Source organism: Clostridium tyrobutyricum (genome assembly GCF_019144085.1).
GTDB lineage: Bacteria > Bacillota > Clostridia > Clostridiales > Clostridiaceae > Clostridium_B > Clostridium_B tyrobutyricum_A.
Genome location: NZ_JAHHUY010000015.1, coordinates 1 through 57,671, shown reverse-complemented (window position 1 = coordinate 57,671; position 57,671 = coordinate 1). Strand labels below are relative to the sequence as shown.

Below are 57,671 nucleotides of genomic sequence, written 5' to 3'. Positions count from 1 at the left end.
TTATAAGAACTGTATTTATGAAAGATAGGGACAGGATAATACACAGTAAATCTTTTAGAAGACTTAAACATAAAACTCAAGTCTATATAAGGACTTTTGGTGATCACTATAGAACAAGATTAACTCATACATTGGAAGTAAATCAGATTGGAAAAACCATAGGAAAAGCAATTGGATTAAATGAAGATTTAATAGAAGCAATAGCTATGGCGCATGATATTGGACATGTACCATTTGCACACAGTGGAGAAGATGTGTTAAATAAAATACTGCCGGGAGGGTTTAAGCACAATGTAAATAGTGTAAGAGTTTTGACTAAAATAGAAAAAGGCGGTAGAGGACTTAATTTAACGAGGGAAGTACTTGATGGAGTGTTGAATCACAGCGGATTTACAACTTCTAAAACGGATGCATTTACCTTAGAAGGTCAGGTAGTTAAATATAGTGATAAAATTGCTTATGTAAATCATGATATAGAGGATTCCATTAGAGCTGGAATCCTGAAAAATGATCAATTACCAGCTTATTCTGTAAAAATTCTTGGAAAAACCAGCAGTGATAGAATAGATACTTTAGTGAAAGATTGTATTTATACAACTATAGAAAATATTAAAAATGGAATAATAAAAGTTTCCTTAAGTGAAAGAATATTTAAAGCTTTAAATATTTTAAGAAATTTTATGTTTAGGGAAATATATCTAGGGAAAGTGTTGAAGGAAGAAAGAGAAAAGGCTAAATTTGTTTTAAAAAAAGTGTTTGACTATTTTTATAATAATCCCAATAAGATGCCTGAATTATATAGAAATGTAGTTGAGGAAGAAAATCTATCAAGAGGTGTAGCCGACTATATATCAGGTATGAGCGATGATTACTGTCTCATGTTGTTTAATGATATATATATTCCTAAAATTATCAAATATTAGGAATAATTTGTTATATTATATGGGTAGAATATATATGAATACAATAAATATTAAATATTTATTGAAGGATATTTAATATTTTTAAAGAATATATATAGTAGATTAATAAAGTTAAATATAAAAAAAATAGATATTTAGAAGGAATATAGTGAGTTATGTCGAATATATTTAAACTTGGTATAATAATTTTAGATAGGTGGGAGTTGCTTTGTGATATCGGAAGATGTCATTCAGAGAATAAAGGATGAAAATGATATAGTTGATGTAATATCTGAAAGTGTAAAATTAAAAAGGTCTGGAAGGAATTATATGGGCTTATGTCCATTTCATCATGAGAAGACTCCGTCCTTTAGTGTGTCTCAGGATAAACAGATATATAAATGCTTTGGTTGTGGAGAGGCAGGCAATGTAATAACATTTGTCATGAAAACAAATAATCTGAGTTTTCCTGAGGCTATTGCAGTACTGGCTGATAGGGCAAACATAGATATAGACTTTAATGGAGAAAAAAATAAAAACAGAAGAAATAGTTTTGAAAAATTGTATAAAGTAAATATAGAAGCTGCTAGATATTTTTTTTACTGTTTAAGTAGTAATAAGATTGCCAAAGAGTATCTTCTGAATAGGGGGATAAGCTTGAATACTATTAGAAAATTTGGACTTGGATATTCTTTAGACAGCTGGAATTCTTTAATAAGACATTTAAAGGACAAAAAAATTACCGAATTAGATATGATTTCAAATGGACTTATAATAAAGAGTAAAAATGGAAATTATTATGATAGATTCAGAAATAGAATAATTTTTCCCGTATTTGATTATAGAGGAAGAGTAATAGGTTTTGGCGGAAGAGTACTTGATGATTCAAAACCTAAATATCTGAATTCACCAGAAACTGCTTTATTTAAAAAGGGAACCAATTTATATGGATTGAACTTTGCAATAAAAGATAATACTTCGAGAATATTTATTATGGTAGAAGGTTATATGGATTGCATATCACTTCATCAATATGGTATTACAAATGTAGTTGCATCTTTGGGAACTGCACTTACCGTTGGTCAGGCAAAACTTATTAAAAGATATGCGGATAAAGTTATTATAGCATATGATGCAGATACTGCAGGCCAAATGGCTACTTTAAGGGGATTGAATATATTGAGAAGTGTTGGCTTGGATGTCAGAGTGTTATTGATTCCCCAAGGAAAAGATCCAGATGAATTTGTGAGAAATAATGGGAAGAAAAAATTTCTGGATTTAGTCCAAAAATCTCTTCCACTTACAGACTATAGAATTCAGAGCATTAAAAAAGGTCTAAAATTAGATAATCCTGAAAATGGAATAAAATACGTAGAACAAGTTTTAAAAGTTATATCTGAATTAGATCCTATTGAAAGAGAAATGTATATAAAAAAATTATCTGAAGAAACAGGAGTTAGAATTCAGGCACTTTACGACATGTTGAATGGCAATATTCAAAAAAATGCAAAAAAAGATGAAAAGATGAATATAGATGAGTCTTTTGGACAAAAATTATATTTAGAACCAGCATATTTAAAGGCAGAACGATGTTTGTTGAAATTAATATTTGAAAACAATGATGCATTGAAGTATGCACAGGATATTATACAGGAAGATGAATTGTTGCTTGACAGTCACAAAAAGATATATACATATATTATTGAAAGCATAGATTACGACAGACATAATAGAGAAATTAACGTAGAATCTAAATGTACTGATTTAAATACATCTAAAGAGTGGGTTAATATTTTGGAGTCTAAGTTTTTAACTGAAGATTATAACTATAAGTATATGATAGATAGTTTCGTAAATAGTATAAAAAAACATGAATTTGAGCAGAGAAAAACACATATTATAAGAGAAATAAAAAAGTGTGAAGCTGAAGGAAGACTTGAGGAATCACTTGAACTAGCAAAACAGCTTATTAAAATTCAAAAAAAGGATTGGTGAATTACAGTAATGGTTAAGGGAGGCAAAAAAATGAAGGATAAAGATTCGAAAATGCATGTAGTCAAAAAACTTATTGAAAAAGGTAAAAAAAGTAACAGCCTAACTTACAAAGAGATAATGAACGAATTAGAAGAAATTGAATTAACTCCTGAACAGATAGAAAAAATATATGAGGTACTTGAATCCATGGGCATTGAGGTAATAGGAGATGTTCATGAAGAAGCGGCAGAGAACAAAAATTTAGATCTATCTGTACCAGAGGGAATTGCTATAGATGATCCTGTTAGGATGTATTTAAAAGAAATAGGAAAAGTGCCATTGCTTCTTCCAGAAGAAGAAGTGGATCTTGCACAGAAAATTGAAAATGGAGATCAAATTGCAAAGAAAAAATTGGCAGAAGCTAATTTAAGATTGGTTGTCAGCATAGCAAAAAGATATGTAGGAAGAGGAATGTTATTTCTAGATCTGATTCAGGAAGGAAATTTAGGACTTATCAAAGCTGTTGAGAAATTTAATTATAGGAAAGGATTTAAATTTAGTACCTATGCTACATGGTGGATAAGGCAGGCTATAACGAGAGCTATTGCAGATCAGGCAAGAACTATAAGAATACCAGTACATATGGTAGAAACTATAAATAAACTTATAAGAGTTTCAAGACAACTTCTACAGGAACTTGGAAGAGAGCCTCAACCTGAGGAAGTGGCAAAGATAATGGAAATGCCTGTAGATAAGGTGAGAGAAATAATGAAGATAGCTCAGGAACCTGTATCTTTGGAAACACCTATTGGTGAAGAAGAAGATAGCCATCTTGGAGATTTCATACCAGATGATGAAGCACCTGCACCAGCTGAAGCTGCTGCATTTACTATGCTCAAAGAACAACTTATAAATGTACTCGACACATTAACGCCTAGAGAAGAAAAAGTACTTAGACTGAGATTTGGTCTTGATGATGGAAGGGCTAGAACTCTAGAAGAAGTTGGAAAAGAATTTAATGTTACAAGGGAAAGAATAAGACAGATTGAAGCAAAGGCACTTAGAAAATTAAGACATCCAAGCAGAAGTAAAAAATTAAAGGATTATTTAGACTAAAAGCACCCTACACAGGTGCTTTTTATACAATTAATTATTTCAAAATACAACTTGTGTTATAATTATATCTGGGAAGGTGATGATGTGAAAAATTATAAATCTTTAAAGGGTATAGGAATGTATTCAATTTTAGGAATCACAATTTTATATGACGTGATTTTTATATTAATATATAAATTCATAGATTCCTATGAATTATCTAATTTGATAAAACTAGCTTTGATTGTATATAATATATATCAAATATATTATATGGTTATATGTAGAACTTTAAATTATTCCATGGATGGGGATAATATATATATAAATACTGCTTTAGGCTTAAAAAAGGAAAAAATAGCATTTGAATCAATTAAGGCCTATCAAAAATCCCATGGACCAATAAAAGGTGTCAAGTTATCAGGACATGGAAAAAATAGTTTTAATATTGGAAAATCATTTGTAGATAAGATAGGTACTACATATATGTTTGTTACTTCTACCAAAAGCGTAATTTATCTGAATACTCCTAATATGAATTATGCAGTTTCTCCTGAAAAATTTGATGAATTTGAAAATGAACTTAAAAATAAGGGCATAGAAAATTCATCATGGACTGTTGCTTCAAATAAAAATATAAATTTTCATAAAGATAAAAGGTTTTTTATATTATTTATTATTACAGCAATTTTAGCATTGATAATTACACTTAATCCTATAATAATGTATTTGACAAATAAAATTCCAGATAGAATGCCGCTTAATTTTAATACTGATTTTACACCATATAAATTTGGAACCGGAAAACAGTTTGCATTTAAGCAAATGACATATGGCTTGCTCAATATGGCTGTGTTGTTTTGCATGTATTATGCAGGTGCCCTATTTGGAAAATATGATAAAAAATCTTCTTATAAATTTATTTACATAGCATTGATAATAACGTTATTGTTTTTAATAAACCAATTCAGGATATTTGCTTTATTTTAAAATCATTAGAAATGGAGAAGATAAATGCAGCTTAGTTCAAGATTAAAAGCTATTTGCAATATGGTAAATAATTGTGATTGTGCAGCTGATATAGGAACAGATCATGGCTATATTCCAATATATCTTGTTAAAAACAATATATGCAACAGGGCAATAGCTTCAGACATAAATAAGGGACCTATAAGAAAAGCGGAAATTAATATTAGAAATGAAGAGCTCCAGAATAAAATAGAATGTAGACTTGGCAGTGGACTTAACACTATAAAACCTGGTGAAGTACAGGAAATTATAATTGCAGGAATGGGTGGAAATCTCATAAGAGATATAATAGACGAAAATATAAGCATTTTTAAAAGTGTGAATACTTTAATACTTCAGCCAGTACAAAATCCGGAAGTTCTAAGAGAATATATATATATAATGGGATTTACCATAGTTGATGAAGAACTATGTATTGACGAAAATATATTTTATGAGATAATAAAAGTAAAATATGATAAAAATAAGAGGAATATAGATACTATATTTTATGAAGTTGGGGAAAGATTAATAGAAAAGAAGCATCCACTTGTTAATAGGTTTATAAACAAAAAAATAGATAAATACAGGACTATATTAAATTACATTAAAGAAAATGGAAATTTAGCAAAAAAAAGGAAAATAAATATAGAGAATAAGATACTTAGATTACAGGAGTTGATTGAATGCCTCTAATAGTTAAGGATATAGATACAATAATGGAACAATATGCACCTTCAAAGCTTAAGGAAAGCTATGATACTGTTGGACTTATGGTAGGTGATATGAAAAGTGAAGTTACATCTATTCTAATGGCATTGGACTGTACTTTGGATGTAATTGAAGAGGCAAAGTTAAACAGTTGCAATATGATTTTCACACATCACCCATTGCTATTTAAAAAGCCAAAGTCAATAACTACCGATACTTTACTTGGTAGAAAAATAATAGAACTTGTTAAGAATGATATAAATGTTTATTCAAGTCATACAAATTTGGATTCTACATTAGGTGGAATGAATGATATAATTATGCAGATTCTTGACTTTAAATATATTCGTATTATGGAACATTCAAGTAATGAAGATAGTTTTGGCAGTAATTCAGGTATAGGAAGAATCGCTGAAATTCCCAACCCTATTAGGCTGGATGAGCTTTGTAATAAAGTAAAGGAAAAACTTGGATTGAAATATTTAAGGTATTCAGGACAAGATAAAAAAGTAATAAAGAATATAGCAGTTATAAATGGAAGTGGTCAAGATTACTTCAATCTTGCTAAAAAGTTAGGCGCAGATTGCATTATAACAGGGGATACTACTTATCACTATGTAAGTGATTTCAATGAACAGGGCATAGCTGTCATAGATGCAGGTCATTTTGGAACTGAATGGCCTTCTATTTGTGTAGTATCAAATTATTTGAAGAATAGAATAGAATCTATGGGATTTAAAAATAATGTTATTTTATCAAAAGTTAATATAGATCCTTATAAATATAAGTAGAAGTGAGTATTAATATATTCATTTCTACTTTTTTTATCGAATAATACATTTTAATAAATAAGTAGTTTATAGGAGGAGTTTATATGTTAGATTTATTAATTGAGATTCAAGAAAATAAAGGAATTATAAAAAATAGAGAAAAAGCAATAAAAGATGGTACAAATATCAGTTACATGAAGAAAATTAGATCAGAGTTTGAAAATAAGAAAAAAATTTATATGAAATTGGATTTGAATATAAAAAATAATAAGAGAGATATAGAAATTATAAGTTTAAAATTGGATGGATTAAAAAAGGAAATAGAGCAAAAAGAAGGTAAGTTATACAGTAACTTTAAATATGATTTAAAATTAATAAAAAGTTTGGAAAAGTCTATTGATGCCAAAAAAGAAGAAGTTAAGGATATGGAAGATAAAAGTTTAAAGTTATTATATAAAGAAGATGATCTTAAAAAGAAAAAATCTGATATAAGAAAAGAATTAGTTGAACTTAGAGATAATTTTTATGAGTATAGAGAAAACAACAAAGGAATTTTATTAAAGAATAATAAGGATATAGAGAGTTCCAAAAACAGAATAATTGCTTTGGAAAAACAGGTACCTAAAAGTCTTCTTGAAAAATTCAATGAAATATCACGAATAAAAGGAACTGGTGCGGCAAAACTATCAGATAATGGAGTTTGCCTTGGATGCCTTATGAAAGTATCTGCTATTACTATAGACAATGTAAAGAAAGATAAAGAAATAGTTTATTGTGATAATTGTGGCAGGATAATTCACTATAGAAAAAAATCGTTGTAAATTATAAAAAAGTATGTTATGATTTTACTTGCGAGTAAACCAGACAATCACTGCTGCATTATATGCAGGAGAGGAAAGTCCGAGCTCCACAGGGCAGGGTGCTGGGTAACTCCCAGTCAGGGTGACTTGAAGGAAAGTGCAACAGAGATATACTTCCGAATTTTTTTCGGTAAAGGTGGAAAGGCGAGGTAAGAGCTCACCAGCGCAAGGGTGACTTTGCGGCTATGTAAACCCCATCTGGAGCAAGATCGAATAGGAAAGCATAAAGAGGTGGCCCGCTTCGCTTTCGGGTAGTATCGCTTGAATCTATTGGTAACAATAGGTCTAGATAGATGATTGTCTAATACAGAACTCGGCTTACAGGTTTGGTCGTACATTGAAAACACTGGCTTTATAGCTTAGTGTTTTTAATTTTGTCATACTAATCTTAATCATGTTGAAAAAAGAAGCATATCTATACAACAAACTTATTCTATATATTGAAATAAATTACATAATTGTATATAATGTAAACGTAGCAATAATTCTCCGCTCAAAAACTTCTTTAATAAAGGTTCTAGTTAATTCTAGAACTTTTATTTTTATTATTGAAATTATTTGATAAAATATATAGTACAAAATATATAGTACAAAATATAATACAGAACTAGTTTTATAAACTGTTGAGTCGTTTTTCCACTAATTTTAAAGCAGTGATATCATCTATATATCCAATAGGAAATACATAATCTGGTATGATATCTGTAGAAAGTATAAAATATAGTAAGCCACTGCCAATTATTGGCCGTATTTCTTCAGAAATATCCTTCCTTAAAAATTGATTGTACATATTTTTTAGCTTTTCTACGAAAAATCCACTTCCATTGATACTGGCTATTTTTTTATTGAAATTTTTATATATTATGTTTTTGCCTTCGTCTGTAAGGGCATATTGTTCATATTTATTTAATTCTTCTTTTATTTTTTTTATATCACATTTATAATTCAATGAGTTTATGGTTTTTAATATTTGAGAGGAGTTTTCTTCATTATTACCTATATCGTATCCAGCAGACCTTAGTAAAATTTCCATAGGTATATTAAGATACTTTGAAAATTTTTCAATATGATTTATATTCGCAGATTGCTTACCATTTATGATTCTAGAAATTGTTGCAGTATCTATACCTGTGAGCTTGCTTAATTTTCTCATTGACATTGAATTATCCTTTAAAAGAATCTTTAAAGTATCTCCCAATTGAGACTTTTTGAAATTTCCATCCACAATGAACATCTCCATAAAATGTTATCAATATATTATATGCTTTATATATAAGAATATTGAGATAATTTCAATATTAATTTGATATATAAGAAACAATTTTGATGTTTTTGTATAGTATATATTAGCGATAAAACAAAAAACTTTTACTGAATGGAGATGGCAAAAGTGAGTGAGTTACAGGAAAATTTGGAAAAGAAAAATATTAAATTTGATGATATTGTTGATAATGATACAAAGGGTATGAAAAACAAATTATTGTTTTTATGGGCACTTATTGGCCCTGGTTTTTTGGCGGCTATAGGTGATAATGATGCAGGAGGACTAATTTCATATTCTGTAACAGGTATGAAATTTGGAATAAGCCTTTTTATACCTCTTTCAATTTGTCTGGTAATAATTACTTATACTGTTCAAGAAATGTCAATGCGACTTAGTGTTGTAACACAAACAGGTTTTACAAGTCTTATTAAAAAGTATTATGGAAATTTATGGATAAAGTATCATATTACAACCATATGCATGGAAAATATACTTATGCTGACTACAGAATTCATAGGTATGTCTGCAGGATTGGTTGTACTTGGACTTCCTATGTGGGTCAGTGTTTTAATAAGTCTTGTACTTGTGCTGTCAGTTATTACTATGGCAGGATATTGGACCAAGGAAAGGCTTACATTGTTTATTGGATTTTTTAATATCGTTTTTATTATAATTGCATTCATGACTCATCCCAGCATTAAAAATATAGCATATACATTTATAGCGTGGAATTATCCAAAGGAAAGCCAAAATCTGTTTTGGTATATAGTAGCTATAATAGGTAATGCAGTAGCTCCATGGATGATATTCTTTCAGGGAAATGCGTGTATAGATAAAGGAATTGTTAAAGACCATATTAGATTGGGACGTATAGATACAACTATAGGATGTATAGTACAGGTAGTAATTGCAGCTTGCGTTATTATTTCTGGCGCAGCACTTTTTGGACAAGTAAATAATATAGAGACACTTGGCCCTGCACAACTTATACTTACCTTTAGCAGTCATATGGGTAGGACGGCAGGCATTTTGTTTGGAATAGGTCTATTTAATGCGGGATTTATGGCAGCTATTACTATATCATTATCCACTACGTGGTGTGTATCTGAAGCTTTTGGATGGAAGCAAAGTCTGAATTCAAAATTGTCCGAGGCTTCAAAGTTTTATGGAGTATATATAGGAAGTGTCGTTATAGCAGCCTGTATAGTTCTAATACCTAATTTACACTTGAACTATATAACACTTTTGGCTCAAGTCATAGGTGGATTTCTTATGGCTCCAATTCTTATATTTTTAGTAATGTTAACTAATAAAAAAGAGCTGATGGGGGAATATAAAAACAATTTATTTATAAATATAAGGGCCTGTATAGTAGCAGCCATACTTATAGGAATGGCAGTTCTTCTCATATTCAACTCCATTTAATTTCTAATGATGAATTGTAAATTGAATTGTGAATTGATATAATAAGGCTATGCTTTAGCAGAGGATGTGACATATATGAATCCAATAGCCTTTTCTATTGGCAATTTTCAAGTTAGATGGTATGGAATAATCATAGCTATGGGAGTTATGGCAGCTTTGATTCTAGCTAATTTTAATTGTAAAAAGAAGAACTATAGTTTTGATTTGATTGTAGATATTTTTTTAATAGCTTTTCCGTTTGGAATAGTAGGAGCAAGACTTTATTATGTTATATTCCAATTTAGAGATTACATGTATAATCCTATTGATATATTTAATATAAGGCAGGGAGGTCTTGCAATACATGGTGGAGTTATATTGGGCCTTGCAGCTGTGTATATATATACTTGCTGTAAAAACAAAGACTTTATAAAAGTAGCGGATTTGGTTGCACCATCTATAATACTTGCCCAATCTATTGGAAGATGGGGAAATTTTTTTAATGGAGAAGCTCATGGGAGACAGGTAAGTTATGAATTTATAAGTAAATTTCCTATGTTTATACAGAAAGGCATGCATATAGGAGACATTTATTATCATCCCACTTTTTTGTATGAATCTATATGGGATATGATAGTATGTGTTATACTGGTATATGTTTTTAGAAGAAATCATCCAAGGGGAACTGTTATATTTGGATATATAGGATTGTATTCTCTTGGAAGATTCTTTATTGAAGGACTTAGAACGGATAGTCTGATGTTGGGTCCAATAAGAGTTGCACAGCTTGTGAGTTTACTGGGAATATTATGTAGTATAATATTTTTTATAATAATTATAAGAAAAAATAAAAACTGTTCTATTCAATGATTGAATAGAACAGTTTTTATTTTATTCTGTTAGTGTTAAACTTAACGTTTTTGTTGAATTGTTTCTTGATACTACTATTGAAATAACATCTCCAGATTTATGTTTGGATTTTAATGTATTTATATCATTTACCGAGCTTATACTTTTTCCATCAAATTTTTGTATTATATCTCCAACTTTTATACCGGCCTTCTCAGCAGAGCTGAATTCTTCAACTTCTACTACATACACACCTTTTGGAATACCATATTGTTGTGATAGTGTAGAATCAATCTCTCTGCCTGCAATCCCTAATTTAAGAAACGGTTTTAAAAGACCGCTTAATTTTGATTTTACTGTATTTATTGGAATTGCAAAACCTATACCTTCAACACCGCTTCCACCTATTTTAGCAGAATTTATACCAATTACCTGCCCCATTGAATTAACTAGTGCACCACCACTGTTACCTGGATTTATAGCCGCATCAGTTTGTAAAAAGCTTTGTTTAGTATTTCCTACTGAAATGGCTCTATTTGTAGCACTTATGATTCCACTTGTTACAGAACCAAGCAGTTCTGTACCTAAAGGATTTCCAATAGCTACAACGGGATCTCCTACCTCAACCTTAGAGGAATCTCCCAGTTCTGCTATAGCAGGCATTGTAGTTTTGGATGTAACCTTTATTACAGCTAAATCCTGATTTGAATCATAATTTACTAATTTTGCTGACACCTGTTTTTTATTGGTTAATATTACATTTATACTTTGAGCATTTTGTACTACATGGTAATTTGTAAGTATATATCCATCAGAATTTATTATTATTCCTGACCCCATTCCATCCTGTTCACTTGTTCCACTGTCATTATCATCTGAATATCCAAAAGAATTACTGAAAGAATCATTTTGAACTATGGATTTAACTGATACACCTACAACTGCGGGACTGACTTTTTTTGCTATTTCTGCTGTAGTGAGACCAGTTCCATTAGAAGTAGATATTGGAGAGGCCTGCTGTGATGATTTTGTAGTAGCTTGATTTGAAATAGCATTAGCTTTTATATTTTCATAAAGTGGTGTATTCTTGAAAAAATTTGTATTTGGAACAATATATAAAAATGTAGCTGCACATATGCTTCCTCCAATTAAACTTGAAATTATAGCTACTGCTATATAGGATAAAAACTTTTTACCTTTGAATTTGTGATTTAAAAAATTATTTTTTGGTTCCATGTGAGTACCCCCTTTTGATTATCAATACACTTTATAATTATATCATAGACATGTTTTGTTACATTACCATGTCAGAAATGTTAACTAGTTATGACAATTTTGTTTATTAGATGTTACTGATTAAAATCTTTATGTTATAATTATTTGATGTGAAAGTACTTTTTATTTATGATTAGGAGGTGGACTTGAATTGGAACGTTCAATTAAATTGAAAGATGAGAAAGTAAGCAAACTACTTTTGGAATTTTCTATACCGGCTATTGTTGGTATGCTGGTTAATTCTTTGTATATTGTTATAGACAGGATGTTTATAGGAAGGGTAGTAGGAGCTATGGCAATATCAGGGGTTAGTTTGACTTTCCCTATAGTGATAATTATAATGGCATTTTCCATGCTGGTTGGTATTGGATCTGCAGCTACTATTTCTATAAGGCTTGGGCAGAATAAAAAAGATGAAGCAGAAAATATATTGGGAAATGCACTTGTACTTTTAATTGTGGTTGGAATAATAGTAACATTTTTTGGACTTGTATTTTTAGAGCCTATGCTCACATCTTTTGGAGCAACTAATAATACTATGGAATATGCTAAACAGTTTATTGTAATACTGCTTGCTGGTTCAATATTTCAAGTTATAGGATTTGGATTGAACAATATAATACGATCAGAAGGAAATCCTAAAAAGGCAATGTCTACTATGCTCATAGGTGCGGTTTCAAATATAGTATTGGATTTTGTGTTTATATATATTTTAAAGTTTGGTATAAGAGGGGCAGCTGTAGCTACGGTTATATCACAGGCTATAAATATGATTTGGGTGCTTTATTATTTTTTTAAGGGAAACAGTATGCTTAAAATAAGAAAAAACAATCTGGTACTTAAAAAAGATTTGGTTAAGAGTATATTTTCCATAGGAATGGCTCCTTTTGCCATGCAGCTTGCAGCAAGTCTTGTCAATATAATATTAAATAGAAGCCTAGGTATATATGGAGGAGATTTAGCTATAGGAGCTATGGGTATAATTAATGGTATAGCTACTATAGTCTTAATGCCTATATTTGGGATTAACCAAGGATCACAGCCTATAATTGGATTTAATTATGGGGCAAAGCTGTATAATCGTGTAAAGGAAGCATTAAAACTTGCTATTATAGCAGGAACAGTTATATCTACAGCAGGGGCACTGAGTGTTCATATTTTCCCATATGTACTAGTTTCACTTTTTAACAAATTTGATATGAATCTTACTAAAATAACTGTAAATGGAATAAAGATATTTATGCTTATGTACCCTATAGTAGGATTTCAAGTGGTAAGCTCCAATTATTTTCAGGCCATAGGAAAGGCAAAGGTATCCATGTTTTTAGCATTATTAAGGCAGGTTATAGTTCTTATTCCACTAATAATACTACTCCCAAAAATATTTGGACTTAATGGAGTGTGGATAGCTGCACCGGTATCAGATATAGTATCCTCTGTACTTACAGCAGCATTTTTATTTATTGAAGTTAAAAAACTAAATTTTAAAAAAAGTAATAAGGTGATTTAATGTTAAACAGGAATGTATTTTTTGCAGTATATACTTTTGTTAACTTATATTTAGGATTTAGAATTTTAAATATTGTTAAATATTTTATGCCTAATATTAATTTGTATTTATATTGGTTTATATTTATTATAGTTGCCTTTTCTTTTATAGTTGAAAGATATAAAACTAATATACCATTTAAAAGAATTAACAAGATTATTTATCTTATAGGATCTTATTGGATGGCTGTATTATTATATGCTGTAATGGCTGCAATTATAGTTGGGATTTTAAGAATATTAATCTTGCTGAATATTATAAAATATTATGATTGTATAATGATTTCGGATTTAATAGCTATAGGTATAATAGCATTTATTTTAATATTGGGAACATATAATGCAAGGCGGATAAAAGTCACCAAGTATAATATAAATTTAAGTAAAAATATTAAGGAATTTGATAAACTGAATATTGTAATGGTGTCAGACATTCATCTTGGAAGATTAATGGGAAAAAACAGACTGAAAGCAATGGTTGACAGAATCAATTGTATGGATTCAGATGTTTTAATTTTAGCTGGGGATATAGTTGATGATGACATGAACATGGATGATTGTTATGATATTTTAAGCTACTTTAAAAATGTAAAGAGCAAATATGGAATATATGCTGTATATGGAAATCATGAATATGTTGGCTCAAATACATATGATATAAGACCAATTTATAAAAAATTGAAAATAAACTTACTAGAAGATACTGTAAAAAACATAGACGATAAATTTTATATAGTTGGAAGAGATGACAAATACAGTGAGATATGCAAACAGGCTTCAAGGAAAACAGTAGAAGAACTACTGGAAACCTTGGATTTGAAAAAACCTGTAATACTTGTCGATCATCAGCCTTTAGATCTAGAAAATTGCAAGAAATATGGGGTGGATATTCAATTATCAGGACATACTCATAAAGGACAAATGTATCCTAATAATTTAATAACAAGAAAAGTATTTAAGATAGATTATGGACATTTGAAAGATGGTAGTTTTAACTGCATAGTATCTTGTGGATTTGGTACATGGGGCCCTCCTATAAGACTTGGAAGTAAATCTGAAATTGTCCAGATTTCAGTAAAATCCTTATAAAATATTTTTAGGAAAGAGTTAGTAATGGAGATAGGTGTAGATTTATTAGGATGTGAATATGAAAATTCATTAGATAGAAAAGGACGTAAAACAAAGGGAGCTTTTTATACGCCTCCATTTATTATAGATTATATATTAAAGTATACAATGGATAATTTGGATGTTTTAAAAAATCCATTTGTAAAGATATTGGATCCTTCATGTGGATGTGGATATTTTTTAATAGATGTATACAAACTTTTGTTTTCCAAGTTTAGCATGAATTTAGAAAAACTTAAATTGAAATTTTCACATAGACCATATATAATATATACTTCATATGGGCAGAAAATTGTATATGGAAATGAATATTGGAACATTTGTAATTTAAAGTATCATATACTTAAAAATTGTATATATGGATCGGATATAGATCCTAAAGCTGTAGAACTTACCATATATAATTTGAATTCAGTATCTAAAACAAGGATGAATTTAGACGATAATATAGTTTGCTGTAATAGTCTTATAAAGTGGGATAAATATTTTAACATTAAGAATTCTTCTAGAATAAATAAATTCTGGAGAAGAAAATATGACTATGTAATTGGAAATCCACCATGGGTATCTTTAAGCAGAAAATTCAAGAATAATATAAAAAAAGATTTAATTGATTATTATATGAAAGAATACCAGGGAGATAGATATCTTCCCAATTTATATGAATATTTTATAAAAAGATCATTTGAAGTTGTAAGTCTAAAAGGAAGGATTGGATTTATAATTCCTGATAGATTTGCAAGTAATCTTCAGTATGTAAATCTTAGGAAGTATATATTGAGAAACTATAATATAATTAGATTGGGATTTGAGATGAAATTTCCAAATATAAATACAGATACAATGATATTTATAACAGAAAATAGTTATAATAATAAAAATAAATGTACCATTGAAATTAATAATATGCGCAGCTATTTTGTAAATCAGATTGATTACATGAAAAATCCAAATTTGGAATTTTATCATGATTTAGAACCTGTAAATGAGTGTATAAAAAGTATTATAGAAGATAATAGTATTAAATTGGGAAGCTTATGTATAACTTTTACAGGTTTTATTGGTATCAAAAGTTTAATTACTAAAATCAAAAAAAATAAAAATCAGATTAGAATAATAAAAGGTGAAAATATAAAAAAATATAGCATATTGAGCAATTATTATTATGAGTTTGTTGATAGCAATATAAAAGGCGGAACTAAAGATATAAAAAAACTTAAGAATAACAACAAGGTAGTTGTAAGAAAAACCGGAAAGAGTATAATAGCCGCCTTAGATAACACAGGATATGTAATAGAGCAGTCATTATATGGCATAATACCTGATAGAGAAGATATTTCCAGTGAATATATATTGGGAATATTGAATTCAAAATTAATACAATGGTACTATATGAATTTTTTAATTACGAATTCTAATTCAATGCCTCATGTAAAAAAATATAATCTGGATAAAATACCTATTAAAATATGTAGTAAAGATCAACAGATGAATATAGAAAATTTAATTCAAAATATGATTAAATGTAGTAAAGATGATAAAAGGCTTAATATTGAAAGAAAAATAAATAATCAAGTGTTTAGTATATACGGGATTGACGAAAAACATAAGAAAATCATAGAAAGTGTTGTAAAATAGATAAAAAAATTTCAACTAAAACGAATTATATTGTAGAATAATTGGTAATAGTATGGTATATATAAGAATAATAGTAACCTTTTTCACAATAATGTATTGACTTATACATTATATGATATTATACTTGATATTAATTATTAATATTCATTGATTATCATCTATATAATCTTGATAGTATGCTCAAGAGTTTCTACCAGAGAGCGAAAAATCTCTGACTATAGGTGAATCCGTTAACATGGATTCTAAGGGGAATTTATTTTTTGAATTTCAACTTAGAAATTTTTATTTGGAGGTAAAATTGTATATGGAAAAACCTAATGGAACTAATCAAGAAAAGAAATCATTTTTAGAATCTTTTTTTAAGCTCTCAGAAAACAACACTACAGTTAAAACGGAAATTATAGCGGGTATAACGACTTTTATAACTATGGCCTATATAATTTTTGTAAATCCCAGCATATTGATGCAAGCAGGAATGAATGCCAGAGGACTTATGGGAGAAGCAGCTGTTAAAGCAGGGCTTTCTGCAATTAATGATCCGGTAGTCGCATCAGTATTTGCAGCAACATGTATAGCAGCAGCAATAGGAACTTTCATTATGGCATTTAATGCTAATCTACCTTTTGCACAAGCACCTGGAATGGGTTTAAATGCATTTTTTACTTATAGTGTATGTCTTGGAATGGGATACAGATGGCAGCAGGCATTGGCTGCAGTACTTGTTTCAGGAATAATCTTCATAATAATTACGGTAACATCTATAAGAGAAAAAATTGTAGATGCACTTCCACATAATCTAAAACTTGCCATATCAGGTGGTATTGGATTGTTTATAGCTCTTATAGGATTGAAAAATGCAGGAATCGTAGTGTCAGATGCTTCCACATTGGTGGCTTTTGGAAAGTTTACAAGTCCTCATGTATTGTTGGCCATTATAGGAATCTTAATTACATCAATACTTATGGCGAGAAAGGTTAGAGGCTCAATACTTATAGGAATAATTCTTACTACTATAATAGGAATACCTTTTGGAGTAACTCATCTTTCAGGAATACATATAATAAGCAGACCACCTTCTTTGGCACCTACATTCATGGCCTTTGATTTTAAAGATCTTTTAGGCATTGGAAAGGCAGGAGCTTTAGGAGCTGTCAGCAGTTTGATTATGGTAATAATAACATTTACTCTGGTAGATTTGTTTGATACCATAGGAACTCTAGTTGGAACAGCTGAAAAAGCTGGAATGGTTGATAAAAATGGAAGAGTTAAGAATATGCATAAGGCTCTTTTTTCAGATGCCATTGCAACTACTGTAGGTTCAATGCTTGGTACAAGTACTGTTAATACATATGTTGAATCAACAGCAGGTGTATCTGCAGGAGGAAGAACTGGACTTACATCTTGTACGGTTGGAATACTATTCATACTTTCATTATTCTTTTCAGGATTAGTTGGAGTAGTTCCTACGGAAGCTACAGCACCAGCGCTTATATTAGTAGGAGTACTTATGATGAGTGCAGTTACCAAAATAAATTTTGATGACTTCACAGAAGCTTTACCTGCTTTCTTTGCTATAGCATTTATGCCATTTAGTTATAGTATAGCAAATGGTATAGCAGCAGCAATAATTTTCTATCCAATAGTTAAAGTAGTTACAGGAAGGTATAAAGAGGTTCATCCTATAATATATATACTGGCGGCACTTTTTGTATTTAGATTTGCCATGCTTGGATGATTACGAAGTTGCAAATAACCGATTATAATTCTAATCGGTTATTTTTATATCTTCAGTAAATTAATAGTTTATTAAATATAGGAGTATATAGTTGAAATTATAATTTCAATAAATTATGCTATTAGTAAGAATAAAGATAGGTGGTTTTTATATGAAAAAAAGTTTGAAACTATTAATATGTTTTACTACCATAGTATTTGTTGTAGTTTTAATAACTGAATTTCAAGTAGTATTTTTTGGAGAAGATGCACAACCTAAAAAATCTGATTGCATAATTGTTCTGGGATGTAAAGTTTATGGAAATACACCTAGTCCATTTTTAACATGGAGATTGAACAAGGGTTTTGAGCTCTATAATAAAGGATATGGAAATTATATTGTTGTTTCAGGCGGCAAAGGACAAGGGGAAAATATATCTGAAGCCCAGGCAATGAAAAATTATCTGGTATCCAGAGGAGTTAGTTCTTCAAAGATAATAATGGAGGATAAATCAGCTTCAACTATGGCAAATTTAATAAATTCCAAAAAGATAATGGAGGAAAATAATTTTAAGACAGCTGTAGTAGTTTCAAATAAGTATCATTTGAAAAGAGCTTCGTTGATATCTGACAAGCAGCATATAGATGCAAGTTATGCAGGTGTTTTTGTATCTCAATATAAGACACATGAAATTATAGGATATGTTAGAGAGATACCGGCTATGTGGAAGTACTATTTAATATCTAAAGGTTAAGAATTTTATTTAACCTTGATAGTGCTAAATTTGACATAAGTTCATGTCCTAGCTTTGATGGATGAACTCCATCTATGTACAAATTTTTAGGAGTTGTTGATTTAAGTTTTATTGAAAATAATTTAAAAAAATCTATATATTCTATACTAATTTTATTACAAATATCAATTATCCATTTTCTGTATAGAATCTGATTTTTATTTATCAAACCGTAATTTGAGTCAGTTCCCCAGTATAGAACAGCTAGCTCCCCAATTATGGGAGGCTCTATACCTAATATTGGAATTATATTGTGATTTAGTGATTCCTTTATTATTTCGTACAAGTTATCTTCTATCATATTTAAGGAATAGTTGGCCATTATATCATTGCATCCACCCATTATAAAAGCATGGGTTGGATTTTTTTCTACAACATCCATAAAGGATCTTGACAACATTCCTGCTGTAGTATCTCCATTAATGCCTTTGTTTACTATGTCTATTTTAAGTGAATTTTTTACTGTTGATATCCATGAAACATCTCTGGATACCCCATATCCCGTAGTTAAACTGTCACCTATACATACAAGTTTCATGTAAAAACGCATCTCCCTGAATAATTAGTCTGTTTTAATGGTAAAATATGCTTGTAGTATATCAAATAGTTGAAGATATATCAAACACATGAATTTTTATAAAATTTAAAAATATTCTCATCATATTTAATGTTCACAATGGTACGAACATTAAATGCAGTATTAGGTTTACAAAAGGAAAATATACGAATATTAAATAATAAATTTTTATTAATGTATTGAATAATATATTATGATATGTTAATATTATCGTATCAAAACACATAGAGTATCCATATAATCCTAATAATGTGGTTTAGGAGTTTCTACCGGAAGCCGTAAATTTCCAGTCTATGGATAAACTCATTTGAAACCATTATTATAGTATTAATGGATTTTAAATTAGTTTGCCAATTTTAGGGTTTCGTATAGATTCATATTTGTGGATTTAGCGGAACTTTTTATATTTTTAGAATAAAAATTAGTTTTATAAATTTTAAGGAGGATACACATGAAGGTAGCAATTATATTTGGCAGTAGTTCTGATACGGAAAAAATGAAGGGGGCAGCTAAGGCTTTAAAGGAATTTGATATTGAGTATAAAGCCTATATTTTATCAGCACATAGAGTACCTGAAAAATTATTGGAGACTATAAAGAAGGTAGAAAGTGAAGGCTGTGAATGTATAATTTCTGGTGCTGGTCTTGCAGCTCATCTTCCAGGAGTTATTGCAGCAAATACTACTGTTCCAGTTATAGGAGTTCCACTTAATGCAGCTATATCAGGACTTGACTCTCTTTTTTCAATAGTACAGATGCCAAAGTCAATACCGGTAGCTACAGTGGGAATAAATAATAGCTATAATGCAGGTATGTTGGCTATAGAAATTTTAGCTCTCAAATATCCTGAAATTAAAGAGAAATTAATTGAGTTCAGAAAAAATATGAAAGAAAAATTTATCAAAGAAAATGGAAACGGAGTTGAATTATAAATGGAAAAGGGAAAAATGATTTATGAAGGAAAAGCAAAAAAGGTATATGAAACAGATGATAAAGATAGAGTTATAATTTATTATAAAGATGATGCTACAGCTTTCAACGGAGAAAAAAAAGGTCAGATTTCAGATAAGGGAGTACTTAACAATACTATTACTTCCATGCTGTTTGAGTTATTGGAAAAGCATGGTGTTGAAACTCATTTTGAAAAGAAATTGAATGAAAGAGAACAACTTTGCAAAAGGGTTGATATAATTCCCCTTGAAGTAATAGTTAGAAATGTTGCAGCTGGAAGTATGGCAAAGAGACTTGGATTGAAAGAGGGAACAGAGCTCAAGACAACCGTATATGAACTTAGCTATAAAGATGATGATTTGGGAGATCCTCTTATAAATGACTATCATGCAGTTGGAATAGGAGCTGCAACTTTTGATGAACTTAAAGTTATATACAAGATGACAGCCACTGTAAATGATGTATTGAAAGAATTTTTCTTGAAACAGGGAATAAAGTTGATAGATTTTAAATTGGAATTTGGAAAATTCAACGGAAAGATAGTATTAGCTGATGAAATTTCACCAGATACATGTAGATTCTGGGATGCAAAGACAAATGAAAAGCTGGATAAGGATAGATTCAGAAGAGATATGGGTAATGTAAAAGAGGCTTATGAAGAAATACTTAGCAGAATAAGTGGAAAATAATTATTTATAGAAAGGAAAGAATCTAATGCACATTTCAGATGATAAGTTCAAGGAAGAATGCGGAGTATTTGGAATATTCTGTACCAACAAGGATATAGATGTAGCTTCTATAACCTACTATGGTTTATATGCTCTTCAGCATAGAGGACAGGAAAGTGCCGGAATAGCCGTATCTGATGGCCAGAATTTAAATTGTTATAAAAATATGGGGCTTGTTGCAGATGTATTCGACGAAAGAATATTAGGTGATCTCAAAGGAACTAGTGCTATAGGTCATGTTAGATATTCTACTGCAGGCTCGAGTAATGTAGAGAATGCACAACCACTAGTAAAGAAATACAAATCTGGCAGTATAGCTATGGCTCATAATGGAAATTTGGTAAATGCAGAACAAGTAAAGGAAGAACTTTGTAAATACGGAAGCTCTTTTAAATGTGATTCAGATACGGAAGTTATATTAAATCTTATTGTTGACAACAAGGATTCCGAGCTTAAAGATGCTATTTCAGGTGCAATGAACAATATCAGAGGATCTTATGCTCTTGTTATATTAACAGAGAGTAAACTGATCGGAGTTAGAGATCCAAATGGAATAAGACCTCTTTGCATTGGAGAAATAGAAGGTAATTATATACTTGCTTCTGAAAGTTGTGCATTAGATGCAGTTGGAGCAAACTTTGTAAGGGATGTACTTCCAGGGGAAATTGTTACTATAGATAAAGATGGAATAAAGTCTGACAGATATGATGGAAAAATAGAGAACAAGACATGTGCATTTGAATATGTATATTTTGCAAGACCAGACAGTACAATAGATGGAATAAATGTTTATGAATCAAGAGTAAAGGCAGGAAAAATATTATATAGAGAAAGTCCTGTAGATGCGGATATTGTAATTGGAGTTCCGGATTCCGGTATTCCAGCTGCAGTTGGATTTGCAGAAGCCTCTGGTATACCTTATGGTATTGGATTTATAAAAAATAAATATATAGCTAGAACATTTATAGCTCCATCAAAAGAAATGCGAGAAAGAGCGGTATCTGTTAAATTGAATCCTCTTAAAATAAATGTATCAGGAAGAAGAGTAGTAATTGTAGATGACTCTATTGTAAGAGGAACTACAAGTAAAAGATTGGTAGAGATATTGAGAAGAGCAGGTGCAAAAGAAGTACATTTCAGAGTATCTTCACCTGTAGTCCAATATCCATGCTATTTTGGAATAGACACACCTTATAGAAAAGATCTTATTGGAGCAAATTATTCTGTAGATGAGATAAAGGAAAAAATAGGAGCAGATAGTTTGGCATATATAGATGTTCCCGGTATGATTGAATCTTTTGGAAAAAATAGAAAAAAAGATTATTGTCTTGGCTGTTTTGGAGGAGCATATCCAATGCCTACCCCTGACAAAGAATCTGAAAGTTTAGTATAATTAATCGTGTAGAAACTAAAAATGTATTTATGAGGTGATATAGTGGCAACCTATAGAGATTCTGGTGTTAATATTGAAGAAGGATATAAATCTGTAAAACTTATGAAAGAGTATTCAGCATCTACTTTTATTCCAGGAGTATTAAATGGTCTTGGAAGTTTTGCTGGAATGTTTGAACTTGGAAAATATAAAAATCCTGTATTGGTATCAGGTACGGATGGAGTAGGTACCAAATTAAAAATAGCTTTTCACGAGAAAAAATACGATACTGTAGGTATTGACTGTGTAGCTATGTGCGTAAATGATATACTATGTCATGGAGCAAAGCCTATATTTTTTCTCGATTATGTAGCATGTGGAAAATTGGATTCAAAAACAGCATCTGATTTGGTAAAGGGAGTCTCACAAGGATGTATTCAATCAGATTGTGCATTGATCGGAGGAGAAACAGCAGAAATGCCAGGATTTTATTCTGAAGGTGAATATGATATGGCAGGTTTTGCAGTAGGTGTTGCAGAAAAAGATGAAATAATAGATGGAAGTAAAGTGAAAAGTGGAGATGTTCTTATAGGAATAGCTTCAAGTGGAGTACATAGTAATGGTTATTCTCTTGTTAGAAAACTTATAACAGATTTGGATGCGGATTTTTCAGGAAAAACTTTTGGAGCTGAATTACTGACTCCTACAAAGATATATGTAAAGCCTGTACTGGAACTTGTACGAAATTTTGATATCAAGGCTATGGCTCATATAACAGGAGGAGGATTCTTTGAAAACATACCTAGGATGTTTAAAGAAGATTTTACTGCATTTGTAAATAAAGACAGTTTCCCAAAACCTGAAATATTTGATCACATAATGAAACTTGGAGTATCTGAAGAAGAAATGTATAATACATATAATATGGGAATAGGATTTGTATTATGTGTATCATCTCAAGATGCCAATAGAATAATAAATAAGCTTTCTGAAATGGGAGAAAAGGCTTATTTAATAGGAGAAGTAAGAACGGGAGATAAAAAAGTATGTTTAAAATAGCTGTTCTTGCATCGGGCGGGGGAACAGACCTCCAATCCGTGATAGATGCTGTCAATGAAGGTTATATAGAAAATTGCTCTATAGAGGCAGTTATATGTGATAGACCAGGAATATATGCATTGGATAGAGCAAAAAAAAATAATATTCCCACTTATGTATTCGATAGAAAGATATATAAAGAGAAAGTTTCAAATTGTATATTGGATATTTTAGATGGAAAAGTTGATCTTATAGTCTGTGCAGGTTGGCTTTCTATATTGAAGGGTGACTTGATTTCAAGGTTTAAAAATAGGATGATAAATATACATCCATCCTTGATACCAAGTTTTTGCGGACGGGGAATGTATGGTATTAAAGTTCATGAATCAGCTATTGAATATGGAGTAAAAGTTTCTGGCTGTACTGTTCATTTTGTAGACGATGGAACAGATAGCGGACCTATAATAGTTCAAAAAGTAGTGCCTGTATTGTTTGATGATACACCAAAAACTCTTCAAAGTAGAATATTAGAAGAGGAACACAAAGCACTTCCGGAAGTTGTAAGGCTTATTTCACTTGGAAAAGTAAAGATTTCTGGAAGAAAGGTCAATATTTTAGATTAAATATTTTATCCAGGTTAAATATGGAGGTTGTAAAATAATATGATGAAACGTGCATTGATAAGTGTATATAACAAAGATGGACTTTTAGAACTGGCAAAGTTCTTGGTAAATAAAGATGTGGAGATAATATCCACAGGAGGTACATACAAGTACCTGCAAGACAACAACATACCTGCAGTTGAAATATCAAAAATTACAGGTTTCGATGAAATACTGGATGGAAGAGTAAAAACACTTCATCCTATAATACATGCAGGTATACTGGCTAGACGTGATAGTGAACAACATATGAATACATTAAAGAAGAAGAATATTACTCCAATAGACATGGTAGTAGTAAATTTATATCCTTTTTTTGATAAAGTAGAAAGCGATATAAGTTTTGATGAAAAAGTTGAGTTCATAGATATAGGCGGTCCTACCATGATAAGGGCGGCAGCTAAGAATTTTAAAGATGTTTTGGTTCTTACAGACGTAAATGACTATGTTGATATTATAGAAAATCTAGATAAAAATGAAGAAGTGGATTTTAACACTAGAAAAAAATTGGCGGGTAAAGTATTTAATTTGATGTCTGCTTATGATGCATCTATTGCAAATTTCCTTTTAGATGAAGAGTATCCTGAGTATTTATCTCTTTCCTACAAAAAATCTTCAAGTCTCAGATATGGTGAAAATCCTCATCAAAGTGCAGCTTATTATGTTTCCACTTCGGGAAATGCTCCTATGAAAAATTTTGAACAACTTAATGGAAAAGAACTTTCCTATAATAATATAAAGGACATGGACATTGCGTGGAAGGCAGTAAATGAATTTGAAGAAATATGCTGTGTAGCTGTAAAACACAATAGTCCCTGTGGAGCTGCAATAGGCGAATCCCTATTTGATGCTTACACAAAAACTTTCAACTGTGATTCCACTTCCATATTTGGAGGAATTGTAGCTGTAAATAAAAAACTTGACATTAAGACTGCACAAGAGATAAGCAAGATATTTCTTGAAATAGTCATAGCTCCCGATTTTGAAAAGGAAGCATTGACACTATTACAGAAAAAGAAGAACCTTAGAATAATCAAATGTGATGTAAAACCAACTAATGGATTTGAAATTGCAAAAGTTGATGGTGGAATGCTTCTTCAATCTTCTGATAATAAGCTTACTGACAAAATGGAAGTAGTAACTGATAAAAAGCCAACTGAGGATGAAATAAATAATTTGGTATTTGCCATGAAGATTTGTAAATACGTTAAATCCAATGCCATTGTAGTAGTAAAAGACTTTATGGCTAAAGGAATTGGTGGAGGTCAGGTTAATAGAATATGGCCTACATGCCAGGCGCTTGACAGAGCTGGTGATGGTGTAGTACTGGCATCTGATGCATTTTTCCCATTTGATGATGTAGCTAAAGAGGCGGCAAAGCATGGAATAAAAGCTATAATGCAGCCAGGAGGCTCTATAAGGGATAAGGACTCCATAAAGGCATGTAATGAAAATGGAATATCCATGGTATTTACTGGTATAAGACATTTTAAACATTAGAAATATGTAGGGAGGAAGTTCTGTGAAAATACTTGTAATTGGATCAGGTGGAAGAGAACATGCTATAGCTTGGAAAGCAGTACAAAATAAAGATGTGAATACTGTATTTTGTGTACCTGGAAATGGTGGCACGGCTTTAGAGAAAAAATGTAAAAATGTAAATATAAAAGATAATGACATAGATAATTTGACTGCATTTGCAGAAAAGGAAAACATTACTCTTACAATTGTCGGGCCTGAAGTTCCATTGGTAGGTGGAATAGTTGATAGATTTAAAAGCAGGGGACTTGCAATCTTTGGACCTGACGCCAAGGCTGCCCAGCTTGAAGGAAGCAAAACTTTTGCCAAGGACTTTATGAAAAAATATGGAGTCAAAACTGCGGAATATGGTAGTTTCAAGGATGCAGACAGCGCATTGAAGTACATAGGGAAATGCAGTTATCCACTAGTTGTAAAGGCAGATGGATTGGCAGCAGGAAAAGGGGTTGCAATATGTCAGAATTATGAAGAGGCATCTTCTAAAATAAGGGAATTTATGATTGATGACATATTTGAAGGATCTGGGGAGACAGTTGTTATAGAAGAGTTTTTAGAAGGAGTAGAGGCATCAATACTTTCAATTACCGATGGTAAATGTATAATTCCATTTATATCTGCCAAAGACCACAAACAGATATATGATGGAGGTAAAGGCCCAAATACTGGTGGAATGGGTGCTATTGCGCCAAACCCGTACTGTAATGAAGCTGTACTTAAAGATTTTGAAGAGAATATAATGGCACCTACTTTAGAAGGTATAAAAAGTGAAAATATGGACTATAAAGGCATAATATTTTTTGGAGTAATGATAACTAAAAAAGGCAACTATCTTTTAGAGTACAATGTTAGAATGGGTGATCCTGAAACTCAAGCTGTACTTCCCCTTATGGACAGTGATTTAGTAGAACTTATAGATTCTACACTTAACGGAGAACTGTCAAATTTTAATCTCAAGTGGAAGAATGGAGCTTCTTGCTGCGTGGTTGCAGCCTCAAAAGGTTATCCACTAGGGTATGAAACAGGTTTTAAAGTAGATGGAATAAAAGAGGCAGGAAGTGTTTTTGCTTCAGGTCTTAAAAATGAAGATGGAGTATTTAAAACAAGTGGTGGAAGAGTGCTCTGTACTTATGGAATAGGAGATACTCTTGATTCTGCTGTTAAAACTGCCTATGATAAGTTGGATAAAATAAAATTTTCAGGGAAATATTTTAGAACTGATATTGGAGAATAGCAGACCTCAGGGTCTGCTTGTTTTTTTATTATAAAGTTACAATTCTCTTAAATATCGTCATATTAGTAGAAAAAAATTGAAGATAATAGTAAAATATGATTTGTAGTATTTTTTATGGAGGTAAATTATATGGGCAATCCAAAGAGGACTGTTAGAAAGAACAAAAAGAGTAGAAAACGAAGGCGCAGAAGATTGATTGGCTTTTTTTTAGTATATGAACTTGTAGTTATTGCTATAACTACACCCTTGTTGGTGTTTTATGGTCCTTTTACAGATGTTAGGAATATGATAGTGAATTCAGCCATGTTGACTTTCAGCCACCAGTACATAGCTACAGCTTTTTTGTCTAAGGATAAGATAAATCAAATAATGGCGGAAAGTAAAAGTGGAGAAATATCTGGGGATGAGACTGAAAATCAAAGTGGAGTTACTATAGAACATCGTAATGATAAAGGGATAGAAAGATATGACATACCAGGCAGTAAATTTGACGGATATATTTTGGAGATAAAGGATCCAACAAGAATGAAAATTGGATATACCAAGAAATTAGGTCAGGTTGGTGAAAAAACCAGTGAAATAGCGCAGGACCATAATGCAATTGCAGCTATAAATGGAGGTGGTTTTACTGACAGGGCATCAAATGGACAGATGTGGGTAGGAACAGGAGGTATTCCTGAAGGAATAGTTATATCAGATGGTAAAAGTGTTAATTCAGTAAATTCTTCTGAAAAGATGGATAGTGTAGCCGCTTTTACTTCAAGTGGAAAGCTTATAGTTGGAAAACACAGTTTGAATGACTTGTTGACTCAAGGTGTTACAGAAGCACTTTCCTTTAGAGATCCTCTTATAATAAACGGCAAAACCGTATCTGTGGATGCAGTAGGGCTAAATCCTAGAACGGCAATAGGACAAAAGGCAGATGGAACTGTTGTAATGCTGGTAATTGATGGAAGAAGAGGACTTAAACTTGGTGCTACATTAAAGCAGGTTCAAACTATACTTCTTCAAAGAGGTGTGGTTAATGCTACCAGTTTGGATGGAGGTTCATCGTCTACAATGTACTTCGACGATGACGTAATAAACAATCCTTGTGACTGGAACGGTGAGAGAACTGTAGCTACTGCAATATATGTAAAACCTTAGAGGAGTGTAGTTTTAATGAAATTACTTAAGAGAATAATTATTTGGTCTCTAATACCTATAATTTTAGAGATAGCCGGTTTGTTTTTTATAGATAAATTCTATTTAGGGGATGATATGAATTTCAATATAAAGAAAGTTGATATATCTGCAAAAAAATCCCACACTAAAATAAAAGTAAAAGTTCCTGAGGATGCTAAGAATATAAAAATATCTCATAATGGAAATTATATATCCTATTATGAAAGTGAAACTATATACGTAGTAAATACAGATAGTAATGTTAAAAAAGAAGTGGATATAGATGATGATGCAAAACTGTCCTATTATAGATGGGATCTTGACAGTGATGTAATTCTTATGGCAGAAAAGTTTTCCAGAGCTGGTTCAAGCTATTTGAAATTTGTGGCCTATGATGCAAAAAGGGATTCTATAACTGAACGTAAAAATGATGCAAATCAGGTACTTGAAATATTGCTTCCAAATAGTAATTATGAAGTTAAAAATATCACTTTTTCTGGAGCAAGCAATGTCACATATGTGACATCTGGATCAGAAGGTGAAAGAAGCAGGATATATAGAATAGACCGTATGACGAAAATGAATCTTATAAAATTTGGTGGAATTCAACTTGGAAATATAGCGGCAATAAATAATGGTGATGGAGATCAAATTGTATATGAGGATAGAAGTAGCAATAGGATAAGGATAGGTAATTATCAGGATGTTATAGCTACAGGAGAAAATGCAATGCATTATTTATTGGGAACTGATAATAATGAGCAGGTATACATAGGCAATGGAGAAGATGAAACAATAAATAAGATATTTATTGTTGACTCAAATAAGATTATAAGGAAGACATATCAACTTACCGATTATGTAAGCAAAAATAATATATATATATTGAGAGATGGAAGAATATATATAAATGATTCTCAGAATAATACCGTAACTGAATTATCTACAAAAAAGTCTGTAAAATATGATGGAACTTTAGCTGGAGTATATAATTATGGTGTTATAAGCAGAGATGGTAATAAGATTTTGGGAAGTTTATTTGAATAGTAGATAAATCCGCAGTACTGCGGATTTATTATTTCGCCTTAAAATAATATAATTTTCCGTCTTCTATAGAATAGTCAATTAATCTATTGTTGTACAGATAAGATATAAATGCTGATACTCCTGAAAGATTGAGATAGTATTCATTGAAATTTAATTTCAAATTGTTCAATATTGTTATATTTTCTAAAATATCCTCTCTAGTTAAAGGCTGATCCAAAAGTTCCAAAAGTTCATTCTTATAGTTATCTATATTTTCAATATTTTTGTCAACTAATTCTAATATTTCTTCTTTTGTAACTGTTTTTTGTGAGTGACTTATGAGAAAATAATCTGCATCAATTTCCTTTATTGCTTTTAGGGAATTCAGAGTATCTGAAATATTATATAAATATGGAAAAGAATATTTGTCAAGTATTTCGGGACTGAATATAGAATCTCCTAAAAAGCAGACTTTGTCAGAAGTTATTATTCCTATATGTTCAATAGAATGTCCAGGGAGAGGAATTATATTGAATTTTTCATCTCCTATTTTATTTATGCCATAGTCCAGTATATAATCCACTTCAATAGGTTTAGTGCTCTTATTTAGTGATTTTAATGGATAAGATGAAGACAAAATAGATGCATGAAGGTCTTCATTTTCCATAAATAATTTTTCCTTTTTAGAAGTATAAACTAGTACCCCAGGATAATTTTTTTGAAAATATATATTACCACCACAGTGATCCAGGTGACTGTGGGTATTTATTATATATTTAGGATGTAGTTTGTTCTCTATGATAATATCATCTAATTTTTTTGCTGCGCTGTTGTTTAAACCTGTATCTATAATAAGACAATTTTTATTTTTAAATGTAATTATACCTGAATTAGTAGGTGCATCTATATAATAAGTACTGTTGTTTATCTTGTTTAATTTCATTTTAAATCAAGTCCTTTCTCATAGTACAAAATTCTTTGTTATTGCAGTTTACACAGTTATGATCAAATTTATTTAATTTTATGTTTTTATCAGCTCCATATATATAAGTCATGGAATGCATTGAGGTCAACATATAGTTTTCTGTAATATTCAAATCTAAAATGTTATCAATATTAAGTCTGTCCAATATATTCTTTTGATATTTAAGAGGTAGTTTATCATCTCCGGGAGATATTCTACAGCTCAATCCAAGATTCATTTTAGTCGTATTTTCATATATATGATTAAACAACTGTGAACTTATTTCGAATAGATAAGAAGTACACATTGCATCTAATACCAGTCCTTCTTTTGGTCTGTTGCCTGAAAAATAGTTCTCTATTTTTTTATCTACTGTAGTTCCTGCAGTAATAATACATGGAACTATATATTGATATTTATCATCATATGTTGGGATTTCATTAGTACAAATATCAAATATAGCTGCAGGTTGTACTAATTGATATAAAATCGGAAGCATTGAGTTATAGAATAAAGTCAGTTCATTTTCGTTTAAAATTTCACCATAGCTTCTTAGTGCTTTTATAATTTGGTTCCTGTTTAATTTGAATTTAAAGTTTTTTACTATCTCTATTCTCATTACCTCATTTCAATTTTTAATTATAGGTTTAAACAGTTATATTATACACTATAATAATTTTATGTGAAGAAATTTTAAACTATAGTTTCTATATAGGGTATTGTTTGTTATAATTATTTAATAAGTGTTTACTTTCGTTTAATTTTTATATGTTTTTGTTTTAGTAAAATTAAGATTGATTTCAAAAGAGGAGGTTAAATTGTGCTTGCATTTGAAAGACATAATAAAATATTAGATTTATTATATAAGAATAAAAAAGTAACAAATGATAATTTGAGTAAATTAATTGGAGTTTCTGCCTGTACTATAAGAAATGATTTAAATAAATTAGAAAAAGATGGGCTCATAAAAAGAATCCATGGGGGAGCTGTATTACCTGAAATAATAAATAGAGATCTAAGTTTTCCAAGTAGGAAGAGTAAAAATCAAGTTGAAAAAAATGTAATAGGAAACAAAGCTTATGATTTTATAAAAGATGGTCAGTGCATTATAATAGATGCCAGTTCAACCTCAATATCTCTTGCTAGACGTCTAAGCAAGACCAACCTTAGAATTACTGTAGTAACTAATGGTATATATACTGCACTTGCACTTAAGGATAACAATAATATAAATGTAATACTTGTTGGGGGGGTTGTAAGGCCGAAATCTGGAGCACTGGAAGGATTATTAGGAAAAAACTTAGTTTCCCAAATTAATGCAGAAATAGCTTTTATATCTGCAAGAGGATTTACTGTTGAGCAAGGGCTTACAGAATTTAATATATATGAAGGAGAATTAAAAAAATTTCTTATTTCAAGAGCTAAGAAGATTGTAGCTATGCTGGACTTTTCTAAACTAGAAGTAAATTCAATTTCAAGTTTTGCAGACCCTAAAAGAGTAGATACTATAATTACTGATTTTAATTCATCAAAGGAATTGTTAGAAAAATATAAGAAATATGGAATAGATGTTATAGTCGCTGAAAAAGATAATGGATAGGCTATTATAATAAGTAGAACAACTTTTTTAAGAACATAATATAATAGAATAATTATAGAAAAGGGGAAATTAGTTATGTCTGAAAAAAAGGAAACAAAAAAGAGGCATAATTATACAACGAAATCTAAAAATCAAATATTGAATAGGAATGTTGGTTGACGTTTTGTGTTTAACTCAAATCTATCCATGTCGACTAATTAAACCTATCATAAAAAAGTAAGCATAGATATCTACTAATAATTTGATAGTTATCTATGCTTATATTGTACAGATCTATTGGCATTCTCTATTTTTACTAAAACAGGATCTTTCTTGATTCTCAAATGATCATTTAACGCTTGTACGATAAAAACGTCAGCAGCAATACTACAAAATGATTAAGTTTATGACTGTATAAGTTTCAATGCCTTAGATACAACATTTTCAACAGTAAAACCATAGTTGTTGAACAGTTCTTTAGCTGGTGCAGAAGCTCCAAAATGATCTATGGATATTATATTTCCCTCTAAACCAATGTATTTATACCAGCCAAAAGATGTAGCAGCTTCTACAGCTAATCTTTTTTTTACAGATTTCGGAAGTATACTTTCTTTGTATTTATTATCTTGATTTTCAAATACCTCGAAAGAAGGGAAACTTACAACTCTTGCATCTATACCTCTTTTTTCTAATTTTTTTTCAGCTTCGTATATAAGTTCTACTTCAGAACCAGAAGCCATCAAGATTAAATCTGGTACTTCTTTCTTACTGTCTTTTAAGATATAAGCACCTCTTAGAGCATCTTTTCCTGTCTCATCATATAGCGGCACATCTTGTCTCGTTAGTACTATTGAAGTAGGACTATTTTTATTCGTAAGAGAGTAGTACCATGCAGCGGCAGTTTCTTTTGCATCAGCAGGTCTATACACTGTCATATTTGGTATACTTCTCAGAGAAGCCAGTTGTTCTATTGGTTCGTGAGTTGGACCATCTTCGCCAACCCCTATGCTGTCATGAGTCAGTACATAGATTATAGGAAGTTTCATAAGAGCAGATAGTCTCATAGAAGCTTTCATGTAGTCACTAAATACTAGAAAAGTAGAAACGTAAGGTATTAGCCCTCCATGAAGATATATTCCATTAGCTATAGCTGACATGGCATGTTCTCTTATTCCAAAATGCAGATTTCTGCCTGCTCTGTTTTCTTTGGTAAAGTCTCCCTCATTTTTCATTCTGGTTTTATTTGAAGGAGCAAGATCTGCAGAGCCACCTATTAAATTTGTCAATTTATCTGCAAGTCTATTAATTACTTTACCTGAAGCATTTCTAGTAGACATTTCATGTTGAAATGACCAAAAATTTTTATTCTCAAGAAGATTTATAGGAAGATCTTTAGAATGGTATATTTCCCATTCTTTAGCCAACTCAGGAAATTCAAGATTATATTTAGTTTTTAACTTATTCCACTTATTTTCTTCAATTTCTAGGTTCTTTATTAATTTATTCATATGATCTTTTACTTCTTCTGGAACAAAAAAGCTTTCCTTATGTTCCCAATTGAGGAATCTCTTCGTACACTTTATATTCTCCTCACCTAGAGGTTCACTGTGAGCAGAAGCTTTTCCTTGTTTTTCTGGACAACCATATCCTATTTGAGTCTTTACTATTATGATGGTAGGTTTATTAAATTCTTTCTTAGCTACATCAAGTGATGTTTCTAAGATTTTAATGTCATTTCCATCGTTGATATTTAATACTTGCCATCCATAGGATTCAAATCTTTTGCCTACATTTTCAGTAAATGCGATACTTGTATTACCTTCTATAGTTATATTATTTGAATCATAAAATACAATTAATTTACCAAGTCCTAGGGTACCAGCTAAGGATGCTGCTTCTGATGATATACCTTCCATCATACATCCGTCGCCAGCCAGACAGTAGGTATTGTGATCTACTACAGGATATCCAGGTTTATTGAATTTTTTTGCCAGGTAAGCTTCAGCAATAGCCATACCGACACCATTGGCTATACCTTGTCCAAGAGGACCGGTTGTGGTTTCTATTCCAATGGTGTGTCCATATTCAGGATGACCTGGAGTTTTGCTTCCCCATTGACGAAATTGTTTTAAATCATCAATTGTTAATTCATATCCAAACAAATATAAAATGGAGTATAGAAGTGCAGAACCGTGTCCTGCAGACAATATAAATCTGTCTCTGTTTGACCAATTTGGATTTTTAGGATTATGCTTCAGTCCTTTTGCCCACAGAGTATATGCAATAGGTGCAGATCCAAGAGGAAGTCCCGGATGTCCTGATTTAGCTTTTTCAATAGCTTCTACAGATAATATCCTTATGGTATTTATAGTTAATTCATCGATATCTTTCATCAAAAACACATCCTTATTATTTTTTTGGAACCGTTTTCCAGTCATCTAAAAATCTCTGTATACCTATGTCTGTCAAAGGATGTTTGGACATTTGTACTAAAACTTTATATGGAACTGTAGCAATATCAGAGCCTGATCTTGCAGCATTTATAACATGAAGAGAACTTCTTACACTTGCAGATATGATTTCTGTTTTTATATCATAAATTTTAAATATTTCAGATATCTGCTTGACAAGCTCTATACCATTCATGCCTATATCATCAAGTCTTCCAAGAAATGGACTTACGTAGGAAGCACCAGATCTTGCGGCAAGAAGAGCCTGGGCAGCTGAAAATATCAATGTAACATTAGTTTTTATTCCCAATTTAGAAAGGATCTTTACAGCTTTTAATCCTTCTATAGTCATAGGAATTTTTATTACAATGTTTTTGTGTATTTTTACAAGTTCTTTAGCCTCAGATACCATCTTTTCAGATTCCAAACTTACAACTTCAGCACTTATTGGACCATCAACTATAGTAGTTATTTCACTTACAACATCTTTGAAAATTCTTCCTTCCTTTGCGATAAGAGAGGGATTAGTAGTAACCCCGCAGATTACTCCCATTTCATTGGCTTTTCTAATTTCCTCTACATTAGCAGTGTCTATAAAAAGTTTCATATGATTACCTCCAATATAAATAATTTTATGATATTTCTTTTCTGAAATTTTCGTCTATTTCGTTTATTAATTTTACTTTTGGAGTAGATCTACCATCTATAAATTTTGAATTCAACCATATATCCAGTAGATATTTTGCAAGAGATGGACCAACTATTTCTGCACCAAAAGTGGCAATTTGAGCATTATTGCTTTTTTGAGCTCTTTCAGCAGAGTAGATATCATGACACACAGCAGCTCGTACACCAGGTACCTTATTAGCTGTTATTGCCATACCTATTCCAGTACCACAGATTAGTATTCCTCTATCGAAGTTTCCACTTGCTATTTCCTTACCGACTTTTAATGCTATATTAGGATAGTATACTGATTCCCCCTCGTTTGATCCGAAGTCTACATATTTGATATTTTTTTCTTGTAGAAATTTTATTAATTGTGATTTCAGAGCATAACCATTCTGGTCACAGCCTATAGCAATTTTCATAATATATCATTCCTTTATATAATTTTTTATATTCTTTTATTATAGTATCATTTAGAAAATATATATCCAAATGCACTATTTAGTGGATAAGCTTGTTTATTTTAATAAAAGTTTATATTTTCGTTAACTATCGTTTATTATCGTTTATTTTTATTAAATTATAATTTTATAATTTAATTCAACAAAACCCTGGAACAATATAATTAAGTCTTGGCTATAAGAAGTGTATCATCAATTTTTTTAGTTTTAGCAGCAAAAATAAAAGAAAACACAAGTAAATAAAAGAGAATAATAATAAACATTAATATAAATAAAGTATAAAAGAAAATTACAGATTTGGAAATTAATAATATTGATGATACTATGATTACAAGGGATGGTGATATTAGATATGAGTACGGTAACAATTATTGGTGCAGGGGCAATGGGAAGTGCTCTAACAGTTCCTTTGATTCATAATGGACATAGAGTAAACTTATGGGGTACAGAATTGGATGGTAAAATAATTAAAAATCTTAGAGAAGGTAAGGAGCATCCAAAACATAAATGTAAGTTGCCTGACGGTATAAATGCTTATTATGTTGATGAACTTGAAAAAGCCCTTAAAGATACAGATCTAATAATTATGGCTATCACATCTGATGCAATTAAAAAGATATTTAAAAGAATTATACCTTATATAAATGGCAAAACTATAGTTGGAAGTGTATCGAAGGGATTGGAATTCAATAAAAATAAAAGAATAGTTATTTTGCCAGAAGTTCTTAAGGAAAGTTTGCCTGAAAAATTAAAGGATGAAGTTGATTTTGTAGTAGTTGGAGGTCCCTGTAAAGCTATAGAAGTTATTTTTCAATCTCCTACTTCTGTTGTATACTCTTCCCAAAACATAGAAAGTGCTAAATATATGCAAAGTTTGTTAATGACAGATGCTTATAGAGTTAATGTGAACAAAGATGTTGTGGGTACAGAAATCTGTGCGGCCATGAAAAATGCATATTCCGTAGGTTTAGGGATAGCAGAAGGGTTTGAAAATATAAATGGACATGTTCATAATAATACTAAATCTGCATTGTTTACATTTGCCTTAAAAGAAATGATTAAGCTAACAGACTCAATGGGAGGAAAAATAAAATCTGCAATAGGATTATCAGGAACTGGAGATCTTGAAGTTACGGGTGAAGCTGGTAGAAATAGAATGTTTGGAAAATTAATTGGTGGAGGTTATACTCCTAGCCAAGCAGTAGAAAAAATGAGAAACGAAAATATAACGGTAGAAGGATATTCAGCAATAAAGTTTGGATATGATTTGGTTATACAATTAGAAGAAAATAAGAAATTATCATTGTCAGATATGAAGTTCTTAAATAACTTATATGAAATTGTTTACGAAAATAAGCCAGCTTATGAATTAATAAAAAAAATATTACACGATTATTCAAATTAGTTTAAGTAATAAGTAATATTAATAAGAATATAATAATACAGTTTAATTAATATTGAAATCGTCATATTGTAGACGTTTACCATGGCTGTTATAAATATAATATTTAAAAAAGGAGTATCTAATATGAGAAAACCAATAGTAGCCTCAAGTTGGAAAATGCATATAAATTCACTTGATATTGGAATGGAGACAGCGAGAAAAATAAGAAATTATGTGGGAAATGAAGAAAAAGTTGAAATGTTTATTTTACCCACATTTCCGTTAATATCATATGTAGCTAAAATATTCGAAGACTCGAATATTGGTTATGGCGGGCAAAATATGTGTTATGAAGAAAAGGGAGCTTTTACAGGAGAAGTACCACCATTAATATTAAAAGAATTGGGAAGTTCTTATGTAGAGATTGGACATGCTGAGAGAAGGGCTTATTTTAATGAAACAAATGAAGATGTTAACAAAAAGGTAAGACTTGCGTTTAAATATAATATGATGCCAGTAGTATGTATTGGCGAAAATGAAAACGATAAAATTAAAAAAATTTCAAGTATAAAGTTAAAAGATCAAGTTCTATGGGCCTTAGATAAGTTGAATGAAGAAAATATGAAAAATGTGATACTTGCTTATGAACCTGTATGGGCCATAGGTAAGCAGGAATCAGCGGATAGTAATTATGTTGAACAAGTGCACAGCTTTATAAGAAATGAAATTCAAAAAAATTATGGAAGAAATGTATCTGAAAATATAAGAATAATTTATGGAGGATCAGTAAGTATAAATAATATTGAAAAATTAGCTATAAAAGAAAATATAGATGGATTTTTTATCGGAAGATTCGGACTAAAACCTGAGAATTTTAGGAATATGGTAGAAAAGGTTGTCAATTTAAATAATTTATAAGATGGAAAGGTGATTTTAATGACTGACATTAGGCTTGGAATGAATACTAGTTTTGCCCTTAACAGATATCCTCTTACTAAAGAGTGGATGGATATAATAGCTGATGATTTAAAAATAAAGTATGTACAGTTTTATTTTGATTTATTGGATCCCGTAATAATTGAACAAAAAGTGAGAGATGAAAAATGCTATGAAATAAGAGAATATTCTAAGAAAAAAGGAATTATAATTCAAAGTACAGCAACAGGAGCTATATCTCATCAATCTAATTTCTTGTTGCATCCAGATAAAAAAATAAAAAAATCGTTTATATCCTGGTACAAAAAAGGAATATATGAAACATCATTAATTGGATCTGAATCGATGGGTGTATATGTAGGTGCATTTAGTATGGCAGACATAAAAAATGAAAAAAGGAAGAATCAACTTCTAGATGAGTATGTAGATATTATGTCAGAGCTTTCTGTTTATGCCAAACAAAATGGGCTTAAATATTTACTTATAGAACCTATGTCTATACCTAGAGAATATCCAAGTACTATTGAAGAAACAAAATATATTTATAATAAATTAAATGCTTCATCAGATATTCCAATATACTTAAATTTGGATGTAGGACATTTAAACATCAATTCATCGGATCCTGCCGATGGTGATACTTATGCATGGATCAGGGAACTTCTTAAATATTCGAAAGTCCTTCATTTACAGCAAACTAAAAAAGGAGCTAGTTTACATGCTGCATTTACTAAGGAAAATAATAATGATGGAATTATAGATGGAAAAAAGGTTATAGATGAAGTAGTAAAAACCAACATAAGAGAAATTTATCTTACAATGGAGTTATTTTTTAAGCCAATTGGATTAAATGACAATATAATTATTTCCTCGCTAAAGGAGAGTGTTGATTATTGGAAAGATATCATAGATACCTATAAAAGTATTAATCAGAAATGATGAGATATAAACATTAATAGCAAGGATTTAGGAAGGTGGTAGTTATAAAAAATAATTATGATAAGGGGGATTGCTAATGTTATTAGAAGACAATAGGAAGAAAGTAATAGAAATAGCATTGAAGGTGCAAGAAAAAGAGCTTGTCACATTGACTTTCGGAAATTTTAGCATTAGAGATAAAGAGACAGATTATATATGTATTACTCCAAGTGGAATAAATTATGAGGACTTAAAACCTGAAGATATTGTGGTTGCTAATTTACATGGAGAAGTAATTGATGGAAATAAAAAACCATCTACAGAGATATTAATGCATTGTGCAATCTATAAAAAACGACAAGATGTATTTGGCATAATCCATACTCATTCAACTATGGCTACATCATGGGCTTGCTGTGGCATGGATATACCATGTATTTCTTCAGAACTTTCATCTCTTATAGGTGGACCAATAAGATGTGCTCCTTATAAAACTCAGGAAACTAGAGAATTAGGGGAAGTAGCTGCTGCAACACTAAAAGATAGCAATGCTATATTGTTAAAAAATCATGGCACCATTTCAGTCGGAAAGGATATAAATGAAGCATTTATTAATTCAATAATAGTAGAGGAAAGTGCTAAAAAAGCATTTTATGCAAAACAGATAGGTGTTTTGAGTATAATCTCGGAAGATGAATGTAATCTTATTAAAAAAAATGTTAAAAAAAAATATGGACAGTAAGGTGATGAATGTGGATATACTTAATAAAGAATTGGTAAAGATTAGTTTAGATGCTGAAAAATTTAGTGATGTAATAGAAATATTAGGAAGTTTAATGTATAAACAGAAAAGTGTAAAAGATACTTATATAAATGCTGTTATAGAACGAGAAAAAATATTTCCAACAGGACTTCCAAGTGAAGGTATGTGTGTTGCAATTCCTCATACTGATAGCATACATGTTAATAAATCATGTATGGCCATAGCTACGCTGAAAAATCCAGTAGAATTTAGTATGATGGGGAATATAAATAAAAAATTGAGCGTAAATGTTGTATTCCTTTTGGCTATAAAAGACCCTAATAATCAGCTTATGTTATTAAAAAACTTAATGCTTTTAATTCAAAACGGAGAATTGCTTAATAGGTTAAAAGATGCGGAATCTGTAGATAAAGTTCTAGAAGTATTACAGTTTTGCGCTATTAGTTAAAAAATTGAAAATAAGGAGTGTTAGTAATGAGACAAATAAAAATTATTACAGTATGTGGCTCAGGAGTTGTAAGTTCAACAATGGTGGCAAATAAATTAAAAAATCAAATTGAAGATGAAAAAGGTTATCAGGTAGAAGCAACAGAGGCTAATCCAGGGCAACTTGAGGGAATTATGAGTTCAGGCAGTTATGATTTTATAGTGGCACTTACACCAGTTACCCAGAGTTACGATATTCCAATAATCGATGGCATAGGCTATTTGACAGGATTTGGTGAAGATGAAGTTATGGAGGAGATATATAAAGTCATAGATGGGTTAGATTCAAATAATTAGGAGGAGATCTTATGTTTTTTGAAGCATTGAAAAGAGTTTTTGATTCATTTGGTGCATATATTTTTGTTCCAATAATGTTATATATAATCGCAAGGGTTATGAAATGTAACAGGAAAAGAGCTTTTCAATCTGCATTGTTTGCAGGAGTAGGACTTGAAGGATTTAGTTTATTAATTCATTTATACCCATTATTACTCCTTTGGTTAGATCCATGGTATCAAGCACAGGAATACACCTTCCTGCTATTGATATGGGTTGGCAGACTACTTCAATAGTTGCTTATTCCACTAATGTTGGAATGATTTATTTAGGACTCTGTATATTATTGCAAGTTATATTATTTTTGGTGAAATGGACAGATGTATTTCAAGCAGCAGATCTATGGAATAATTATTCTTATATGGTTTGGGGATCCATAATATATTTACTAACTAAAAATATATTTCTTGCACTTGGATGCATGATTATACTTACGCTTTATACTTTGCTTTGTACTGAATTGACACAGAAGAGATGGTCGACTTACTATAACTATCCAAGATGTACAATTTCTGCATTACACACAATAGGAGCGGCACCCTTTGCAATAGTTTTAGATATATTACTGGACAAACTTCATTTAAATAAAATTAAGGCAGATCCTCAGACTAAAGGAGACGTTTTTTATGGATACATTCTATTATGATGTGGTAGTTGTAGGTGGTGGGCCAGCGGGATTAGCAGCTGCTTTGAAAGCATGGGAACATGGAGCAGAAGTGGCAATCTTTGAAAGAAATGATGAACTTGGCGGAATACTTAATCAATGCATACACAGTGGATTTGGATTAAGTTATTTTAAAAAGGAATTGACAGGACCTGAATATGCTCAAAGATTTATAGACAAGTTGAGTGAGTCAAAAGTAAAAGTCTATTTGAATACTATGGTAATAGATATAGATGAAAATAAAAACATTATTGCAGTTAATGAAAATGGAGTAATAAATGTAGAAGCGAAATCAATAGTGTTGTCTATGGGATGTAGAGAAAGGACAGCAGGTGCCATAAAAATACCAGGGTACAGACCATCTGGAGTAATGACGGCAGGTCAGGCACAGCGGTATATAAATATAAGGAATTTAAAACCTGGAACAAAAGCTGTAATTTTAGGATCTGGAGATATAGGATTAATAATGGCAAGAAGATTAACATTAGAGGGAATAAAGGTTTTAGGAGTTTATGAAGTAATGCCATATCCTAATGGACTCTACAGAAATATAAGGCAGTGTCTTGAGGATTTTAATATTCCATTATATCTTTCTACAACTGTGACAAAAATATTTGGAAAAGATAGAATAGATGGGATCATGGTTTCAAAAGTTGATAAATTAATGAGGCCTATTAAAGAAACTGAGAAATTTATAAATTGTGATTCTTTATTACTATCAGTTGGATTAATACCGGAAAATGAGCTTTCTGAAAAAGCTGGAATAAGAATAAATCCTATAACAAATGGACCTATTGTTGATAATAAACTTCAAACTAATATACCTGGGATATTTGCCTGTGGAAATGTATTACATGTACATGACCTTGTAGATAATGTGACATTAGAATCAGAAGAGGCAGGTTTAAGATCAGTTAAGTATGCTAAATCTGAAGAAGAATCAAATGTTTATAATAGAAAAATAATATCGATTAAGAATGTAAGATACACTGTACCTAATCTTATAGCAAAGGAGATAGATTTACCTGTTAAAGTTAAGTTTAGGGTAGGAAAACCATTGAAGGGTAAAATAGTTTTAAAGTCAGATGATAAAAAAATATTTGAAACTAAAATTCTAAATTTAAAACCAAGCAAAATGGAACAGATTATATTAACTAAAGATATTGCAAACAAATATCAAAATGATATAGAAATTGACGTAGAGGAGGTTTTATAATTGGAGGTAAATGATCTATATTGCATAGTATGTCCAAATGGATGTAAGTTAACTGTAACATTACAAAATAATAAGATAGCAGAAATAAAAGGTCAAAAATGTAATAGAGGAAAGAGTTATGCATTACAGGAAATAAAAGATCCTAAAAGAATCTTAACTTCAACAGTAAAAATTAATAACAGCAATAGGATTTTATTGCCTGTTCGTTCAGATATAAGCATATCAAAAGATATATTGTTTGAAGCAATGAAAGAAATTAATAAAGTTAGGGCTACTCCTCCAATTAAATGTGGCGATATAATAATCAAGAATATTTTGAATACAGATGTAAATATTATAGCCGAGAAAAGTATAAAATTTTAAATTTATTGTTGACAATATAAAGAAAAAGGTTTATATTGAAAACATAAACAAAACTTAATAAATAACTTTCGGGGCAGGGTGAAATTCCCGATCGGCGGTATAGTCCGCAAGCTTTTAGAAGCATGAACTGGTTTAATTCCAGTACCGACAGTAAAGTCTGGATGAAAGAAAGTAAGAGTTGAATTTGATTTATTAAATTCGCATATTATTATCCCCTGAAGGTTTTTACTTCAGGGGATTTTTGAATTCAACCATTAAATAATAGAAAATGTATATAATTTTACATATATACTGTTATATTTTTATAGAAATTCAAGAAAATTCATCAAACAGAGTGGAAGTGAATTTAATGGAAAATAAAGAAATAGATGAGCACTATATGAAAATAGCACTTAAACTAGCTTCAAGAGGCAGTGGATTTGTAAATCCCAATCCACTTGTTGGAGCTGTAGTCGTAAATAATGGTGAGATTATAGGAGCTGGCTATCATAAATTTTTTGGAGGACCTCATGCTGAAATTTATGCATTAAAAGAGGCAGGGGAAAAGGCAAAAGGTGCAGACATATATGTAACTTTAGAGCCATGTTCCCACTATGGAAAAACTCCCCCTTGTGCAAAAGCTATAGTAAAAGCAGGTATAAAGAGGGTTGTAATAGGAGCAATAGACCCTAATCCTTTAGTATCCGGCAAAGGAGTAAAAATTCTGAAGGATGCAAATGTTGAAGTTGTAACAGGAGTTATGGCCGACAAGGTTATCAAGATGAATGAAATATTTATAAATTATATAATCAACAAGACACCATTTGTAATTTTGAAATCTGCAGTTAGTTTGGACGGAAAAATAGCTACTTCAGCAGGAAAGTCGAAGTGGATAACTGGAGAAGAGTCCAGGTTGAAAGTTCATGAGATAAGAAACAGAGTTATGGCAATTATGGTTGGAATAGGCACAGTAATTGCAGATAATCCACTTTTAACTACAAGACTAAAGGAAAATTGCAAGAGTCCAAAAGCTGTAATTGTAGATTCCAAGCTTAGAATTCCAGTTGATTCTAAAATATTTACTACTATAAAAGATAGGGAAATTATAGTTGCATGTACCGAGGATTTCGATAGGGAAAAATCAAAGCAGTTGTTGAGTATGGGTGTAAATGTACTTATATGTTCCAAAGATGGATATGGAAGGGTTGACTTGAAATATCTTATCAGAAAATTAGGCGAGCATGGTATAGATAGTATACTTCTGGAAGGTGGAGGAAGTTTAAATTTTTCAGCATTGCAGTGTCAAGTTGTGGACAAGGTATTTTATTTTATAGCACCAAAATTAATTGGAGGAAGAAATGCTAAAACATCTGTAGAAGGTGATGGATTTGAAGAATTAAATGAGTCTGTAAAAGTGAAAGAAGTGACTGTAGAAAATATTGGGCAGGATATTATGATTAAAGCTTATATAGACAAGCAACAGTAATTGTTATTTGATATTTGTTATTTATTATTTATAAAAAGGGGGGTAATGATTTTGTTTACTGGCTTAGTAGAGGAAATTGGTAAAGTTCTGAAAATATCAAAGGGGACAAATTCCTCACAGATTACCATAAAAGCTGAAAAAGTGCTGGATGATGCAAAATTAGGTGACAGCATTGCTGTAAATGGAACTTGTGTTACTGCAATAGATTTTAAAGAAGATTGCTTTACAGTAGATGTAATGGCAGAAACTCTTAGGATGAGCAATCTTGGAAATGCAAAAATGGGGAGTATGGTAAATCTTGAAAGAGCGCTTAGAATAGGGGATAGACTTGGAGGACATATAGTGAGCGGCCATATAGATGGAACTGGAAGTATAGTCAACATACATGATGAAGACATATCCACATGGCTTGAAATTGAAACTTCATCTGATTTATTGAAGTATATAGTATTAAAAGGATCAGTGGCATTAGATGGGGTTAGTCTTACTGTAGCAGATTTAAGTGAAAAGAGTTTTAGCGTATCTTTGATTCCACACACTAAAGGAGAAACCATTTTACATTATAAAAAAGTAGGGGATGTAATAAATATAGAATGTGATTTGATAGGTAAATTTGTTGAAAAGATGATCTCAAATTCAAATGAACAAGTCAAGAATAAATCAAATATAGATTCAAATATGTTAACTAAATATGGGTTTATGTAAAATAATATTTTGAGGGAGGAAAAAACATGAGTTATAAATTTAGTCCTATAGAGGATGCAATAGAGGATATTAAAAATGGGAAAATGGTTATAGTTGTAGATGACGAGGGAAGGGAAAATGAAGGAGACCTGGTTATACCTGCTGAAAATGCAACTGGAGAAAATATTAACTTCATGATCAAATATGCAAAAGGACTTTTGTGTGCTCCAGTTGAAGAAGAAATAGCAGTAAAACTTGGGTTGAATCCTATGGTTGAAAAGAATACAGACAACCATGAAACTGCATTTACAGTAAGTGTAGATTATAAAGATACTACAACTGGAATATCAGCATTTGAAAGAGCTCATACTATTAATATGATTGCTTCATCAGATTGCAGTGATGATTTTAGAAGACCTGGACATGTATTCCCTTTAATAGCAAAGAAAAATGGAGTATTTGATAGAACTGGTCATACTGAAGCTTCAGTTGACTTGGCTAAACTTTCAGGCTTTAAAGGTGCGGCTGCAATATGTGAAATAATAAAAGATGATGGAACTATGGCGAGAAGAGACGACTTGATGGACTTTTCAAAGGAGCATGATATAAAGATAATTACTATAGTGGACTTAATAGCATATAGAAAAAAACATGAAAAACTGGTGAAGAGAGTTGCTTCAGCCAAACTCCCAACTGAATTTGGAGAATTTAAAATAATAGGTTATGAGAACATATTGAATGGTGAACAGCATGTGTGCCTTGTAAAAGGCGAAAATTTTGAAAATGAAAATACTCTTGTAAGAGTACATTCAGAATGTCTTACAGGCGATGTATTCCATTCGCTTAGATGCGATTGCGGTGATCAGCTTAAAGCTTCCCTAAAACAAATTCAAAAAGAAGGTAAGGGAGTTCTCCTATATATGAATCAGGAAGGCAGGGGAATAGGAATTTTGAATAAAATAAAAGCTTACAATCTTCAAGACGGTGGAATGGATACTGTAGAAGCAAATTTAGCTCTTGGTTTTCCAGCAGACATGAGGGAATATTATATAGGCGCTCAGATACTTCAGGATATTGGTATAAGAAAAATGAGACTTTTAACTAATAATCCTAAAAAGATAGAGGGACTTTCAGATTATGGTCTCCAGATAGTTGAAAGAGTACCTATTGAAATGAATTGTTCAAAAGAAAATCATAAATACATGGAAACCAAAAAAGAAAAAATGGGGCATCTATTGAAATTATAGAAGCTAAAATATAAAAATGGAGGATTTATACATGAAAACTTATGAAGGAAAGTTAACTGCAGAGAATTTAAAGATTGGAATAGTAATTGCAAGATTTAATGAATTTATAAGTGGTAAATTACTTGAAGGGGCACTTGACTGCCTGAGGCGTCATGGAGCAGATGATGAAAATATAAATATCAGCTGGGTTCCAGGAGCATTTGAGATACCTTTGATTTCAAAGAAAATGGCTCTATCAGGAAAATATGATGCAGTTATTTGTCTTGGAGCAGTAATAAGAGGTGCCACTCCTCACTTTGACTATGTATCAAATGAAGTTTCAAAAGGTGTAGCAAGTGTTTCACTTGAAGCAAATATGCCGGTTATATTTAGTGTTCTTACTACTGATAATATAGAACAAGCTATAGAAAGAGCAGGAACCAAGTCAGGAAATAAAGGCTATGATGGAGCTATGGCTGCCATTGAAATGGCAAATTTAATTAAACAATTGGATTAAATTATAAAGTCTATGGAATTATACTAGTATATAATTCCATAGACTATTTTTACAGCAAGGCATAATGATACTGTTATAAATATTGGCTTTATAATTTTTGAACCCTTTACAAGTGCTAGTTTGGTACCAAATCTTGCGCCTATAATCATACAAATTGCTACAGGTATTCCAAGTTTATAATCAATCTGTCTGTTTACTATAAATACAATGAGAGCGGTTATATTACTTATAAAGTTTAGAAATTTTGCATTACCAGCAGAGCGTAGGAAATCAAATTTATATATGGATATAAGTCCAAATATTAAAAAAGAGCCTGTCCCAGGTCCAAGGAAACCATCATAAAAACCTAAGGCAGCAGCAAATAGCATCCCAATAAACAATGTCTTTCTAGTAGTGGATTTGAAATTATCCTTTAAACCTACATTTTTTGAAAATAAACTGTATATGCTTACTATAAGAAGGAGTATAAGTACTATGGAGTTTAAATATTTGGCATTTATGCTAAGGACTGTTCTGGCTCCTGCTGCTGCACCTATAAGAGTAAATGGTACTAAAAATTTTAATATTTTAAAATCAACTTTCCCTGACCTTGCAAATTTTAATGAACTTGTAAATGATGCACAGGATGAAGAGAATTTGTTTGTTCCAAGGGCTAGATGAGGTGGTATACCTGCGAATATGAAAGCCGGCAGACTTATTATACCGCCGCCTCCTGCAATAGAATCTACAAAAGCTGCAATGAAACCAGCTGCACATAAAAAGACTAATGTTGTCATGTAATAATCATCCTTTATTTTTCGTCTAATTTTTTAATAAGATTGTGTTTTAATATACTGTCCGAGTACTCAAGTTCATCGAGTACAGACTGCCTTTTCTCCAACAGTGTTTTGGTTTCAGGAATTTTAGAGCCTGTTTTCGTGTTGTAATAGGTGTTGTTTTCTGACATATAATAATAGTTTCCATCTATAAAAGAACCATTTCTGTAAATTATTTTTCCTCGAGTGCTATTGAATAAATCTTTTCCAATCATATATTTTTGAGGTAGATTGAATAGATTTGCCATGGTTGGGTAAATATCCATTTCACCTGAGTTTGTATGATTTATTCTCTTTAATGCACCATCAGGGAAGTGAATTATAAGTGGAACTTTCTGCAGCTTTATCCAGTCGACATCTGAAATTGAACTCTTGTTATAAAATTTTAAAAATAAATTCTCTTTATTTTTAGGGATTGCATAATGGTCTCCATAAAGTACAATTACAGAATTATTTAATAGCCCACTTTTGTTTAATTTATCCAAGAACATTCCAAGTTGTTCATCTGTATAATGTATGGATTTTATGTAATTTCCCATAAGAGTATCTTCTAAATTGCCAACGTCAAAATTACCATATTGTTTTACATCATCATAGGGAAAATGACTGCTTAATGTAATTAAAAAAGCATAAAATGGACTTTTTAAATTATCTAATTTATCTATGGATTGATTTAAAAATGATCTGTCGCTTAAGCCAAGTCCTATAATTTCATCTTTTTTAAAACTTTTTTCACCATAGAAGTGTTTAAAGTCAAAATTTTTATACATTACGTTTCTATTCCAGAAATTTTCTCTGAATCCGTGAAGTGCAGCAGTGTCATATCCCTTATTATAGAAAGCTTTTGGCATGGAGTCAAATGTATTTCCAGAGTATAAAAAATATACTGCACCCGATTGAGCTGGATATAGTGAATTATTGGTCATGAATTCTGCATCAGAAGTTCCTCCTGCAGCAACTTGATAATAAAAATTATCAAAGTATTCAGAGCTTTTTATCCATTTATTTAGATTTGGAGTTATTTCTCTTCCGTTGATAGAACTGTTTATAACAAAGCCCTGTAGAGCTTCAACTTGTATCATGATTAAATTTTTACCTTCATAGCTTCCATGAAAATTTTTCTCAGAAGATTTATTGCTGTTTATAAAATTCTGTATATTAGATATTTTATTTTTTGAAATAGGTGCTAGCCTGTTTATCTTGTTGTATGCTGTATTGTATATATCTATATAATGATAGTTTAAAACACCTAAAGAGTTTGTTATATACACTTTATTGTACATAGTTGTTAAAAGTCTTGGCTGTTCCCTGGACAATTTATAAAAGTATTTGAAATTTATTAAAACGCATATAATCAATAAAATTACAGATGGAAATTTGCTTATCTTTTTTGTATTGTTCATGTATCTGTTTATAAACGGAATTATTGCCAAGTCTGCTAAATATAAAAAATCACTGTATTTAATCAAACTTTTTACACTGGAACCAACTGCCCCTAATTCCACACTGTTTATAATTACTGGAATCGATATTATATCCTTAAAATATCTGAAATAATTCAAGTCACATATGATTAAAATGCTTATTATTAAATTGCATATATATAGAAACTTAAAACGATGAGCTGCTTTTAACAAAAGTCCTATAGCTAGGAAAACAAGTACTGAAGCAATTATAGGCATTAAAAGGGATTTGACAGAGAAAGAGTTTGAATTTATCTGATGAGCATATATTAATAATTTACATGGCAGTATTATAATAAAAATAATTACATCTATAAAGCTTCTCATATATATCCTCCAAAATATAATATCAATTTAAATTACAAAATATACATAATATAGATTATAAGTCTTATATATACAGTTGTAAATGAATTGTTAATAAAATGAAAGGATTTCTTCATATCTATTTACATAAATGTTCTAGTGTAGCATAATATATGTGGTATAGAACTTTTTACTATGACAAATTCATATTTAAATATAAAGTTGGATAAAATAATTATTAGGAGGTATATTATGGCAGAAGATAGTGAAAATAAAGATAAGATTATAATAGATGAAAAAGAAGCAAAGAAACAGTTCTTTGAAGAATTGAAAAACAAAAATCTAAAAGAGAAGAAAAAACTTGAAGAAACTAAAAAGGCAAAGATAGAAGAGACAAAGCAATCAGAAGATAATAAAGAGGAAGTTAAAAAGCAAGAAGTTAAGGAAGAGGTTAAGAAGGAAGAAACCAAAAAGAAAGAAGTTAAAAAAGAAGAAGACAAGAAACAACAAGTTAAAAAACAAGAGGTAAACAATATTCCAAAACAACAGAAAAAAGAGAAAGATAAAATTAAAGATATCCCTCAAAATCAGAAGAATGAAAAAAAAGAAAGCACTGTAAAAAAAGATGACTTTTCTAAAATAAGTAAAGTGGATAGTCAAGATGTGGATCAAAATAAATCTGGATTTTTTAATAAAAGATTAAAGTGGTCAATTATAGATACTATAGTTACAGGTGTTGTGTCTATAGCAATAGTGTATCTGATTGACCTTATTTTAAGACTTGCAGTTGGATACTATATTGCAGATATGAAATCTATGTTTATAATAGTATTTATCATAGTTTTGGTACTTTATCCATTTGTAATGAGTAAAACCAAATTTAGAGCTACTTTAGGAGAAAAATTCAGTAAATAGAATTACATAAGAGAGGAAACAGAGAATTGAAAATTGGAAGTGTACATGAATTTGATATAGAGTATGCTTCTTTTCCTTCTACAGGTATAGCACAGTTAGATGGGAAAGAGGTGTTTATAAAGAATACCTTTCCAGGCCAAAAAGTTCTGGCAAGGCTTACCAAGAAAAAGAGAGACCATCTGGAGGCAAAATCTATAAAAATTTTGGAAAATATGGATTGTGCAATAGAAGTGCCATGTCCCCATTTTGAACTATGTGGAGGATGCAATTCACAGTTTATACCCCATGATCTTCAGCTGGAATTGAAAGAGAAAGAGGTTATGGATCTATTTAAAAGAACAGGTATAGCTGAATTTGAATTTTCAGGTATAGAAAAGGCACCGGAGCAATTTGAATATAGAAATAAAATGGAGTTTACATTTGGAGATGCGGAAAAAGGTGGACCTCTAAATCTTGGCATGCATATAAAGGGGAAAAGCTTTGGGATTGTAAACGTAGAACAATGCAAATTGGTAGATGATGATTTTAGAATGATACTAAATGCTGTAGTGGAATATTTTCGTGGAAAAGAGCTTCCTTATTATAAGGTAAAGAGTAGAAAAGGATATTTGAGAAATCTGGTTATAAGGAAGGCAAAGAATACGGGAGAAATTCTCGTAAATCTGGTTACCACATCACAAATGGATTTTGACCTGCGGGAATTTAAAGAAAAACTTTTGAACTTGAATTTTAAAGGCAAATTGGTTGGAATACTTCATACTTTAAATGATGCTATTTCGGATATAGTTAAAATAGAAAAGTTAAATGTACTCTATGGAAGAGACTATATAATAGAAGAAATTTTAGGACTTGAATTTAAAATATCACCAGGGGCTTTTTTTCAAACTAATTCAAGAGGAGCAGAAAAGCTCTACAGTATAGTAAAAGAATTTCTTGGAGATGTATCATCTAAAACAGTATTTGATCTGTATTGTGGAACTGGAACTATAGGACAAATAGTAGCATCCGATGCAAATAAGGTAGTAGGTGTTGAGCTCATTGAAGATGCAGTAAAAGCTGCCAGTGAAAATGCCAAACTAAATGGAATTGAAAATTGTGAGTTTATTGCTGGTGATGTAGCAAAGGTTGTAGAGACACTAGTAGATAAACCGGATGTGATAATACTCGATCCTCCGAGACCTGGGGTTCATCCAAAGGCATTAAAGCATGTAGTGGATTTTGGTGCCAGGTCAATAGTGTATGTTTCCTGTAATCCAAAGACACTGGTAAAGGATTTGGAGGCTTTGAAGTATTATGGATACAAGGTTGACAAGGTAGAGCTTATGGATATGTTCCCACATACGGGGCATGTGGAGTGCGTCGTAGGACTACGTCGAGCAAATACCTTGTAATATTTGAATTCATGCTGTTTAGAGAGTTTTTTATGTTCACCTCAGATGGCGATGATTTTAGGAATAAATTGAAAAAAGATGGTATTTTAGTAAGAGTAGCAATTTAAAGTGGAGTGAGTAGACACGGTTAATGGGAAAAGATAGAATTAATGCATAATAAAATAATAGAGCAGAAAAAAGCCTTGAGGTTATATTTATCTCAAGGTTTTTTTCTGTTCTATTAACTAAATTAAGATGAGGGGGAATCTCTAAAATTATGAACAAATTAATATTAGTAATAGTTTTGTTGGTGACTATTGGATTTATTTATAATCTCAGAAAAAGTTTCAGAGCCAATAAAACTAAAAAAGCTGCAAAGGAAAATATTATTAATGGCCAGCTTAGTAAAAATTCTTTAGATATCAATGAATTAAAAGATGAAATACTAGAGAATAAAGAAGATGCTACTAAAAACCAACCTAAAGATCCAAGAGAACTAAATGATATGATTCATGAATTTATAATAAAGAAGCCACAGCTTATAAATGCAGTTGAAAGGGGTATTGAAGAAGAAAAAATCCTTAGAAAAGAAGTTTATAGCTTCTTAGATAGGAAAGCTCACGGATTAAACCAGAAGGATAAAGATTTTATTCTTAAAAACTTTGAAAGATATATATGGCAGTATGGGGAGCTGCAGGAGCTTATAGACAGTGACTCTATAAGTGATATTAAAACTATTGATTATGATAATGTGAGAATAAAGGAACAAGGAAAGAGAAAGAAATCAAATGTAGCCTTTCTATCGAGGGAAGCTTTAAAAGAATATATAAACTTTGTTGCAGTTAAAAATGGAGCTATATTAAGTGAAAAAGAAGCTATACAAACTATGACTGATAAAAGTTCTTCAGATAAGTTTATACTTAGAATAACAATATCCAGTGAATATGTAAACTCTGTAGGGTATCCATATTTGCATATAAGAAAAATCCCTAAGAATAAGGACAATTTATCTAAGCTTAAAGCAAAAGGAATGTTTGATGATAAAATAGAAAATTACCTACATGAAGGAATGAAAAGTAATTTAACCTTTTTCCTATGTGGTAAAGGTGCAGTTGGTAAAACAACTTTGCTTAATGCACTAATAGATGAAATACCTTTTGATAGGTCTGGATTAGTTATTCAAGAAGCCGAGGAGCTATACAGCTTAAAGCATCCAGATTTAATGATGCAAAGGGTTAAGTACGCAAAGGGAGAGTCAAAAATACAATATACCCTTGCAGATTTATCAGTAAAGGGTCTTTTAACTGACCTAGATTATTTTGTTATCGGTGAGATAAAAGGTGAAGAAGCCTGGGATATGATAAATGCTATTTTTACTGGTCATACAGCCTTAAGTTCTGTTCATGCCAGTGGTTCTAAGGAAGCTACCGAAAAGCTCATACACTATATAAGATATTCTCCAAAGGCAGCAGATTTAAAAACGGAAGATTTACTGAAGATGCTTAGTGGTATTGATGCAATCATATTTATTGATGATTTTAAAATATTTGAAATTACTGAGATAGAAGGATTTAATCAAGAGAGTAAAAGCCTTATATTCAATCCTGTTTTTAAATATAGTATAAGCAATGATAAAGGTGAGTTTGTACAGTTAAATGAGAGCTGTGAAAAGGTAAAAAATAAAATTGCGTACAGCAAATTTAAGAGAAATCAATTCAAGGAAGTGGTTTAATTTGAATGTGATAAGTATTATATATGCAGCAATGGTCATAGTACTATCCTTAGTCTCTTACTTATTTATTTCAATAATTATTGAGGTTAGGGAAAAGAAGTATTTAAATAAAATTCTTGACGATGTGAGTAAAGTATATAATGAAAGGCAGAAGGTAAGAGAAGCCAAATTCCTCTATGAAGGCTCAACAAGCGATAAAAAGTTTATAGATAAGATAGATGAGCTTGTTGAAAGATCAAGGATAAAAACTATAATTCCATTTATAACAAGTGAATTGTTAATAGCAGGTACATTAGTGTTAGCTTTTGTATCTGCTTTTTTATTTAACAAATATTTTGGTTTTTGGCTGTATACAATAGCAGCCTTTGCTTCTGTAATATTTATAGTAGTTTTCACTTTAAAATACATGGAAAAGAGAACTTTTAATAAAATTGATAAACAATTATTAGTTTATATAAATACACTTAAAAACTTATGCAACTCTAACAATGACATAGTAGTTATTATTGAGAAATCAATAGATTACGTTGAAGAGCCAATAAAGGAGTATCTTGAACAATTTGTTTTTGAATGCAGAAAAGGAATTCCAGTGTATAAAGCCTTTAGAAATCTTGAAGACAAGGTAGAGAATAAAAGATTTAAGCAACTGATTAAGAACTTGGCAATCTGCTCTAAGCATGAAGCCAATTATGAAAAGATAATAAAAAAATCTAAAGTAATTCTAAAACATTATTTTGAGGAAAAAGAAAGAAGAACTAAAGCTGTTAATAGTGGAAGGTCAATAATAGTCATAACACTTTTTATGGGACTTTTCACTTTAAATATTTTACAGTCTTTTTCAGGCAATTTGTTAGATACTCTTAAAACTACGTTAGTAGGTAATGTGCTATTAGGATATTTCTTAATAGTGTTAATATATGCTACCTATAAATTTATAACCTTAGATAATTTAAACTACTAGAAAATCACGGGGAAGGGGTGATTTAAATTATTGTATCAGTATTAAACTTAGCAATTTTCCTTTTAATTTTGGTGTCAGTATATTTGTATCTGAAAAATTACTCACCTAAAAGATTAGAAGGAGATATGCAAGAAGAAAAAAACAGCTATAAAAGGTTTAATAATTATCTAAGGAAAAATGAGGAGGGATATTTTTCATACAATAGAATAGAAAAATACTTAAAAAAATTAGGGAATCCGCTTGAGCTGACTCCCTTTGGATATATAATAGGAAAACTATTAATTCCAGTTATATTATTTATAGCTTTTCTTATAAGTGATGATTATATTCTAGCTGTTATTTCTGCTGTATTTGGTTACTTTATATTAGATATTATTCTAAAGATGAAAGATAAACAAGATATGAAAGTAATTAAGTTAGAGCTTGGAGACGTTTATGATCTTCTAAATATACAAACTTCTGCAGGAGTTTTTATAGGTAATGCCTTAACAGAATGTTACCTAGTAGCATCAAATAAAAGATTTAAAATGAAACTTGCAGAGCTGTCAGCAGAAATTAATATGACTAAAAATATAGAGAAAGCTTTAGATAATTTTCAAAGCAATTTTAATTCGCCAGAGATAGATAACTTTGTTATAACCATAAAGCAAAGTCTAATAACTGGCCAGACAGAAGAAGCATTAGAAGATATATCAGATTCACTAAAAGAAAGAAATCTGATAGCAATACAGGAAGATACTAAGAAAGTAAATAGTACAGCAAATATTATTCAGCTCCTGATGTATATGGGTATTATGACAACAATACTCTACATTACAGGAGCTGAACTTATTAAAAGCTGGACAGGAATATTTATAAAATAATTAAACTACAAAAATAAGATATTGAAGAAAAGGGAGATAAAGAAATTAATGAATAGATTAGTATTAAATACATCAATCAATATGCAGCAAGGGGCAAAGATATTTAGAAATAAGCTTAATAACTTATTTACAAAGAAAAAGAAGGGAGATGACAAGCTCATAGTTGCTTTAGTTTTAGCAGCTCTAGGAGTTGGTCTATGCATTTATTTTAGAAATAACATTTACGATATAATGACAAGCACTGTTGCCACATTAAAAACTCAAATTCAGAATTTAATTGCTGGAACTGTAAAAGCTTAAGAGTATAAGGAGATAGAAAATGAGAGAATTAATAATAAACACAGAAATAAAAGCTGTAGAAAGATTAAGCAATATAAAACTCAAAGCAAATAGCTTTTTTACAAGAAAGAAGCAAGGAGACGATAAACTTATAGTTGCTCTAGTATTAGCAGCCCTTGGAGTAGGCTTATGTATATATTTTAGAAATGGTATTTATGATATTATGACCGATACCGTTGGAACATTAAAGACACAGATAAACAGCTTACTTGCAGGAACAGTCAAATAACAAAATAATAGTAACAATTATGATACGGAGAAAGTCTATTTTCTCCGTATTTATTATGAAGGTGGTAATGTGAGAAAGAAAAAAGGTGAGATTGATCAATATGTAATCATTGTGTTAGGAATACTATCCTTCTTTATAATAACTATAGCTTCACTTAATTATGTAGGCACCACAGATAAATACATTACTGCAAATCAAATAGCAAGAAAGTATATATTGAAGGTTGAAAGCAGTGGATATTTAACTCCGGACAATGCAATTAAACTAAAAAGTGAACTAACAAATCAAGGCTTCTCTAATATAGACTTAACAGGAACAACAATGACAGAAGTTAAAAATGGAGATGATGTTTTTTTATTTATAAGTTATGACCAGCCAATTAGAAATATAGATATAGAGAACTTTAGTGTTAAGTTTGTAAATGAAGTTCAAAGAGTTCAAATATCACGTTCTTCAACAGCAAAGAATTAGAGGAAGGTGGTATGTTGAAAAAGAAAAAAGGTAATTTGATTATACAGGTTTCTGCAATTTTTCTATTCTATATTTTATTTATTGTGTGCATGTTTGCCTTTACAAAATATAAGATAAGTGCAGAAAGTGAGATAGTAGGAGATGCCTTAGTTTCATCAAATCTTGCAGCTCTTACGACGAAAAATTTAGACATAGATTTATTATCACAAGATCCTAATAAGAATATAGTTATTGTTAAAGACCCAAATGAAGCACTAAAAACCTTTAAAAGACACTTAAAATATAATCTTGGTTTAGATGATAATTTTATTTAGTGGTATATCAGAATATTTAAGACTTCAAATGATCGCTAAGGGAGTTCGTGATGAATTGGAAGCTTCCATTATCTCCGTTGCAGCTTCGAACTATGATGAAGTTTATAATGGCCTTAGAGAAGGTTACAGTGGAGGATACTATTTATCTTCAGATAATAAATGGGAAAGCAAACTAGATAATGGTGATATATATTCAGAGTTAAGTAGTTTATTAGGTCTTAAAAAACAAGGAAGCTACTATGTTAAGTTATCCAATGGAAAAACAGAATTTAAAGTATCAGATTTAAAGGTAAATGTAATTAATACTGCTTTAGCTCCAACTGATTTAAATGATAATCAAAGATTTCAAGCAGAAGCATTTATACTTCTTGAAGTTCCATTAGGATTTGGTTTTAATAAAGTACCTCCACTAAAGATAAATTTAAAAGTAGTTTCAGGATATACGCCGAAGTTTTAAACAAATTAATTGATTCCACAATTTACATCTATAAAGTTTTCAAAAACATATAGACATTTTGAGCAAAGTATGTTTATTTTTTAACAAGCGTAAAAAACATCGCTATCTTAAAAAATTTGAGGGGGTAATGTGTAATGAAAAAATTAGATTTAAAGTTAAAGAAAAATATTTTAATTTCTGCATGTTTAGTTGTAAGCTTAGTTGCTGCAGGCTCTATTATTTCATTAACTACAAAAACACAAAATATTAAGGATGTACCTGCTTTATCAAACAAGTCAGAAAGCATAACTGTTACAGAAGGTGAAAGCAAAAAGGAAGTACCGCAGCAAGTAGTAGTACCAGAAATAGATAAAAAAGAAAATACAGCAGATACAAATAACATACCAGTTCCAAAAGTTACTCAAACTGAAGTTTCAAAATCACAAGTAGTTATTCAAAAGGAGAAGGCTCCTAAGCCAGAGCCACCTAAAGAGAAACCAAAAACTACTGATAGCTTAACAGATAAAAGTAAAGTTCCTGCTTATTCTGCTAGACGATTCACAGGCTAAGTTAAATGAAACCTTAAAGCAAATTGAAGCTATAAGAAAAGCAACACCAAAATATACTCCGTCTAGAGGAGCTGTACCAGTTTCCAGTAATGCTGTAGTTGCTTATGCATCTAATTTTCTAGGTACACCTTATTTGTGGGGAGGCACAACGCCAGCAGGCTTTGACTGTTCAGGTTTTACTCAATATGTGTACAGGCATTTTGGAATAAATCTTGGAAGAACTACTTATAATCAAATAAAAGATGGTTATGCCGTTTCAAGAGATGAACTTCAACCTGGAGACTTAGTTTTCTATGGACAAGGTGGAAGTCCAAGTCATATGGGGATTTATATAGGAAATGGTATGTATATACATGCACCAAGAACTGGTGATGTTGTTAAAATATCACCATACAATAGATCAGATTATATTACCGCAAGAAGAGTTATGAATTAAGGGGCAGTTACTAAACTGTCTCTTTTATTTTGAATTGAATAAACAAAAAATAACTTTTTTAAATATATTACGACAAATCTTCATATTATCTTCAAATAAAATTATTATAATGTTTTTATAATAAGTCATAACTCTTAAGCCCCTAAGTATA

59 protein-coding genes, 1 other RNA gene, 1 pseudogene and 3 riboswitches (1 of these 64 running past the window's edge) are annotated in these 57,671 nt (G+C 30.7%); of the genes and pseudogenes, 51 read left to right on the top strand and 10 right to left on the bottom strand.

Annotated elements, in window-relative coordinates:
* The 8 genes from KM800_RS08450 to rnpB form a co-directional block, all read left to right on the top strand.
* On the top strand, positions 1-923 hold the 3' portion of the coding sequence (locus KM800_RS08450; protein WP_217812677.1) for a deoxyguanosinetriphosphate triphosphohydrolase. It extends 106 nt beyond the left edge of the window; the window shows 923 of its 1,029 coding nt (coding positions 107-1,029); its start codon lies beyond the left edge, outside the window; its stop codon occupies positions 921-923.
* A 210-nt stretch (positions 924-1,133) separates the two neighbouring features.
* Positions 1,134-2,897 carry a DNA primase gene (dnaG, locus tag KM800_RS08445; RefSeq protein ID WP_217812676.1) on the top strand — a complete coding sequence of 588 codons (1,764 nt, stop codon included), beginning with the start codon at positions 1,134-1,136 and terminating at the stop codon, positions 2,895-2,897.
* A 30-nt stretch (positions 2,898-2,927) separates the two neighbouring features.
* Positions 2,928-3,992, top strand: coding sequence for an RNA polymerase sigma factor RpoD (gene rpoD / locus KM800_RS08440; protein ID WP_217812675.1), 1,065 nt, complete (start codon positions 2,928-2,930; stop codon positions 3,990-3,992).
* A gap of 84 nt (positions 3,993-4,076) precedes the next feature.
* Positions 4,077-4,961: a PH domain-containing protein gene (locus tag KM800_RS08435; protein WP_217812674.1), complete on the top strand. Its 885-nt coding sequence runs from the start codon at positions 4,077-4,079 to the stop codon at positions 4,959-4,961.
* Positions 4,962-4,985: 24 nt separating this feature from the next.
* Positions 4,986-5,675 carry a tRNA (adenine(22)-N(1))-methyltransferase gene (locus KM800_RS08430; protein ID WP_217812673.1) on the top strand — a complete coding sequence of 230 codons (690 nt, stop codon included), beginning with the start codon at positions 4,986-4,988 and terminating at the stop codon, positions 5,673-5,675.
* Entirely contained in the window at positions 5,666-6,481 is an 816-nt protein-coding gene (locus KM800_RS08425) for a Nif3-like dinuclear metal center hexameric protein (RefSeq protein WP_217812672.1), read from the top strand. The genes KM800_RS08430 and KM800_RS08425 overlap by 10 nt, the downstream gene beginning before the upstream one ends.
* Positions 6,482-6,564: 83 nt before the next feature.
* Entirely contained in the window at positions 6,565-7,281 is a 717-nt protein-coding gene (locus KM800_RS08420) for a zinc ribbon domain-containing protein (RefSeq protein WP_217812671.1), read from the top strand.
* Positions 7,282-7,312: 31 nt separating this feature from the next.
* Positions 7,313-7,657: RNase P RNA component class A (rnpB, locus tag KM800_RS08415), an RNA gene on the top strand.
* A 276-nt stretch (positions 7,658-7,933) separates the two neighbouring features.
* Here the strand turns inward: rnpB and KM800_RS08410 are convergent.
* Entirely contained in the window at positions 7,934-8,545 is a 612-nt protein-coding gene (locus KM800_RS08410; RefSeq protein WP_217812670.1) for a helix-turn-helix domain-containing protein, read from the bottom strand.
* 156 nt (positions 8,546-8,701) lie between these two features.
* Here KM800_RS08410 and KM800_RS08405 point away from each other — a divergent pair, with 156 nt between their 5' ends.
* Both KM800_RS08405 and lgt read left to right on the top strand, forming a co-directional pair.
* On the top strand, positions 8,702-10,009 hold the full coding sequence (locus KM800_RS08405; protein WP_254906502.1) for an NRAMP family divalent metal transporter: 1,308 nt from the start codon (positions 8,702-8,704) through the stop codon (positions 10,007-10,009).
* Between the two features lie 75 nt (positions 10,010-10,084).
* Positions 10,085-10,858, top strand: coding sequence for a prolipoprotein diacylglyceryl transferase (lgt, locus tag KM800_RS08400; RefSeq protein ID WP_217812668.1), 774 nt, complete (start codon positions 10,085-10,087; stop codon positions 10,856-10,858).
* A 21-nt stretch (positions 10,859-10,879) separates the two neighbouring features.
* Here lgt and KM800_RS08395 read toward each other — a convergent pair whose 3' ends face one another.
* Positions 10,880-12,073 (bottom strand): S1C family serine protease, encoded by a 1,194-nt coding sequence (locus KM800_RS08395; RefSeq protein WP_217812667.1) that lies wholly within the window; start codon positions 12,071-12,073, stop codon positions 10,880-10,882.
* 190 nt (positions 12,074-12,263) lie between these two features.
* Here KM800_RS08395 and KM800_RS08390 point away from each other — a divergent pair, with 190 nt between their 5' ends.
* The 5 genes from KM800_RS08390 (at position 12,264) to KM800_RS08370 (ending at position 18,894) form a co-directional block, all read left to right on the top strand.
* Positions 12,264-13,622: an MATE family efflux transporter gene (locus tag KM800_RS08390; RefSeq protein WP_217812666.1), complete on the top strand. Its 1,359-nt coding sequence runs from the start codon at positions 12,264-12,266 to the stop codon at positions 13,620-13,622.
* Positions 13,623-13,843: 221 nt separating this feature from the next.
* Positions 13,844-14,749, top strand: a complete 906-nt coding sequence (locus KM800_RS08385; protein WP_254906501.1) for a metallophosphoesterase — start codon at positions 13,844-13,846, stop codon at positions 14,747-14,749.
* A 24-nt stretch (positions 14,750-14,773) separates the two neighbouring features.
* Positions 14,774-16,426, top strand: a complete 1,653-nt coding sequence (locus tag KM800_RS08380) for a TaqI-like C-terminal specificity domain-containing protein (RefSeq protein ID WP_217812664.1) — start codon at positions 14,774-14,776, stop codon at positions 16,424-16,426.
* A gap of 138 nt (positions 16,427-16,564) precedes the next feature.
* Positions 16,565-16,664: riboswitch (purine riboswitch) on the top strand.
* Between the two features lie 60 nt (positions 16,665-16,724).
* Positions 16,725-18,161, top strand: a complete 1,437-nt coding sequence (locus tag KM800_RS08375; protein ID WP_419195464.1) for an NCS2 family permease — start codon at positions 16,725-16,727, stop codon at positions 18,159-18,161.
* 151 nt (positions 18,162-18,312) lie between these two features.
* Positions 18,313-18,894, top strand: coding sequence for a YdcF family protein (locus KM800_RS08370; protein WP_217812662.1), 582 nt, complete (start codon positions 18,313-18,315; stop codon positions 18,892-18,894).
* On the opposite strand, the gene KM800_RS08365 is transcribed toward KM800_RS08370, so the two are convergent.
* On the bottom strand, positions 18,884-19,471 hold the full coding sequence (locus tag KM800_RS08365; protein WP_217812661.1) for a GDSL-type esterase/lipase family protein: 588 nt from the start codon (positions 19,469-19,471) through the stop codon (positions 18,884-18,886). The two genes, KM800_RS08370 and KM800_RS08365, sit on opposite strands and share 11 nt — an antisense overlap.
* A gap of 252 nt (positions 19,472-19,723) precedes the next feature.
* Positions 19,724-19,824: riboswitch (purine riboswitch) on the top strand.
* A 137-nt stretch (positions 19,825-19,961) separates the two neighbouring features.
* Here KM800_RS08365 and purE point away from each other — a divergent pair.
* From purE to KM800_RS08320, 9 genes are all read left to right on the top strand, one after another.
* A complete protein-coding gene (purE, locus tag KM800_RS08360; RefSeq protein ID WP_217812660.1) occupies positions 19,962-20,441 on the top strand; it encodes a 5-(carboxyamino)imidazole ribonucleotide mutase in 480 nt (159 codons plus the stop codon).
* A complete protein-coding gene (purC, locus tag KM800_RS08355) occupies positions 20,442-21,149 on the top strand; it encodes a phosphoribosylaminoimidazolesuccinocarboxamide synthase (RefSeq protein WP_217812659.1) in 708 nt (235 codons plus the stop codon).
* Between the two features lie 25 nt (positions 21,150-21,174).
* Positions 21,175-22,581: an amidophosphoribosyltransferase gene (gene purF / locus KM800_RS08350; protein WP_217812658.1), complete on the top strand. Its 1,407-nt coding sequence runs from the start codon at positions 21,175-21,177 to the stop codon at positions 22,579-22,581.
* A gap of 42 nt (positions 22,582-22,623) precedes the next feature.
* Complete coding sequence (gene purM, locus KM800_RS08345; protein ID WP_217812657.1) at positions 22,624-23,619, top strand: phosphoribosylformylglycinamidine cyclo-ligase; 996 nt, start codon at positions 22,624-22,626, stop codon at positions 23,617-23,619.
* Entirely contained in the window at positions 23,607-24,221 is a 615-nt protein-coding gene (purN, locus tag KM800_RS08340; protein ID WP_217812656.1) for a phosphoribosylglycinamide formyltransferase, read from the top strand. Before purM ends, purN begins: the two co-directional genes overlap by 13 nt.
* 39 nt (positions 24,222-24,260) lie before the next feature.
* Entirely contained in the window at positions 24,261-25,760 is a 1,500-nt protein-coding gene (purH, locus tag KM800_RS08335; protein ID WP_217812655.1) for a bifunctional phosphoribosylaminoimidazolecarboxamide formyltransferase/IMP cyclohydrolase, read from the top strand.
* 22 nt (positions 25,761-25,782) lie between these two features.
* Positions 25,783-27,030: a phosphoribosylamine--glycine ligase gene (gene purD, locus KM800_RS08330; protein ID WP_217812654.1), complete on the top strand. Its 1,248-nt coding sequence runs from the start codon at positions 25,783-25,785 to the stop codon at positions 27,028-27,030.
* A gap of 129 nt (positions 27,031-27,159) precedes the next feature.
* Positions 27,160-28,176 carry a phosphodiester glycosidase family protein gene (locus KM800_RS08325; protein WP_217812653.1) on the top strand — a complete coding sequence of 339 codons (1,017 nt, stop codon included), beginning with the start codon at positions 27,160-27,162 and terminating at the stop codon, positions 28,174-28,176.
* 15 nt (positions 28,177-28,191) lie between these two features.
* On the top strand, positions 28,192-29,241 hold the full coding sequence (locus tag KM800_RS08320) for a hypothetical protein (protein WP_217812652.1): 1,050 nt from the start codon (positions 28,192-28,194) through the stop codon (positions 29,239-29,241).
* 28 nt (positions 29,242-29,269) lie between these two features.
* Here KM800_RS08320 and KM800_RS08315 read toward each other — a convergent pair whose 3' ends face one another.
* Complete coding sequence (locus tag KM800_RS08315; protein WP_217812651.1) at positions 29,270-30,163, bottom strand: MBL fold metallo-hydrolase; 894 nt, start codon at positions 30,161-30,163, stop codon at positions 29,270-29,272.
* Position 30,164: 1 nt separating this feature from the next.
* A complete protein-coding gene (locus KM800_RS08310) occupies positions 30,165-30,803 on the bottom strand; it encodes a 5-methyltetrahydrofolate--homocysteine methyltransferase (protein WP_217812650.1) in 639 nt (212 codons plus the stop codon).
* Positions 30,804-31,004: 201 nt separating this feature from the next.
* On the opposite strand from KM800_RS08310, the gene KM800_RS08305 reads away from it, so the two are divergent.
* Positions 31,005-31,784 carry a DeoR/GlpR family DNA-binding transcription regulator gene (locus KM800_RS08305; RefSeq protein WP_017894856.1) on the top strand — a complete coding sequence of 260 codons (780 nt, stop codon included), beginning with the start codon at positions 31,005-31,007 and terminating at the stop codon, positions 31,782-31,784.
* Positions 31,785-32,167: 383 nt separating this feature from the next.
* On the opposite strand, the gene tkt is transcribed toward KM800_RS08305, so the two are convergent.
* Genes tkt through rpiB form a run of 3 tightly spaced genes read right to left on the bottom strand, consistent with a single transcriptional unit; the run spans position 32,168 to position 35,304 of the window.
* Positions 32,168-34,156: a transketolase gene (gene tkt / locus KM800_RS08300; protein WP_217812649.1), complete on the bottom strand. Its 1,989-nt coding sequence runs from the start codon at positions 34,154-34,156 to the stop codon at positions 32,168-32,170.
* A gap of 16 nt (positions 34,157-34,172) precedes the next feature.
* Positions 34,173-34,820, bottom strand: a complete 648-nt coding sequence (gene fsa / locus KM800_RS08295) for a fructose-6-phosphate aldolase (RefSeq protein WP_017752452.1) — start codon at positions 34,818-34,820, stop codon at positions 34,173-34,175.
* A gap of 25 nt (positions 34,821-34,845) precedes the next feature.
* Entirely contained in the window at positions 34,846-35,304 is a 459-nt protein-coding gene (gene rpiB, locus KM800_RS08290) for a ribose 5-phosphate isomerase B (protein ID WP_217812648.1), read from the bottom strand.
* 391 nt (positions 35,305-35,695) lie between these two features.
* On the opposite strand from rpiB, the gene KM800_RS08285 reads away from it, so the two are divergent.
* The 14 genes from KM800_RS08285 to ribE (KM800_RS08225) all read left to right on the top strand — a co-directional run bounded on the left by KM800_RS08285 (position 35,696) and on the right by ribE (KM800_RS08225) (position 46,301).
* Entirely contained in the window at positions 35,696-36,748 is a 1,053-nt protein-coding gene (locus tag KM800_RS08285; RefSeq protein ID WP_217812647.1) for an NAD(P)H-dependent glycerol-3-phosphate dehydrogenase, read from the top strand.
* A gap of 123 nt (positions 36,749-36,871) precedes the next feature.
* A complete protein-coding gene (gene tpiA, locus KM800_RS08280) occupies positions 36,872-37,645 on the top strand; it encodes a triose-phosphate isomerase (RefSeq protein WP_217812646.1) in 774 nt (257 codons plus the stop codon).
* A gap of 18 nt (positions 37,646-37,663) precedes the next feature.
* The gene (locus tag KM800_RS08275; RefSeq protein ID WP_217812645.1) at positions 37,664-38,602 is read left to right on the top strand and encodes a sugar phosphate isomerase/epimerase family protein; all 939 of its coding nucleotides are present in this window, start codon (positions 37,664-37,666) and stop codon (positions 38,600-38,602) included.
* Between the two features lie 76 nt (positions 38,603-38,678).
* Positions 38,679-39,323: a class II aldolase/adducin family protein gene (locus KM800_RS08270; RefSeq protein ID WP_017752457.1), complete on the top strand. Its 645-nt coding sequence runs from the start codon at positions 38,679-38,681 to the stop codon at positions 39,321-39,323.
* Between the two features lie 4 nt (positions 39,324-39,327).
* Complete coding sequence (locus KM800_RS08265) at positions 39,328-39,792, top strand: PTS sugar transporter subunit IIA (protein ID WP_254906500.1); 465 nt, start codon at positions 39,328-39,330, stop codon at positions 39,790-39,792.
* A 26-nt stretch (positions 39,793-39,818) separates the two neighbouring features.
* Positions 39,819-40,127, top strand: a complete 309-nt coding sequence (locus KM800_RS08260; RefSeq protein WP_017752459.1) for a PTS sugar transporter subunit IIB — start codon at positions 39,819-39,821, stop codon at positions 40,125-40,127.
* Positions 40,128-40,138: 11 nt separating this feature from the next.
* A complete protein-coding gene (locus KM800_RS15490; RefSeq protein WP_254906499.1) occupies positions 40,139-40,402 on the top strand; it encodes a hypothetical protein in 264 nt (87 codons plus the stop codon).
* The gene (locus KM800_RS15485; protein WP_254906498.1) at positions 40,339-40,812 is read left to right on the top strand and encodes a PTS transporter subunit IIC; all 474 of its coding nucleotides are present in this window, start codon (positions 40,339-40,341) and stop codon (positions 40,810-40,812) included. The genes KM800_RS15490 and KM800_RS15485 overlap by 64 nt, the downstream gene beginning before the upstream one ends.
* Positions 40,793-42,046 (top strand): NAD(P)/FAD-dependent oxidoreductase, encoded by a 1,254-nt coding sequence (locus tag KM800_RS08250; RefSeq protein ID WP_017752462.1) that lies wholly within the window; start codon positions 40,793-40,795, stop codon positions 42,044-42,046. Before KM800_RS15485 ends, KM800_RS08250 begins: the two co-directional genes overlap by 20 nt.
* Positions 42,047-42,409, top strand: a complete 363-nt coding sequence (locus KM800_RS08245; RefSeq protein WP_217812643.1) for a DUF1667 domain-containing protein — start codon at positions 42,047-42,049, stop codon at positions 42,407-42,409.
* A gap of 60 nt (positions 42,410-42,469) precedes the next feature.
* Positions 42,470-42,586: riboswitch (FMN riboswitch) on the top strand.
* Between the two features lie 172 nt (positions 42,587-42,758).
* Complete coding sequence (gene ribD, locus KM800_RS08240) at positions 42,759-43,874, top strand: bifunctional diaminohydroxyphosphoribosylaminopyrimidine deaminase/5-amino-6-(5-phosphoribosylamino)uracil reductase RibD (protein WP_217812642.1); 1,116 nt, start codon at positions 42,759-42,761, stop codon at positions 43,872-43,874.
* A gap of 51 nt (positions 43,875-43,925) precedes the next feature.
* On the top strand, positions 43,926-44,579 hold the full coding sequence (ribE, locus tag KM800_RS08235; RefSeq protein ID WP_017894863.1) for a riboflavin synthase: 654 nt from the start codon (positions 43,926-43,928) through the stop codon (positions 44,577-44,579).
* A gap of 26 nt (positions 44,580-44,605) precedes the next feature.
* On the top strand, positions 44,606-45,805 hold the full coding sequence (locus KM800_RS08230; RefSeq protein ID WP_217812641.1) for a bifunctional 3,4-dihydroxy-2-butanone-4-phosphate synthase/GTP cyclohydrolase II: 1,200 nt from the start codon (positions 44,606-44,608) through the stop codon (positions 45,803-45,805).
* 31 nt (positions 45,806-45,836) lie between these two features.
* The gene (gene ribE / locus KM800_RS08225; RefSeq protein WP_017752467.1) at positions 45,837-46,301 is read left to right on the top strand and encodes a 6,7-dimethyl-8-ribityllumazine synthase; all 465 of its coding nucleotides are present in this window, start codon (positions 45,837-45,839) and stop codon (positions 46,299-46,301) included.
* Positions 46,302-46,324: 23 nt separating this feature from the next.
* On the opposite strand, the gene KM800_RS08220 is transcribed toward ribE (KM800_RS08225), so the two are convergent.
* Positions 46,325-47,077: a sulfite exporter TauE/SafE family protein gene (locus KM800_RS08220; protein WP_017894864.1), complete on the bottom strand. Its 753-nt coding sequence runs from the start codon at positions 47,075-47,077 to the stop codon at positions 46,325-46,327.
* 14 nt (positions 47,078-47,091) lie between these two features.
* On the bottom strand, positions 47,092-48,906 hold the full coding sequence (locus tag KM800_RS08215; RefSeq protein WP_217812640.1) for an LTA synthase family protein: 1,815 nt from the start codon (positions 48,904-48,906) through the stop codon (positions 47,092-47,094).
* A gap of 231 nt (positions 48,907-49,137) precedes the next feature.
* Between KM800_RS08215 and KM800_RS08210 the strand changes: the two genes are divergently transcribed.
* The 12 genes and pseudogenes from KM800_RS08210 to KM800_RS08155 form a co-directional block, all read left to right on the top strand.
* Positions 49,138-49,800 carry an RDD family protein gene (locus tag KM800_RS08210; RefSeq protein WP_217812639.1) on the top strand — a complete coding sequence of 221 codons (663 nt, stop codon included), beginning with the start codon at positions 49,138-49,140 and terminating at the stop codon, positions 49,798-49,800.
* 26 nt (positions 49,801-49,826) lie between these two features.
* A complete protein-coding gene (gene rlmD / locus KM800_RS08205; RefSeq protein WP_217812638.1) occupies positions 49,827-51,191 on the top strand; it encodes a 23S rRNA (uracil(1939)-C(5))-methyltransferase RlmD in 1,365 nt (454 codons plus the stop codon).
* 256 nt (positions 51,192-51,447) lie between these two features.
* A complete protein-coding gene (locus KM800_RS08200; protein ID WP_217812637.1) occupies positions 51,448-52,902 on the top strand; it encodes an ATPase, T2SS/T4P/T4SS family in 1,455 nt (484 codons plus the stop codon).
* 1 nt (position 52,903) lies between these two features.
* Entirely contained in the window at positions 52,904-53,863 is a 960-nt protein-coding gene (locus KM800_RS08195; protein ID WP_217812636.1) for a type II secretion system F family protein, read from the top strand.
* Between the two features lie 125 nt (positions 53,864-53,988).
* On the top strand, positions 53,989-54,726 hold the full coding sequence (locus tag KM800_RS08190; RefSeq protein WP_217812635.1) for a type II secretion system F family protein: 738 nt from the start codon (positions 53,989-53,991) through the stop codon (positions 54,724-54,726).
* Positions 54,727-54,774: 48 nt separating this feature from the next.
* On the top strand, positions 54,775-55,026 hold the full coding sequence (locus tag KM800_RS08185; RefSeq protein ID WP_217812634.1) for a hypothetical protein: 252 nt from the start codon (positions 54,775-54,777) through the stop codon (positions 55,024-55,026).
* A gap of 19 nt (positions 55,027-55,045) precedes the next feature.
* On the top strand, positions 55,046-55,294 hold the full coding sequence (locus KM800_RS08180; RefSeq protein ID WP_217812633.1) for a hypothetical protein: 249 nt from the start codon (positions 55,046-55,048) through the stop codon (positions 55,292-55,294).
* Positions 55,295-55,363: 69 nt separating this feature from the next.
* A complete protein-coding gene (locus KM800_RS08175) occupies positions 55,364-55,765 on the top strand; it encodes a hypothetical protein (protein ID WP_217812632.1) in 402 nt (133 codons plus the stop codon).
* A gap of 11 nt (positions 55,766-55,776) precedes the next feature.
* Positions 55,777-56,079: a hypothetical protein gene (locus KM800_RS08170; protein ID WP_217812690.1), complete on the top strand. Its 303-nt coding sequence runs from the start codon at positions 55,777-55,779 to the stop codon at positions 56,077-56,079.
* A 55-nt stretch (positions 56,080-56,134) separates the two neighbouring features.
* Positions 56,135-56,536, top strand: a complete 402-nt coding sequence (locus KM800_RS08165; protein ID WP_254906497.1) for a hypothetical protein — start codon at positions 56,135-56,137, stop codon at positions 56,534-56,536.
* Between the two features lie 134 nt (positions 56,537-56,670).
* Positions 56,671-57,084, top strand: a complete 414-nt coding sequence (locus KM800_RS08160; RefSeq protein WP_217812631.1) for a DUF6550 family protein — start codon at positions 56,671-56,673, stop codon at positions 57,082-57,084.
* A 79-nt stretch (positions 57,085-57,163) separates the two neighbouring features.
* A pseudogene (locus KM800_RS08155) lies at positions 57,164-57,520 on the top strand (C40 family peptidase); the annotation flags it as partial.
* Positions 57,521-57,671: the final 151 nt, after the last annotated feature.

What these genes read in the sequence shown, in the direction of transcription:
- rpoD (WP_217812675.1), top strand. Translation starts at nt 2,928, where the DNA reads ATGAAGGATAAAGATTCGAAAATGCATGTAGTCAAAAAACTTATTGAA.
- KM800_RS08430 (WP_217812673.1), top strand. Translation starts at nt 4,986, where the DNA reads ATGCAGCTTAGTTCAAGATTAAAAGCTATTTGCAATATGGTAAATAAT.
- KM800_RS08425 (WP_217812672.1), top strand. Translation starts at nt 5,666, where the DNA reads ATGCCTCTAATAGTTAAGGATATAGATACAATAATGGAACAATATGCA.
- KM800_RS08420 (WP_217812671.1), top strand. Translation starts at nt 6,565, where the DNA reads ATGTTAGATTTATTAATTGAGATTCAAGAAAATAAAGGAATTATAAAA.
- KM800_RS08405 (WP_254906502.1), top strand. Translation starts at nt 8,702, where the DNA reads ATGGCAAAAGTGAGTGAGTTACAGGAAAATTTGGAAAAGAAAAATATT.
- lgt (WP_217812668.1), top strand. Translation starts at nt 10,085, where the DNA reads ATGAATCCAATAGCCTTTTCTATTGGCAATTTTCAAGTTAGATGGTAT.
- KM800_RS08395 (WP_217812667.1), bottom strand. Translation starts at nt 12,073, where the DNA reads ATGGAACCAAAAAATAATTTTTTAAATCACAAATTCAAAGGTAAAAAG.
- KM800_RS08385 (WP_254906501.1), top strand. Translation starts at nt 13,844, where the DNA reads ATGGCTGTATTATTATATGCTGTAATGGCTGCAATTATAGTTGGGATT.
- KM800_RS08380 (WP_217812664.1), top strand. Translation starts at nt 14,774, where the DNA reads ATGGAGATAGGTGTAGATTTATTAGGATGTGAATATGAAAATTCATTA.
- KM800_RS08370 (WP_217812662.1), top strand. Translation starts at nt 18,313, where the DNA reads ATGAAAAAAAGTTTGAAACTATTAATATGTTTTACTACCATAGTATTT.
- KM800_RS08365 (WP_217812661.1), bottom strand. Translation starts at nt 19,471, where the DNA reads ATGAAACTTGTATGTATAGGTGACAGTTTAACTACGGGATATGGGGTA.
- purE (WP_217812660.1), top strand. Translation starts at nt 19,962, where the DNA reads ATGAAGGTAGCAATTATATTTGGCAGTAGTTCTGATACGGAAAAAATG.
- purC (WP_217812659.1), top strand. Translation starts at nt 20,442, where the DNA reads ATGGAAAAGGGAAAAATGATTTATGAAGGAAAAGCAAAAAAGGTATAT.
- purF (WP_217812658.1), top strand. Translation starts at nt 21,175, where the DNA reads ATGCACATTTCAGATGATAAGTTCAAGGAAGAATGCGGAGTATTTGGA.
- purN (WP_217812656.1), top strand. Translation starts at nt 23,607, where the DNA reads ATGTTTAAAATAGCTGTTCTTGCATCGGGCGGGGGAACAGACCTCCAA.
- purH (WP_217812655.1), top strand. Translation starts at nt 24,261, where the DNA reads ATGATGAAACGTGCATTGATAAGTGTATATAACAAAGATGGACTTTTA.
- KM800_RS08325 (WP_217812653.1), top strand. Translation starts at nt 27,160, where the DNA reads ATGGGCAATCCAAAGAGGACTGTTAGAAAGAACAAAAAGAGTAGAAAA.
- KM800_RS08320 (WP_217812652.1), top strand. Translation starts at nt 28,192, where the DNA reads ATGAAATTACTTAAGAGAATAATTATTTGGTCTCTAATACCTATAATT.
- KM800_RS08315 (WP_217812651.1), bottom strand. Translation starts at nt 30,163, where the DNA reads ATGAAATTAAACAAGATAAACAACAGTACTTATTATATAGATGCACCT.
- KM800_RS08310 (WP_217812650.1), bottom strand. Translation starts at nt 30,803, where the DNA reads ATGAGAATAGAGATAGTAAAAAACTTTAAATTCAAATTAAACAGGAAC.
- tkt (WP_217812649.1), bottom strand. Translation starts at nt 34,156, where the DNA reads ATGAAAGATATCGATGAATTAACTATAAATACCATAAGGATATTATCT.
- fsa (WP_017752452.1), bottom strand. Translation starts at nt 34,820, where the DNA reads ATGAAACTTTTTATAGACACTGCTAATGTAGAGGAAATTAGAAAAGCC.
- rpiB (WP_217812648.1), bottom strand. Translation starts at nt 35,304, where the DNA reads ATGAAAATTGCTATAGGCTGTGACCAGAATGGTTATGCTCTGAAATCA.
- KM800_RS08285 (WP_217812647.1), top strand. Translation starts at nt 35,696, where the DNA reads ATGAGTACGGTAACAATTATTGGTGCAGGGGCAATGGGAAGTGCTCTA.
- tpiA (WP_217812646.1), top strand. Translation starts at nt 36,872, where the DNA reads ATGAGAAAACCAATAGTAGCCTCAAGTTGGAAAATGCATATAAATTCA.
- KM800_RS08275 (WP_217812645.1), top strand. Translation starts at nt 37,664, where the DNA reads ATGACTGACATTAGGCTTGGAATGAATACTAGTTTTGCCCTTAACAGA.
- KM800_RS08270 (WP_017752457.1), top strand. Translation starts at nt 38,679, where the DNA reads ATGTTATTAGAAGACAATAGGAAGAAAGTAATAGAAATAGCATTGAAG.
- KM800_RS08265 (WP_254906500.1), top strand. Translation starts at nt 39,328, where the DNA reads ATGAATGTGGATATACTTAATAAAGAATTGGTAAAGATTAGTTTAGAT.
- KM800_RS08260 (WP_017752459.1), top strand. Translation starts at nt 39,819, where the DNA reads ATGAGACAAATAAAAATTATTACAGTATGTGGCTCAGGAGTTGTAAGT.
- KM800_RS15490 (WP_254906499.1), top strand. Translation starts at nt 40,139, where the DNA reads ATGTTTTTTGAAGCATTGAAAAGAGTTTTTGATTCATTTGGTGCATAT.
- KM800_RS15485 (WP_254906498.1), top strand. Translation starts at nt 40,339, where the DNA reads ATGGTATCAAGCACAGGAATACACCTTCCTGCTATTGATATGGGTTGG.
- KM800_RS08250 (WP_017752462.1), top strand. Translation starts at nt 40,793, where the DNA reads ATGGATACATTCTATTATGATGTGGTAGTTGTAGGTGGTGGGCCAGCG.
- ribD (WP_217812642.1), top strand. Translation starts at nt 42,759, where the DNA reads ATGGAAAATAAAGAAATAGATGAGCACTATATGAAAATAGCACTTAAA.
- KM800_RS08230 (WP_217812641.1), top strand. Translation starts at nt 44,606, where the DNA reads ATGAGTTATAAATTTAGTCCTATAGAGGATGCAATAGAGGATATTAAA.
- ribE (WP_017752467.1), top strand. Translation starts at nt 45,837, where the DNA reads ATGAAAACTTATGAAGGAAAGTTAACTGCAGAGAATTTAAAGATTGGA.
- KM800_RS08220 (WP_017894864.1), bottom strand. Translation starts at nt 47,077, where the DNA reads ATGACAACATTAGTCTTTTTATGTGCAGCTGGTTTCATTGCAGCTTTT.
- KM800_RS08215 (WP_217812640.1), bottom strand. Translation starts at nt 48,906, where the DNA reads ATGAGAAGCTTTATAGATGTAATTATTTTTATTATAATACTGCCATGT.
- KM800_RS08210 (WP_217812639.1), top strand. Translation starts at nt 49,138, where the DNA reads ATGGCAGAAGATAGTGAAAATAAAGATAAGATTATAATAGATGAAAAA.
- KM800_RS08200 (WP_217812637.1), top strand. Translation starts at nt 51,448, where the DNA reads ATGAACAAATTAATATTAGTAATAGTTTTGTTGGTGACTATTGGATTT.
- KM800_RS08190 (WP_217812635.1), top strand. Translation starts at nt 53,989, where the DNA reads ATGCAAGAAGAAAAAAACAGCTATAAAAGGTTTAATAATTATCTAAGG.
- KM800_RS08185 (WP_217812634.1), top strand. Translation starts at nt 54,775, where the DNA reads ATGAATAGATTAGTATTAAATACATCAATCAATATGCAGCAAGGGGCA.
- KM800_RS08180 (WP_217812633.1), top strand. Translation starts at nt 55,046, where the DNA reads ATGAGAGAATTAATAATAAACACAGAAATAAAAGCTGTAGAAAGATTA.
- KM800_RS08170 (WP_217812690.1), top strand. Translation starts at nt 55,777, where the DNA reads ATGTTGAAAAAGAAAAAAGGTAATTTGATTATACAGGTTTCTGCAATT.
- KM800_RS08160 (WP_217812631.1), top strand. Translation starts at nt 56,671, where the DNA reads ATGAAAAAATTAGATTTAAAGTTAAAGAAAAATATTTTAATTTCTGCA.